The sequence below is a fragment of the Serratia sp. HMSC15F11 genome (assembly GCF_001808215.1).
Classification (GTDB): Bacteria; Pseudomonadota; Gammaproteobacteria; order Enterobacterales; family Enterobacteriaceae; genus Serratia; species Serratia nevei.
Map to the genome: position 1 here is coordinate 21,561 of NZ_KV792493.1, position 57,671 is coordinate 79,231.

A 57,671-nucleotide genomic window follows, 5' to 3' on the forward strand; every position below is an offset into this window, starting at 1 on the left:
TGCAGTTTTTCGCAGATCATCCGCAGCTTGGCCTGCTGCGCTTGCTCGAGCGTCTGCGCCTCTTTCCAGTAGCCGCAGGAGTATTGCATGTAAGGATCGAGCATCGCCCGGAACAGGTCGTTGCCGATGTCGTAGTGCTCTTTGCCCACCTGCCAGGCGCGCTTGCGCGATTGGCGGTTGAACAGCCGGGCATAGGCAACGCGCGCGATGTCGCTCAGGCTTTTCGGCAGCCGCTCATCGACGCCGGCCTGCAGAATGCGGGTGAACAGCATGTCCAGCCGTTCGCACTCCCACCAGCCGTCCATATAGCTTTCGCCGAAACCGAGCGAGCCTTCCTGCAAAATGCGTTTGAACAGCGCCGGGTTGTGCACCCGGATATCCCAGGCGCGCGGGCCGTTGATGGCGACGCCGGCTTCCGCCAACATCTCCTCCACAATGCGATACCAGCGATCCTTCTTCTGGGCGAGTTCATCAACACTGAGCGAATCCATAACAATCCTTGGCCGAAATGTCATTTCAAAAAGCATAGTCGCAAATAAAAATGACAAATTTTTGACGGTAAATACCGGGGTGTTTTTACTCTAGCCAAGGCGAGCAACATCATGAAATGAATAAAAATTATTGAAATCATGCCATTTAGGCATACTTATCCGCGCCGGCGCGGGCGCGGATAAACCGACGGCGGCTAAGGCAAAATAGAGGTGCCGGCCTGGCCCGCCAGCACCGCGTCGATATCCTGCAGGCCACCGATATGGGCCGTCCGCCCGGTGCGGTCGACGAAGCGGCTGACCGCCATGATCTTCGGCCCCATGGCGCCGTCCGCCACCGCCATCGGCGCCAGTTCCTGCGTGGTGGCGCGCCGAATGGCGCGCTGGCGCGGCGTGCCCCACTCCTGGTAAACCGCGTCGGCATCGGTGAGGATCACCAGATGATCGGCCCCCACCTGCTCCGCCAACAGCGCCGCCGCCAGATCTTTGTCGATCACCGCTTCGCTGCCCGTCAGCCCATGCTCGCCGGTGATCATCGGGATACCGCCGCCGCCGTTGCAGATCACGATGTGCCGCTGCGACAGCAGCAGCGTGATCGCCTCGATGTCGAGGATCTTTTGCGGTGCCGGCGAAGGCACCACCCGGCGGATGTAGTTGCCGTCCGCCTTCAGCGTCCAGCCGTATTTGGCCTCCAGCGCCTGCCGCTGTTCCGGCGCATACACCGGCCCGATAAACTTGCTCGGCGCCTGATAATCCGCATCCTGCGCATCCACCAGCACCCGCGTCAGCAGCGTGGACACCGGCTGCTGCGGATGGCTGGCGCTCAGCTGCTGCGCCAGCATATAGCCGATCATACCCTGGCTTTCGGCCACCAGAATATCCAGCGGATAGGGCGGCACATCGCGGTACGCCAGGTTCTGCAACGCCAGCAGTCCCACCTGCGGCCCGTTGCCGTGTACGATGGCAATGCGGTATTTCTGCGCCAGCTTGCCGATGGCGTCGGCGATAAGGGCGATGCTCTTATACTGATTTTCCGCAGAGAGCACGGCTCCGCGCTGCAACAGGGCGTTGCCGCCCAACGCAATGACCAAGGTTTTCATGGTTTGCACCCGTAGTTGAAATCATACCGTCCCGACCGGATCCGCGATCCGGCCCTCGTGTTCACACCGTGCGCCGCACAGTGCGTTAATCGTCATCACCCCCAGCCACACGCCCAGCAGCGTGTCCGCTCCCGAGAAGTGCCCCAGGCTCAGCACCGCCGCCACCGCCGCCGATACCTCTTCAGGCGCCCGCAGCCCCTGCGCCAACGCATGCAGCGGCGTGGCGAACACGCCCTGCTCGGCGTAACGCAGGTAGTGCGCGCTCACCAGCGTGGTCAGCGCGTCCAGCGGTGGCGTCTGGGCGAAAAACGGCGCCAGCCCGGTAACCGGGATGCGGCTGTCGAGGTGGGCGCTCAGCAGCAGGCCGAGCAAGGTGTCGTCGTTGCTCGGCGTCAGCCCCGGCCCCTTGCCCAGCGCCTGGTGCCAGTCGACCGTGTCGCCCCGCAGCCAACGGGAAAAATCCCGCACCAGCGCGGCCGGCTCCGGCGTTAACGGCTGCCTCACCAATCGGCCCAGCTCGCCGTGCAACCCGCACTGCGCCGTGCAGCGCTGCAATACCGCCGTCAGCGGCCGATCGGCAATGGCCGCACGCGGCGCCAGCGCCAGATCCCGCGCCGCGGCGGCGGGCCGCACCAGGAGCGCATCCAACGTGATGCCTGCGGCGGAGAAAGCGCAGCGTCGTACGGACGGCACCGCACGCCGCACGCGATCGAAATCCCGCGCGCCGAGCTGCCACCCCATCGGGCTCAGGCCGCTGCCGGCGCGGTGCAGCGTCAGCAGCCGTGCGCTTTCCGTCAGGAAATTGATCGCGTTGTTGAAGCTGCCGACGCAGCGCAGCGCGCCGTAATCCTGCGTCGCATGGCGGCTGCCGGCCAACGCGATAATGTCCATATGCGCCTCCGTTCGCTTACGCCGTGATGCCGAGCTTATCGGCCAGCGCTTCAATCGCTTTCTCGAAGCAGCCGAGCGGCGCGCGCACCGTGCCGGCGCCAATTTGCCCGACCCCGGCTTCGCGGTGGGCGATGCCGGTGTTGATCAGCGGCGTGATGCCGGTTTCCACCACCCGCCGGGCATCCAGCCCCAGGCAGGCGCCCTGGAAGTCCCAGGTCGGGATCTGCAGCATCATGTTGCGCTCGAGGTAGATTTCCGCCATTTCCTCGGAGATGTCGGTGGCGGCGCTCATGCCGCCGGAAGCCCCGACGAAGCGCGTCACGCCCGGTGCCGCCACCATCGCCGCGCCGCCAATGCCGAAGGTTTCGGTGATCGCGCTGTCGCCGATGTCCGGGTTGGCGTCCGCCTGGCTGAAGCCGGAGAAGAACAGCCCTTCCGGCGTGTTCACCGGCGCGGTGAACCAACGATCGCCCATCCCGCTGATCTTGATGCCGAAATTCTTGCCGTTGCGGGTCATTACCGTGACGATGGTGCCCTGCTCAATCTCCGCCCCGGCGTCCATCGCCGCCTTGCAGTAGGCCATCGCCAGATTGAGGAAGAACTGATCGGTGATGCTGAGGAACTGCATCACCTGCGCCAGCTCCGCTTTATCGCGCGGCAACAGGCTGATCTCCGGCGCCAACCTGCGCATCAGCAGCGCCGAGGCCGCGATATTGCGCTGGTGGAATTCGTCCCCCATGCTGATCGCCTGCGCCATCAGCGCGGTCAGATCGATCCCCTCCTCCAGCGTCGCCAGCGCCGCTTTCAGCACCGGGGCCAGCGAGTCGCGCATCCAGCGCAGGCGCAGCTGCACGTCCTCGCCGTAGGCGCCGAAGCGCATCACTTTGCCGATGCCTTCGTTCATGTTGCAGTAGGCGTAATTGCCGTGAACGGTGTTCCTGACCACCACCATCGGCATGTGGGCCGAGGTGATGCCGCCCATCGGCCCCACCGCGCTCACGCTGTGGCACGGGATGAACTCGATCTCCCCCTGCGCCAGCAGCGCCAGCGCCTGCTGCTCATCCTGCGCCCAGCCTTCGAACAGGCAGGCACCGATGCAGGCGCCGCGCACCGGGCCGCTCATCTCTTGCCAGGTGACCGGCGGGCCGGCGTGCAGCAGCTTGCGCCCTTCGGCCAGCTGCGGGATCAAGCGGTGCGCCAGATCCACATCCTGCCAGTGCGGGCGCGCCTCGCGGATACGGGCGATAACGGCGGCGTTTGCTTGCTCAATCGTTGCGTACATAGCGGTTCCTTACTTTAATTTTTTCAAGATGTTGGCTAATCGTTGATCGCCACCGGCCACCGGCGCCCACTGGTAATGCACCACCGGAATGTCGCTGGTTTGCAGGTCATCGGCGAAGCTGCGCAGCCCGGCGTTGATCACCGCGACGCCGTCCAGCAAGACCGGCCGTTCGCGTTCAGGTGCGGGTAAGATGGGGGTAATCAGCTGATGCGCCAGCGCGACCGCTGCCGGCAGCGACGGCATCACCGCAATGCCGGCTTCCTGCAGGGTGGCGATTTGCCGCGAGCGCTGCTGCGGATCCTGTTCGGTGCCGGTGACGGTGGCGATCGCCGCCAGCGGGTGGGCCGCGCCGCGCGCCGCGCGCACGTTGACCACCTCGGCCGCCAGCGACGCCGCCGGATCGTCCTGAGCGCCGAAGCCGATCACCACGTCCAGCAGCAACACGCCGGTCTGCGGCTGCTGCGCCAGGCGGGCGATTTCTTGATTGCGGGCGGTCGGGTCAATCATCGGGTGCGGGCGCCCCTGGGTATAAAAGTCATCGCCCATGTCGATGATGCGATGGCCGTCGGCCACCAGCATGGCGCCGCGCGGGTGTTCGCTATCCACCGGCAGGGACAGTTTTTCCGCCAGCAGCATCGCGCATTCGGCCGCCAGCGTGCCGCCGGCGTACAGCCCGGCGATTTTGCCGCCGGGCACCGCAGGCTGCTGCGCCGCCTGTTGCTGCACGCAGCCCAGCATCGCCGCCAGCCGCGCCGCTTCATCCAGCGTGGCGGCGAACGTGATGTTGCCCTCCTGGCGCACGGCGGACTGCGCGCCGAGGAACAGCGCCACCACCGGCTTGCCGAGCGCTTTCATCTCGTTGATCACCCGTTGGCGCACCTCGGGCGCCGGCGGTTTGGACACGAACGCCAGCACAAGACTCTGCGGATCCGCCGCCAGCATGCGCAGCGCGCTGATGGCGCTGATGCCGCCGATCTCCGCCGTCAAATCCCGTCCGCCGAGGCCAATGGCGTGCGAGATGCCCTGGCCTGCCAGGGTAATTTGCGAAATAAGCTCCTGAATGCCGGTGCCGGAGGCGCCCACTACGCCGATAGAGCCAGCGGGCGCCACGTTGGCGAACGCCAGCGGCGCGCCGGCGATGCAGGCGGTGCCGCAGTCCGGCCCCATCACGATCAGCCCGCGCTCGCGCGCCTTGGTTTTCAGTGCCACTTCTTGCGCCACGCTGACGTTGTCGGAGAACATCATCACGTTGCAGCCGTCTTCCAGCGCGCTATCCGCCAGCTCCGCCGCGTATTCGCCGGCGATCGAGATCAGCGCCAGATTGGCGGCGGGCAGCTTCTGCCTGGCGGTGCTCCAGCTGCGCGCCCGCAGCAGTTTTTTACCGCCCTGGCTCCCCTGCGCAATCGCCTTGAGCGCCGCCTCCAGCGCCGCGCCGATCTCCTCGGCGATCGTCTCGTCGGCGGACTCCGCTTTGATCGCCACGCAAATATCGTTCGGCGTCGCTTCGCTAAACTGCGGGTGCCAGAAACCGGTCACCTCCAATAAGGATTTATTGGCCGGTGTCCCCATCATGACGGATATTTCCTCGACCTTGGGAGATTCACTGAGTTTGCGGGAGATCAACATCAGGCTGACGGAATCCTGAAAGCTCCCCTTTTTAATAAAAGCATGGATCATGGTGATATCCTTAAGACAGCATTTAATAATATCGGCAATATTTCCCGCACCGGCGGCGCGGCGATGCATTGAATCCAGCGAAAAGGTTAATGATCAAGCTACAAATTAAAACCACGCCCAGAGGTGAGTACGGTCACACTTTATCTATTGTTAAAAAAAATAACTTAATCGCCTGAATATTAGTTAATCCAGACGAAAAAAAGCATTTGTAAAAAACTTCTAACAATGGCGATTTAATTCAACGAATTTTTAATCCAATCGGATAAAACGCATCTGGATCACATTATTCCCCCCCGGTATTTATACATTACAACGCAGAGGCGAATTAAATAAACCGTAGTGATAAAAGGACTGTATATGAAGGTCTCTAAACAACAATTACATCAGCTTATCCAGCAAAAAATTCACGCCGCCGGCCTGAGCCAGGAACACGCCGGCATCGTCGCCGACGTGCTGGTTCATGCCGATGCGCGCGGCATTCATTCTCACGGCGCGGTCAGGGTCGAATACTATTCCGAACGCATCAGCAAAGGCGGCACCAACAATCACCCGCATTTCACCTTTGAAAAAACCGGCCCCTGCAGCGCCATTTTCGACGGCGACAATGGTGCCGGACACGTGGCGGCCAAGCTGAGCATGGATCGCGCCATCGAGATGGCGAAAGAGAACGGCGTGGCGGTGGTGGGCGTGCGCCGCATCGGCCACAGCGGGGCGCTGTCGTACTTCGTGCAGCAGGCGGCGCGCGCCGGCATGGTCGGCATTTCGCTGTGCCAGTCCGATCCAATGGTGGTGCCGTACGGCGGCGCCGAGGTCTACTACGGCACCAACCCCATCGCCTTCTCCGCACCGGGCGAAGGCGATGAGCTGATCACCTTCGATATGGCCACCACCGTACAGGCCTGGGGCAAAGTGCTGGACGCCCGCTCGCGCAACGCCGCCATCCCCGATACCTGGGCGGTGGACGCCGAGGGCAAGCACACCACCGATCCGTTCGCCGTCAGCGGGCTGCTGCCGATCGCCGGGCCGAAAGGCTACGGCCTGATGATGATGGTCGACGTGCTGTCGGGCATTTTGCTCGGCCTGCCGTTCGGCAAACACGTCAGCTCGATGTATCACGATCTCAGCGCCGGCCGGGAATTGGGCCAATTGCATATCGTTCTGAACCCGGGTTATTTCACCAACGAATCCGCATTCCGTAAAAATATCAGCCAGGTCATGAAAGAATTGAATGCCGTTAAGCCGGCGCCGGGCGTCAGCAAAGTGCTTTACCCGGGGCAGAATAGCCATGCGCGTGAAATGGAAAGCGAGAAAAACGGCATCGAAATCGTCGACGATATTTATCAATACTTAATTTCAAATGCTATTTACCAGCGTTCTTACGACCATAAAGATCCCTTCGCCAGTTAACACACTCTTATTATCGTGGGCTTTTTACGCCGCGGCTCGCGGTTGATATGTCAGAGCCGGGGAGAAAAAAGAAAACCTTCATCAGCGCGCTCAGCGCAATAGGTCGGCCGGCGGCGAATAGCATCAGCCCTGGCCGCATCGCCGCTGAGACACAACATGCGGGCAGGTAAACATGAAAGACTTCCAACAAGAAATCCGTGATATTTCCGGCTGGTTATCGAAAATCGGCGCCGATCCCAGCGGCGGCATGACGCGTCTGCTTTATACCCCGGAATGGATCGAAGCGCAGCACGCGTTGAAAAACGCCTTCGAGGCCGCCGGGCTGAACACCCATTTTGATGCGGTCGGCAACCTGTTCGGCCGACTGGAGGGCAGCAAATACCCCGACCAGGTGATTCTCTCCGGTTCGCACATCGACACGGTGGTCAACGGCGGCAACCTCGACGGCCAGTTCGGTATCGAAGCCGCCTTCATGGCGATCAAACACCTCAAAGACACCTACGGCCCGCCGCTGCGCAGCCTGGAAGTCATCGCGCTGGCGGAAGAAGAAGGCAGCCGCTTCCCTTATGTGTTCTGGGGCAGCAAGAACATCGTCGGCCTGGCCCGGCGGGAAGACGTGCAGCACATTACGGACGCCAAGGGCGTCGGCTTCGTCAACGCCATGCGCGACGCCGGTTTCGATTTCCCCCCGCCGCATCAGCCGCTGCGCAGCGACATCGCGGCCTTCGTCGAGATCCATATCGAACAGGGCAAGGTGCTGGAAACCGAAGGCAAAACCATCGGCGTGGTGACCAGCATCGTCGGCCAACGGCGTTATGACGTGCGGCTGCAGGGGGAAGCCAACCACGCCGGCACCACCCCGATGAGCTATCGCCGGGATACCGTGCACGCCTTCAGCCGCATCTGCTGCGAATCGATCGTCAAGGCGCGCGCCGAGGGCGATCCGCTGGTGCTGACCTTCGGCAAGGTGGAGCCGAAGCCGAACACCGTCAACGTGGTGCCGGGCTTCACCCACTTCACCCTCGACTGCCGCCACACCGATCAGGCCGCGCTGCTGCGCTTTACGCAGGAGATCGAGCAGGATATCCAGCGCATCTGCGCCGAGATGGGCATCGAGGCCGAGATCGATCTGTGGATGGACGAAGCGCCGATCCCGATGAACGAACAGCTGGTGGCCTGCGTCAGCCGCCTGTGCGAAACGCAGCGGCTAAATTACCGCATGATGCACAGCGGCGCCGGACACGACTCACAAATCTTCGCCCCGCGCGTGCCGACGGTGATGATGTTCGTGCCGAGCATCGCCGGCATCAGCCATAACCCGGCGGAAAAAACCGCCGTCGCCGATCTGAACGAAGGGGTGAAAATCCTGGCGCAGACGCTGTATCAGCTGGCCTACACCGAACAGGGGGCCGAGGCATGAGCAACGACATCGACCCGCGCTACTGGAAAAAGATCGTCGTCGTGCTCTGTCTGGGCTGGGCGGTGATCTGGATCTATCGCACCGTCCTGACGCCGATCTTCCCCGAGATCCAACAAACCATCGGCGCGCACTCCAATGCGGAAATGGGGCTGATCGCCAGCTTCTACTTCTTCGCCTACACCGGGATGCAGATCCCGGCGGGCATCCTGGTGGACAAATTCGGCAAGAAGGTGGTGCTGATCCCGGGCTTCTGCCTGTTCATCATCGCCACGCTGCTGATCGGCAATGCCACCAGCCTGACCATGGTCTATGCCGGCAGCCTGCTGGCGGGCATGGGCTGCGGCTCTTATTACGGCTCGGCCTACTCCCTGTCGTCGGAGAATATCCCGCTGGAACGCCGTGGCCTGGCGACCGCGGTGATCAACAGCGGCTCGGCGCTCGGCATGGCCATCGGCCTGATCGCCTCCAGCCTGCTGGTGAAAAGCTTCAACATGAACTGGCAGATCATGCTGTTCATCATCACCGGCCTGCTGGTGGTGATGACGCTGGTGTTCGCCGTGGTCATCAAAGGCTCGCAGCCTCAAGCACCGGCGGCCGTCAGCCAGACCGTTGCGCCGACGGCTGCCGAGCCCGAAGAGGACGGCCAGGCCAGCGGCCTGTTCAGCCTGCGCATGATCTCCGCCTACGCGATGTACTTCGCCACCTGCTACGGCTACTACATGATAGTCACCTGGCTGCCCTCGTTCCTGCAGCAAGAGCGCGGCTTTGAAGGGGTGGCCATCGGCTTCTCCTCCGCCCTGGTGGCGTTCGCCTCAGTGCCGGGCGCGCTGTTATTCAGCCGCATGTCCGACCGTTTCCGCAACAAGAAGGTGCAGCTGATCATTTTCCTCGAGCTGTGCGCGGCGGTGATGCTGGTTTGCACCGTCATTTCGCCGGACTCCACCATGCTGCTGATCAGCCTGATCCTGTACGGGTTGCTGGGTAAGCTGGCGGTCGATCCGATCATGATCTCCTTCGTCGCCGACAACGCGCCGAAGAAAGGCTATGGCACCAGCTTCGGCGTGTTCAACTTCTTCGGTATGTCCTCGTCGGTGATCGCCCCCTTCCTCACCGGCGTGATCTCCGACAGCACCGGCTCCAAGGTGATGGGCTTTTACATCTCCGCCGCCATCCTGCTGGTGGGCACCGCCATTTTCTTCACCGTCAACGTCTTGATGAAACGCACTACGGCAGCCCGAACGGCCACCGAGGCCTGACGGCGCTTTTTTACCGGGCGCCGCTGCGGCGCCCTTTCAACGATCAGGAGAATCAACGTGGGTTACTTCAACAATCAAACCGGTTATCCAACCGACATTCTGTCAACGCGCGCCATCATCAAACGCGGCAACTATGCGCTGATCCCGCCGAACGGCCTGGTGCGCAACGTCATTCCCGGTTTTGAAAACTGCGACGTCACCATCTTGTCGACGCCGAAACTGGGTGCCACCTTCGTCGATTATCTGGTGACGCTGCACGACTGCGGCCGCAACACCAAAGGCTTTGGCGGCGAAGAGCTAGAAACCTTCGTGTACGTCATCGACGGCGCCATCACCGCCTCCGCCGACGCCACCGACTACCCGGTGACCGCCGGCGGCTACCTTTACTGCCCGGCGGGCGTCACCCTGCGGCTGGAAAACGCCAACTGCGGCCAATCCAGCCGCCTGTTCCTCTACAAGCGCCGCTATCAGCGCATCAAGGGTTACGAGGCGCACGTGGTCAGCAACAACGTCGCCAACCTGGAGAAGATCCACTACGAGGGCATGAGCGAGGTGATCCTGCAGGATCTGCTGCCGAAAGATCTGGGCTTCGACATGAATATGCACATCCTCTCCTTCGCCCCCGGCGCCAGCCACGGCTACATCGAGACTCACGTGCAGGAGCATGGCGCCTACATTCTCAGCGGTGCCGGCGTGTACAACCTGGACAATGAATGGATGCCGGTGAAACAAGGCGACTACATCTTCATGGGCGCCTATGTGCAACAGGCGGGCTATGCGGTGGGCCAGGAAACCTTCAGCTACATCTACTCCAAGGACTGCAACCGCGACGTCGAGCCTTAAGCGCTTCGCCGCCAAAACCAAGGCCACCTGCTCGCGCAGCGTGGCCTTCTTTTTTATTTATCCCAATCGCCTACCGATACGCATCGCGCGGGCGACGTTGGCGGCGCTGCGCTGCAGGTTGAGTTCCCCTTGCGACAGCGCGACCGCCAGCGTGCTCAGGCGCGGCAGAATGCTGAACATCGCGTCGATCCCCTGCGCGTGCAGCGCTTCCGCGCCGTCCTCCACCACGCCGGCCAGCGCGATGACCGGCAGGCCGCGCGCCCGCGCCAGACGAGCGACGCCGGACAGCGCCTTGCCGCCCAGCGTTTGGCTGTCGATGCGCCCTTCGCCGGTGATCAGCAGATCGGCCTCCGCCAGCGCCTGCTCCAGGCCCAGCGCCGCCATCACGATCTCGATGCCCGGCTTCAGCGTTGCACCGAGAAACACCTGGCAGGCGATCCCCATGCCGCCCGCCGCTCCGCCGCCGGCGACCTGTCGCACGTCGCGGCCGGTACTCTGGCGGATCACCTCGGCATACTGCGTCAGGCCCTGCTCCAACTGCGCCACCATCGCTGCCGTCGCGCCCTTCTGCGGCCCGAACACCGCCGCCGCGCCGCGCGGCCCCACCAGCGGATTGTCTACGTCGCAGGCGACCTCAATCCGGCACTGCCGCAGGCGCGCATCCAGCGTACTGAGATCGATTCCGCTCAGCGTCGCCAGCTCGCCGCCGCCCCACGGCAGCGCCTTGCCGTCCGGGCGGTAGAAGCGCCCGCCCAGCGCCTGCACCATGCCGACGCCGCCATCCACCGTGGCGCTGCCGCCGATGCCGAGGATCAGGTGGCGAATGCCCTGATCCAGCGCATGCAGGATCAGTTCGCCGGTGCCGTAGCTGGTCGCCAGCAGCGGGTTACGGCGCTCCGCCGGCGTCAGCATCAACCCGCTGGCCGCCGCCATTTCGATCACCGCCGTCTTGCCGTCGCCGCTGACGCCGTAAAACGCCGCCACCCGTTCCCCCAGCGGCCCCGTGGCGGTCACGCTCACCTTGCGCCCGCCGGTGGCAGCCACCAGCGCGTCCACCGTGCCTTCGCCGCCGTCGGCTATCGGCAGGCAGACGCACTCGGCATCGGGATAAACCTCGTGAAAGCCGCGCGCGATCGCCCGCGCCGCCCGCTCCGCGCTGACGCTTTCTTTAAATGAATCCGGTGCAATAACAATTTTCATGCTGCCTCCTTTATTCGAGACGAAATAAAAATGGCCATGCCTTCCCCCGCTGAAATAATCAGATGAGAAATGCATGGCGAAATAAAATAAAACTGTTGCCGACTATTTAATGAAGATGAAGGAAGCTGTTATTTATTGACCCATTTCGCCGGCACGCTGTAGGTTAATATCGCCCCCAGTATCATCATTGTCGACAAGACGCACATCGCCGCCAAATTGCTGTGGGTCAGCTGTTTGAAATAGCCGATGATATAAGGCGAAATAAAACCGCCGATATTGGCAATGGAATTGATGAGCGCAATGCCCGCCGCGGCGCAGGTGCCGGTAAAGATGGCGTTCGGCAGGCTCCAGAACAGCGGCGACGGCACCAGGCTCGACGCCACCGCCACGCACAGCGCCGCCATCACCACGTGCTTGTTGTCCGGGAACAGGCCGATAAAGATCAGCGACACCGCGGCGATGCAGAACGGCACGATGATGTGCCAGCGCCGCTCGCGATGCTTGTCCGAACTGCGCGCGGCCACCAGCATCGCCACCACCGCCAGCATGTACGGCAGCATGGTCAGCAACCCGATATCCATCACCGAGGTCACGCCGGTGTCGCGAATGATGGTCGGAACCCAAAACGCCAGCCCGCCCTGGCCCATCACGGTGCAGAAGCAAATCAGCCACATTTTGGTGAACGCGGACGATCTCAGCATGCTTTTCATCGTCCATTCCTGCCCGCCGGCGGCGCCCTGGCGCGGCGCGCTCTGCGCCATATCCTCTTTGATCAGCGCCTTCTCCTGCGGGCTGAGCCACTTGGCGCTCTGATAGGTATTATCCAGGAAACAGAAGATGACAACGGCGATCAGCAGCGCGCGCGGGCCGCTGATAAAGAACAGCCACTGCCAGCCGGAGAGGTTCATCAGGCCGTTCATGTGCTCGATGATCCAGCCGCACAGCGGGCCGCCGATGATGTTGCTGACCGGGATGCCGCACACGAACAGCGCGGTCATCTTGGCGCGCTGGCTGGACGGAAACCACAGCGTCAGATAGAGGATCACACCGGGGTAGAAGCCGGCCTCCGCCAGCCCCAGCAGGAAACGCGCCAGGTAGAATTGCCAGGGATTGGTGATAAAGATGCTCAGCATCGAAATCGCCCCCCACACCACCATCAGCAGCGCGATGATCTTTCTGGCGCCGTAGCGGCTCAGCAGAATGTTACTGGGTACCCCGGCGATGATATAGCCGATGAAAAACACCCCGGCGCCCAGCCCGTAAACGGCTTCGGCCATCGAGACATTGCCGTTCAGAATATCGGGCATCATTTGAAATTTCGAAAATGAGATCCCAACCCGATCGAGATAACCGACGATATAGCTCACTAATAAAATGGGCATAATGCGCCAGGCGATTTTTCGATATAAACGGTTTTTGTCAGGGGCGGTAAGAATATCTTTATCAATAACAGCATTATCGGTTGCCATATTCAGTGTCTCCTCGGTTGGCATCCTGCTTTTTACTTTTTATTGTGCTGAATCATTTTTTATTGGATTGGCGGGGACCCTCTTTATTTATCATAAAGAGGGCGTTATTAATGTCGAACATCTCTGATTCTAACGATAAGCCGGCAAATCAAATGCCGGGGGTGCTCTTAGCCGGCCACCCGGTGGTTGCCCATGATTTCCAGCGCCCGCACCAGCGCGGAGTGATCCAGCTCGCCGTCGCCATTGGCGGCGCAGACGTTGAACAGCTCCTGGCAGGTGGCGGTATTCGGCAGGCTGAGCGCCAGCGCCTTCGCGCCCTGCAGCGCCAGGTTGAGATCCTTCTGGTGCAGCGAGATACGGAATCCCGGCGCGAACGCCCGCTTGATCATCCGCTCACCGTGCACCTCCAGAATGCGCGACGAGGCGAAACCGCCCATCAGGGCTTCGCGCACCCGGGCCGGATCGGCGCCGGCGCGCGAGGCGAAGACCAGCGCCTCGGAGACCGCTTCGATGGTCAACGCCACGATGATCTGGTTGGCGACCTTGCAGGTTTGCCCGTCGCCGTTGCCGCCGATCAGCGTGATGTTCTTGCCCATCAGCGCCAGCAGCGGCTGCACCCGTTCGAAGGTCGCTTCCTCACCGCCCACCATGATGGTCAGCGTGCCCTGTTTGGCGCCCACTTCGCCGCCGGAAACCGGCGCGTCCAGGTACTGGGCGCCCAGCTGGTTGATGCGCTGCGCGAACCGCTTGGTCTCCAGCGGTGAAATGGAGCTCATGTCCACCACCACTTTGCCGTTCAGCTTGCCGGCGGCGCAGCCGCGTTCACCGAACAGCACCTCCTCCACCTGCGGCGTATCCGGCACCATGATAAAGATCACCTCCGCCTCATCCGCCACCTGCTGCGGATCGCGGCAGGCGATGGCCCCTTGCTGTAACAGCGCCGCCGGCACCTCATGCCGGGTGTGGGCGTAAAGCGTGTGCCCACCCGCCAGCAGCTTTTCCGCCATCGGCGCGCCCATGATGCCCAGACCGATAAATCCCACTTTCATTTTCATCTCCTCAAGACAGGTATTTTTTAATCCATGACAGGCCGCTTTCCGTGGTGGTGAGCGGTTTGTATTCACAGCCGATCCAGCCGCGATAACCCATGCGATCCAGCTGCGCGAAGATAAACTCGCAGTTGATTTCACCGGTGCCCGGCTCGTGCCGCCCCGGATTGTCGGCGACCTGAATGTGGTCGATCTTCGCCAGCAGGCGCTCGAGGGTCTGCGTCAGCTCTCCCTCCATGCGCTGCATGTGGTAAAGGTCGTACTGCAGATACAGGTTGGGGCTGCCGATCGCGTCGATCAGTTCGATCGCCTGCCGGGAGGTTTGCAGGTAGAACTGCGGCATGTCGTAGCGGTTGATCGGTTCGATCAGCAGACGGATATTCTGCCGCGCCAGAGTGTCGGCGGCGTAGCTCAGGTTCTCCTTCACCCGTTCGTCGGTGGCGTGGCGGCCGACGGCGGGATCCGGATTGCCGATCAGGCAGTTGATGCGATCGCAGCCCAGCGCTTGCGCATACTCGATCGCGCACCCGACGCCGTCGCGGAACTCCGCTTCGCGCCCCGGCAAGCAGGCGATGCCCCGTTCGCCCGCCGCCCAGTCGCCGGCCGGCAGGTTGAACAACACCTGGCTCAGGCGATGCGCCTCCAGTTCGCTACGCAGCGCGGCGATCGGGTAGTCATAGGGAAACATGTATTCCACCGCGCTGAAGCCCTGCTCCTTCGCCCGGCGGAAGCGCTGCATGAAATCGACTTCGGTGAACAGCATGGACAGGTTGGCTGAAAATTTCGGCATGGTAAGACCCTCAACGGTAATCAAAGAAGTTGACCGAGGTCGGCGCGTCTTCCGGCGTTGCCGCCACCGGTTCGAACTCGTTGACGTTATCCAGCTCGGTGCCCATGGAAATATTGGTGACGCGCTCCAGGATGATTTCCACCACCACCGGCACCCGGTGCTGCTGCATCAGCTCCTGGGCCTGACGGAACGCCGGCGCGATCTCTTCCGGTTTGAACACCCGCAGCGCCTTGCAGCCCAGCCCTTCCGCCACCTTGACGTGATCGACGCCGTACTCGCCAATCTCCGCATTGTTGATGTTTTCAAACGACAGCTGCACGCAGTAATCCATATCGAACCCGCGCTGCGCCTGGCGGATCAGCCCCAGATAGGCGTTGTTCACCAGCACGTGGATATAGGGCAGCTTGAACTGTGCGCCGACCGCCAGCTCTTCGATCATGAATTGGAAATCATAGTCGCCCGACAGCGCGACCACCTTGCGCTGGGGATCGGCGGCGCATACGCCCAGCGCCGCAGGCAGCGTCCAACCCAGCGGGCCGGCCTGCCCGGCGTTGATCCAGTGACGCGGCTCGAAAACGTGCAGCATTTGCGCGGCGGCGATCTGCGACAGCCCGATGGTGGTGACGTAGCAGGCGTCACGGCCGAAGGCGCGGTTCATCTCTTCATACACCCGCTGCGGCTTGACCGGCACGTTGTCGAAGTGGGTCTTGCGCAGCAGCGTTTGCTTGCGCTGCAGGCAGGCGGCGCACCAGGCGTCGCGATTCGGCAACTCGCCGCGCTCGAAGCGGCGCTTTGCCGTATCCACCAGCATTTGCAGCGCGATGCGCGCGTCGGAGACGATGCCCAGATCCGGGCAGATCACCCGGCCAATCTGCGTCGGCTCAATATCGATGTGCACCACCTTGCGCCCGGCGGTGTACTTGTCCACCGAGCCGGTGTGGCGGTTGGCCCAGCGGTTGCCGATGCCGAACACCAGATCCGAATCCAGCAGGTTGGCGTTGCCGTAGCGGTGCGAGGTTTGCAGGCCCGCCATGCCCGCCATCAGCGGGTGATCGTCCGGAATGGCGCCCCAGCCCATCAAGGTTGGGATCACCGGCACGTTGCAGATCTCCGCCAGCTGCTGCAGCAGATCCGCCGCGTCGGCGTTGTGAATGCCGCCGCCGGCGATGATCAGCGGTTTTTTCGCCGCGCACAGCAGATCCAGCGCTTTGTCGATCTGCGCCTGGGTGGCCGCCGGCTTATAGGCGGGCAGTGAAGAGTAGGTGTCCGGATCGAACTCGATCTCCGCCATCTGCACGTCGAAAGGCAGGTCGATCAGCACCGGGCCCGGCCGGCCGGAGCGCATCAGGTGGAACGCCTGCTGCAGCACACGCGGCACCAGCGCCGGTTCCTGCACGGTGACCGCCATCTTGGTCACCGGCTTGGCGATCGATTCGATGTCTACCGCCTGAAAATCTTCTTTGTGCAAACGCGCACGCGGCGCCTGGCCGGTGATGCACAGGATCGGGATCGAGTCGGCGGAGGCGGAGTAAAGGCCGGTGATCATGTCGGTGCCCGCCGGGCCGGAAGTGCCGATGCACACGCCGATGTTGCCGGCGGCGGCGCGGGTGTAACCTTCCGCCATGTGCGAGGCCCCTTCCACGTGCCGCGCCAGATAGTGTTTGATGCCGCCGTGCCGCCGCATCGCATCGTAGAACGGGTTGATCGCCGCGCCGGGCACGCCGAACGCGGTGGTGATCCCTTCTTTTTCCAGCACGTGCATTGCCGCGTCTACCGCTCGCATAATTGCCATGTGATGCTCTCCTTAATTTATTGGAAAATTTTTCCAAATCAAAATTGCGGTCAAAAAAACCCGTTTGCTCATCAAACGGGGAGTCTTGCTCCGCGCCGGTTCAGCCCGGCGCGCGACGTTTACGCCTTGCTGCGCGATTCGCCCAGCGCGGCGCTGATATCTCTGGCCACTTCACCCACCAGTTCGCCCAGCTCCTTGAACCGCTCCTTGCCGACCCGCGAACTCGGCCCGGAGATGGAAATGGCGGCGATCACGTTGTTGTTGCGATCGAAAATCGCCGAAGCCAGGCAGTTCAGGCCAAGCGCGTGCTCTTCATCGTCGATGGTGTAGCCCTGCGCCAGCGACTGATGCAGATCCTTGCGCAGCAGGTTCACGCTGGTCAGCGTCTTGGGCGTGTAGGATTGCAGCCCCGAACGCACGATCAGATCCAGCATCTCCTCTTCCGCCAGCGGGTACAGCAGCGCTTTGCCGGCACCCGAGGCGTGCAGCGGCAAACGGCTGCCCAGCGGCGCGCACATGCGCACCATCGCCTGGCACTCGCATTGACGAATCAGCACCGCGTCGAAATTGTTGCGGATCGCCAGGTTGGCGGTCTCGCCGGACAGCAGCATCAGCCGGCGCATGAACGGCCCGGCCACCGATACCACGTCGCGGTCGTTCATGTAAGCGGAACCGACGGTGAACGACTGAATGCCGATATGCCACCAGCCCAGCTGTGGATCCTGAAAGACGAATTCCGATTTTTCCAACACTTTCAACAATCTGAAGGTGGTGGACAGCGGCAACTCCAGCTTTTCGGACAGCACGGAAACCGACGAGCTTCCCCCGGCGTTGGCCAGGTACTGGAGGATCTCCAGCCCGCGATCCAACGCCTGCGCCCCTTTGGTGGCGCCGGCTTCGGTGGCGGGTCGTCCTTTCCTGCGTAATTCGGTCATTCAAGCTTCCTTTATCAGTAACGGCATGGGTGACGCTATGATAAACGCCCTGCGCGGCGTGCGGCCAGCGCTATGCCAAAACTATGCGATACGGCTCCGGCAAGCGGCTGACCACGCAGTTGTCGGCACCTGCGCGATCGATGGTGAAAAAGTCGGTGACCTTCGCATAGGCAAACAGCGGATGGTGCCAGACATTGCGGTGATAGTTAATCCCCTGCTTGCCGTTGGTGATAAAGGCGCGCAGCGTGCCGATGGGGATGGTTTCGCCCGGTTCGGCGACGATCACCACGAAGCGTTCGCCGTTCATCGGCACAAAGGCCTGCGACGAGAGCGGATGCTTTTCCAACAGGGAAAAGGTCATCGGCAGATCGCAGGGTTCCGCCCGGTTGATGCTGGCCAGCACCCGGTTGCCGTCGGACACCTCTATCTTGGCGAGGTCGTGATAACGCTCGGTTTTTCCGTCATTGATATGAAAGAAACGCGAGCCTTCTATCTGCAATACATCGCCGTAAGGCGCAAAGGCCGCCGGCGTTAATTCTTCGATGACTAAATCCATGTGATTCTCCCAAGCGCATGACCCAGACGGCGATTGAACGGCGATATTTCACCCAACTCCTTCACTCTAGACAGCGCGTGGTGAATTTGACAGCATTTTTTTGGAAAATTTTTCCACAACAAGATCACCCGCACACTTTACGATCGAAGAGCAATATTAGTTGCTTTAAATCAATGAATTAAAAAACATCCCAATTCATCATCGGGCAAAATGGGGCGGCGCGCGTTCATCGCTATCGGGTGATTCTGTGACCGGGATCGTGGGGTTGGGTTTTGCCGCTGCCTATCGCGCCGCAACATCAGTAGATTCTTCTCACCGATAACCGAAAAGGCGGTGTCAGCCAAGGACCCCTCATGCTGGATCACGAAACCATTCGTTCGTTTATCAAAGTTGCCGAGTGCCAAAGTTTCTCCCGCGCGGCGGAGCTGCTGCACAAAACCACCGCCACCATCAGCTACCGCATCAAAACGCTGGAAGAGAGCATCGGCACGCAGCTGTTTATCCGCACCACCCGCACCGTCAACCTGACGCCGGCCGGAGAGTATTTGCTGGAGCGCTGCCGCCAGTGGCACACCTGGCTGGACGCCATGCCGGGCGAACTGCGGCAAATCAACGACGGTGTAGAGCACCAGGTGAATATCGTGATCAACAACCTGCTGTATGACGCCGCCGCCGTAGCCGGGCTGTTGACCCACCTGCACGACAAATACCCGTTCACCCAATTCCACATTTCCCGCCAGGTGTACATGGGCGTGTGGGATGCGCTGCTGAATGAGGATTGCCATCTGGCGATCGGGGCGGCAGGCAATGAATCGCTGGAAAACAGCATCAAGGTGCTGCCCCTGGGCAAAATAGAATGGGTGTTCGCCATCGCGCCGACGCATCCGCTGGCCGCCGCCGCCGATCCGCTGAACGAAACGCAGCTGCGCCCTTACGCGGCGATCAACGTCGAAGATACCGCGCGCCATTTGGCCAAGCGCACCGCCTGGCTGCTGTCGGGCCAGCAAGAGATCAAAGTGCCGGACCTGCGCACCAAGCTGGAGTGCCACCTGCGCGGTCTCGGGATCGGTTTCCTTCCGCGCCAGCTGTGCCAAGCTTACCTTGATAGCGGCGAGCTGGTGGCTAAGCAGCTCAAATATCCGCGCCAGCCCTCTCCCCTGTCGCTGGCCTGGTCCGATGCTCGCGGCGGTGAGGCGGTGCGTACCCTGATCGGCCTGTTCCAGACGCGGGATCCGCTGATCGCGGGTTTGGTCAGCGCCCTGGATTAAGTCGCGGTAACGGTAGGCATTTTTCCGGCGCTGACGTAATATCTGTTTACATATGTCTGACAGGAGGTTTGCATGCTTACTTTTATTCCCATCGTGATCGTCGTCGCACTGATTGTGGTGTTCGCCGGCGTCAAAATTGTGCCGCAGGGGTTCCAATGGACGGTAGAACGCTTCGGCCGCTATACCAAAACGCTGATGCCGGGCCTGAACCTGGTGGTGCCGTTCATGGACCGCATCGGCCGTAAAATCAACATGATGGAGCAAGTGCTGGACATTCCCTCGCAGGAGGTGATTTCCCGCGATAACGCCAACGTCGCCATCGACGCGGTGTGCTTTATCCAGGTGGTCGATCCGGCGCGCGCCGCCTACGAGGTCAGCAACCTCGAACAGGCGATCGTCAACCTGACCATGACCAACTTCCGTACCGTGCTCGGCTCGATGGAGCTGGACGAAATGCTGTCGCAACGCGACAGCATCAACAGCCGCCTGCTGCACATCGTCGATGAAGCGACCAATCCGTGGGGGGTGAAAATCACCCGTATCGAGATCCGCGACGTGCGGCCACCGGCGGAACTGATCGCCTCGATGAACGCCCAGATGAAGGCCGAGCGCACCAAGCGCGCCGACATCCTCGAGGCAGAAGGGGTGCGTCAGGCGGCCATTCTGCGCGCCGAAGGGGAGAAACAATCGCAGATCCTGAAGGCCGAGGGCGAACGTCAGTCGGCGTTCCTGCAGGCGGAAGCGCGTGAACGCGCCGCCGAGGCCGAGGCGCGCGCCACCCAGCTGGTGTCCGACGCCATCGCCAGCGGCAACATTCAGGCGGTGAACTACTTCGTGGCGCAGAAATACACCGACGCGCTGCAGAAGATCGGTTCCTCCAACAACAGCAAAGTGGTGATGATGCCGCTGGACGCCAGCAGCCTGCTCGGCTCGATCGGCGGCATTACCGAACTGCTGAAAGAAAGCAAAGGCAAATAATCATGCTCGAACTGATCGCGGCGAATCCGCTGTGGTTTTGGCTCTCCCTCGGGGGCGTGTTGCTGGCGGCGGAAATGCTCGGCGCCGGCGGCTACCTGCTGTGGAGCGGCGTGGCGGCGCTGTTGGTCGGCGCTCTGATCTGGCTGCTGCCGCCGCTCTCCTGGGCGTGGCAGGGCATGATCTTCGCCGTCCTGACCGTCGTCGTCGCCTACCTGTGGTGGTACTGGCTGCGCCGGCGCCCGGCGGCCGCATCCGGCGGATCGCCGGTGCTCAACCAGCGCAACCGCCAGCTGATCGGCACCCGCGCTACGCTGACGGAGCCGATGCACAACGGCATGGGGCGCATCAATATCGGCGACAGCAGCTGGCGCGCGCAGGCGGCTGAAGATCTGCCCGCCGGCACCGAAGTAGAAGTGGTGGCGGTGGAAGGCGTCACGCTGGTGATCCGCGCCCTGCCTTCATCATTGCGCTAACGAGTAAGCCGGGTTGACTCACCCCGGCTCACTCATCCTTTCAGCAGAGCCGTGTTTTACGTTTTATAATCGACCCACACTCCGCTACGCGTCGTGTAAATCTTGTTCGACAGCGGGTTGATAGTGAATAATCCGTAACCAGCGGCAGAGGTGGGAGGTAACCAATTATCTACCGTCACATTCACCCTGGGTGACGGGAAAATTATCCATCGCCCCGTAACGCCGTCAACAAAGGTAATCCGGTTAAAATTGCCCCCTTGCACATCCAACAAAACCCCCTTCCCGGTGACCATCAGCGTCGCTAAAGAGACATCAATCAAAACCAAGCGTAATGCATCGACCGTTGTGACATCACCAACGACTCTCGTATTTTGCAGGCTTCCGCCGCCGGTAAAGCTCTTTTGCAGATCGCAATTGGTGAGTCGTGGCATCGACGTAGAAATTACATCGCCACCGATGTAACTATTCAAAATCTTAGCGGCAGAAGAGAGCTGTAGGTTACCCGCAATATTGCCTCTGGATACTGATGAGTTATCGTCACGAATATCTACCCACCCTGTCGTTCTGACAGAATCTAAATTGACGCGGGCATTAGCCATAACCACAATGTCTTTGGCAAAGACTGTTCCTATAGCCCCCCCATTCGGAGCGGGATCACCAGGTATAATTGACACATTCGCGGTTGACGAAACATTCCCGACAGCAGTTGCCGTTGCACCGAAAGTATGAACATGCTCAACCGTGCTATTTTTAGAGGCATAGATATTAATCACGCCGGCACCGCCACCGACGGAAGAAAAGTAGCTATTCATATAGCCATATCCGTTTCTTTTTTCGGCAGAGTTGGGGGTTTCAACAGTTGCCTTGGTGACTAACGTGCCTTCTTCATGAACTTTGGCCAGCCAATTTTTTGAGCCTGATACTCGCCAAGCTTTCTCTCTACAGTCATGAGCCATTAAAGAGTGGATCGTATTGGCATTAGACTCATCAAACGTCGATCCGGTTGCAGCAGGGTAACTGGTAAAGTCGATACCGAACATCGTCTCATTGCCACAGAACAGTGCCCTGACGTCATTAAATACGTTATCAAAGGTAGAAGCAAAATAGACGCCTGCGCCATTCATGTGCATTGAAGAGAGAAATTGAACTCTGGAACCTGAAAGCGTGTGCAGTTGACCATTAATCGCTTTACCCGTGTAACCATCCATATTGTAAATCGTGATGGTATCCAGATCCTGATTACCCTGAGTCGTTCCATACACTAAACCTTTTCCGTCATACTGACCATTCTGATTAAGCACGACCCAAGGCAATTTTAACCCGATATCAGTCTTTGGAATAAATGATGAAGATTTAATGAATAAATGCAGGGCTCCAGATAAACAAGTCAGCCCGCTAATATTGATAGAAGAGGAAATAAATAAGCCCACTTGCGCATACGAACCCGCTTTAGGAAACTCGCTCACCAGAGTGCATTTCTTTTCAATCGCTTTGTTTATAGCCGCCTGCAAGCTGCCGGTGACATCAATATAATTTGATGTCGTTCTATCCGTAGCTTCTATCCCGTAATCATAAAGATTAACCGTGCAGGCAATTCTTTCCCAATAAAATCCGGTCGTTTGCGCAACGTGGCCGCCATCATCGGCTTTTACACCAGCAACAGAGACGAAATCACCGCCACCGTATATCCCACCGTCCTTCCACGAATTAAGCGTAACCCTGACTCCCGCTTGCGCGGGCACATAGGCTCTTAAAGCCTCAAAACTCGAGATAACAGCAAACGCGGTAGCACGATCAGAACCGATATTCATAGAACCTCCTCTTTGAAGTCTGCGCGTCGCAATCGACACCAAGACTCTAAAACTCGGTCCTTCATAGCGCCAAAACAGCGGGTTGTGCCACACGCAGATGGACAACCCGGAGTCCGGGTTATTTGGCCGCAGTCACCTGATGACAACACCCCGCCAGGTTATTAATGATGGGGCACTCCGCCCCCTCGTCACCCGGGCATTGGTCGGCCAGCGCCAGCAGGCGCTGGCGCATTTCGCCCAGTTCGCTGATGTGCCTTTCGATCTCCGCCACCTTCTGCAGCGTGCGCGCCTTCACGTCGGCGCTGTGGCGGGCCGGATCGTTGAACAACGCCACCAGCTCGCGGCACTCGTCCAGGTTGAAGCCCACCTGCCGCGCCTGGCGCAGCAGCGTCAGCTCTTCAACGTGCCTGGCGGAGTAGTGGCGGTAACCATTATCGCTGCGGATCGGGGCGGTAATCAGCGCTTTCTCTTCGTAAAAACGAATCGTCTTGCTGGTTAGCCCGGTTTTTTTCGCGACGTCGCTAATATTCATTTTCCCTCCTTGACCTTACCCTTGCTGGAAGGTTTAAGCTCCATTCTTAGTGAAAACAGGTCAGGCGGTCAACCTTTAAACACCGCCTTCTAAGCAAGGAGTCCAATCATGTCACACACCACTATGCTGGCATTGCAGGGGCTGTCCTGCATGAACTGCGCGCAGCGGGTGAAAAAAGCCCTGGAAAGCCGCAGCGATGTCGAACAGGCGGACGTTAACGTGCATTACGCCAAAGTGACCGGCGACGCGCCGGACAGCGCGCTGATCGACAGCGTGATCGCCGCCGGTTATCAGGCCGAAGTCGCGCCGCACGCCGATACCGAACTGCAGCTGAGCGGCCTGAGCTGCATGCACTGCGTCGGCACCACCCGCAAGGCGCTGGAAGCGGTGCCGGGCGTGTTCGCCGCCGACGTCGCTATCGACGGCGCGAAAGTGTACGGCGATGCCGATCCGCAGGCGCTGATCGCCGCGGTAGAAGATGCCGGTTATCACGCCGGCGTGGCGGGCGCCGTCGCCCCAAAAACTGAGCCGTTGACTGACGCAACACCTTCGTTGCCGGACGATCAGCCAGCGGCGCAATCTCCCCTTCCGGCAACCGACGGCGCGGACGACAGCGTACAGCTGCTGCTCAGCGGCATGACCTGCGCCAGCTGCGTCAATAAAGTGCAGCTGGCGCTGCAAAGCGTTCCCGGCGTAGAGCATGCGCGCGTCAACCTGGCGGAACGCAGCGCGCTGGTGACCGGCGCCGCCGATGCGCAGGCGCTGGTGGCGGCGGTGGAAAAAGCCGGCTACGGCGCCGAAATGATTCAGGATGAAACCGAACGCCGCGAGCGCCAACAGCAGACCGCACGCGCCAACATGAAGCGCTTTAGCTGGCAGGCAGCGCTGGGTCTGGCGTTGGGTATCCCACTGATGGCCTGGGGACTGTTCGGCGGCAGCATGACGCTGACGCCGGAAACCCAGCGCCCCTGGCTGCTGGTCGGCGTCATCACCCTGGCGGTGATGGTGTTCGCCGGTGGGCACTTCTACCGCAATGCCTGGCGTGCGCTGATGAACGGCAGCGCCACCATGGACACCCTGGTGGCGCTCGGTACTGGCGCTGCCTGGCTTTACTCGATCGCCGTCAACATTTGGCCCGATTTCTTCCCGATGGAGGCGCGCCACCTCTATTACGAGGCCAGCGCGATGATCATCGGTTTGATCAACCTCGGCCATGCGCTGGAGCAACGCGCCCGTCAGCGTTCTTCGCAGGCGCTGGAGCGGTTGCTGGATCTGACGCCGCCTACCGCGCGGTTGGTAACCGACGACGGCGAGCGCGATATCCCGCTGGCGGAGGTGCAGCTCGGCATGACGTTGCGGCTGACCACCGGCGATCGCGTGCCGGTCGACGGTGAAATCGTGCAGGGTGAAGTCTGGCTCGATGAAGCGATGCTGACCGGCGAAGCGGTGCCGCAGCAGAAAGGTGCTGGTGACACGGTGCATGCCGGGACGGTGGTTGACGACGGCAGCGTGCTGTTCCGCGCCGCCGCCATCGGCAGCCAAACCACGCTGGCGCGCATCATTAAACTGGTGCGCCAGGCGCAGAGCAGTAAACCGGCGATCGGCCAACTGGCCGACCGCGTCTCGGCGGTGTTCGTGCCGGCGGTGGTGGGGATAGCCCTGTTCAGCGCGGCGATGTGGTACTTCTTCGGCCCGCAGCCGCAGCTGGTCTATACGCTGGTGATCGCCACCACGGTGCTGATCATCGCCTGTCCGTGCGCATTGGGATTGGCGACGCCGATGTCGATCATCTCCGGCGTGGGCCGCGCGGCGGAGTTCGGCGTGCTGGTACGCGACGCCGACGCCCTGCAGCAGGCCAGCCAGCTGGACACCCTGGTGTTCGACAAAACCGGCACCCTGACCGAAGGGAAACCGCAGGTGGTAGAGATCCTGACCTTCAATCAGGTCAGCGAGCAGCAGGCGATCGGCTGGGCCGCCGCGCTGGAGCAAGGTTCCAACCACCCGCTGGCGCGCGCCATCATGGAACGCGCCGCCGGACAAACGCTGCCGCAGGTCGCGCAGTTCCGCACCCTGCGCGGCGCCGGCGTCAGCGGGGAGATCGACGGCGTGCCGGTGCTGCTGGGCAACGCCGCGCTGCTGGAGCAGCATCAGGTTGCGACCGCCGAACTGGAGGCGCCGATGCGCGCCCTGGCCGAACGCGGCGTAACGCCGGTGCTGCTGGCCGTTAACGGTAAACCGGCCGCGCTGTTCGCCATTCGCGATCCGCTGCGCGAGGACAGCGTCGCGGCGCTGCAGCGCCTGCACCAGCAGGGCTATCAGCTGGTGATGCTGACCGGCGACAACCCGGTGACCGCCAACGCCATCGCCAAAGAGGCCGGTATCGATCGGGTGATTGCCGGGGTGCTGCCGGACGGCAAAGCGGCGGCGATCAAGCAGCTGCAGGCGCAGGGCCAGCGCGTGGCGATGGTCGGCGACGGCATCAACGACGCCCCGGCGCTGGCGCAGGCCGACGTGGGCATCGCGATGGGCGGCGGCAGCGACATCGCCATCGAGACCGCCGCCATCACCCTGATGCGCCACAGCCTGCACGGCGTGGCGGATGCGGTAGCGCTGTCGAAGGCCACGCTGCGTAACATGAAGCAGAACCTGTTCGGCGCCTTTATCTACAATACGCTGGGTATCCCGATCGCCGCCGGCGTGCTCTACCCGCTGACCGGCACGCTGCTCAGCCCGGTGGTGGCGGGCGCGGCGATGGCGCTGTCGTCGATTACCGTAGTCAGCAACGCCAACCGGCTGCTGCGTTTTAAACCCAGGAAGTGATCGCCGGGGCGCCGACATGGCGCCCCGCTGTTTTCCGGGCTTTCCTGCGCGGCGGATAGCGTTTAGCATGAATGACGATTTTCCCTCGCCTTTCATGCTGAAACGCGCACCCGTTATTCAGGAGCCACGCCGTATGGGTCAACTGTTACGCCGCCTCGCCGCCTTTCTCGGCCTGATCTCGCCCAAACGTTACGCTTATCCGGCGTTGGACATCACTCTGCCGGGCGATCGTCGGCTGCATCTGGTGGGCAGCATCCATATGGGCACCGTCGATATGTCGCCGTTGCCATCCCGGCTGGCCGCCCGGCTGCAACAGGCCGACGCGCTGATCGTCGAAGCCGATATCACCGATTCCGCCTCGCCTTTCGACCACGCCGAGCTGCAGCCGGCGCTGGAACAGCGCCTGTCCGCCGAAGAATATCAACGGCTGCTGGCGCTGTGCCATGAGCTGGGCGCCGATCCAGAGGCCTTCGTCACCCTGCCCGGCTGGCAGGTCGCGCTGATGATGCAGGCGCGCCAGGCTCAGCGTCTGGGGCTGCGGGCAGAGTACGGCGTGGACTATCAGCTGCTGCAGGCCGCCCGGGCGCAGGACAAACCGGTGATCGAGCTGGAAGGGGCGCAGCAGCAGCTGGCGATGCTGGAACAGCTGCCGGAAGGCGGTATTGCGCTGCTGCGCGATACGCTGGAGCACTGGCACACCAACGCGCGGCTGCTGCAAACCATGGTGAGCTGGTGGCTGGACGCCAAACCGCGCGGCACGCTGGACACCCTGCCCGCCACCTTCAGCGCCGGGCTGTACGACGTGCTGATGCATCAGCGCAATCGCGACTGGCGGCGTCAGCTGGAGGCGCTGCCGGCCGGGGACTATGTGGTGGCAGTTGGCGCATTGCACCTGTACGGCGAGGATAACCTGCCGGCGATGCTGCAGCCACAGGGCTAAAAAAGAGGCCAATATCGCTATTGGCCAGTCAAAGAGGAATTTCTTGTATTCTAGTTATACGCATAGCAACCGTGTTAACGGTTACAGTAAACAGGGTAGCAACCCGGTGAATATCTTGGCAACCCGCTTTATGTAACAGCCGCTCAGGTTGCCGGGCAGGTCGGATTTTTGTATTTTTAAAGCTGGTTATCACCCTTCCCCCGCAGGGGACATTCTGGACAACACATCATGACGCCCGCAGTCGTTCTGCTCGAAAAACAAAAGGTCACCTTTACCCTTCATCCGTATCACCACGACAGCGAAGAAACTAATTTCGGCGACGAAGCGGTGAGAAAGCTGGGGTTGGATGCCGATCGGGTTTACAAAACCTTGCTGGTGGCGCTGAACGGCGACGCCAAACACCTGGCGGTGGCGGTCACGCCGGTCGCCACCCAGCTGGATCTGAAAAAGGTCGCCCGCGCCCTCGGTGCCAAAAAGGCCGAGATGGCCGATCCGCAGCTGGCGCAGCGCGTCACCGGGTATCTGGTGGGCGGCATCAGCCCGCTGGGGCAGAAAAAACGGCTGCCGACGGTGATCGACAGCCCGGCGCAAGCGTTCGCCACCATCTACGTTTCCGGCGGCAAACGCGGGCTGGACATCGAGCTGGCCGCCGCCGATCTGTGCCGCCTGCTGGCCGGCAGCTTCGCCGACATCGCCAAACGCGACTGACGCCGCGCGCTCAGCGGCACACCACCGTGGCGTCACAGGCCGCCAGCGTCTCGACCAGGCGGTCCTCCAGCGCCTTCACCTCCGCGCCGGGCACCAGATAGTTGTTGCTGATGATGGCGAACGCCAACGGCCGCCCAGTCGCCGAGTCGACATAGCCGCTGAGCGACGAGACCCCGGTCATGGAGCCGCTCTTGGCGTGGGCGCGGCCCGCCGCCGCCGTCTTCACCATGCGGCTCTGCAGCGTACCGCCCACCAGCAACCCCGGCTGGCCCGCGATGGGCAAGGCGTTATACCAGGCGGCAAACCACGGCTGTTTCCTGGCCGCCAGCAGCAGCGTCGTCAGCTGCTGCGCCGTGATTTGGTTCATGCGCGACAGCCCGGAACCGTCTACCTGACGGTAAGCGCCGGCCGCGATGCCCTGGCTTTGCACAAACTGGCCGATCGCCTGCAGGCCGGCGGCCCAATCCCCCTTGCCCTGCGTCTTGCGGCCCATCGCTTTGGTCAGTACCTCGCCGTAACCGTTGTTGGACACCTTCAGGAAGGTGACGGCCAGGCGGGAGAGCGGCGGCGAGTTTTTTTCGGCCAGCAACCGGGCATCAGCAGGGGTCACTCCCTCTTCCGCGTTACCGCGCAGCGTGATGCCGTGCGCGTGCAGCGCATGTTGCAATAAGGCGCCGATCACGCGGGCCGGTTGATCGACGGTGATCAATCGCGAGCGGGTCTCCTCCTGCGCGGCGATGGTGCCGCTGACCACGATTCGGTTGCTGCCCGGCTGGCGATCGAACGTCAGTGCAGTGTCGCCGCCGGTGGTGGTGCGGTTGACCAGCGTCACCGCGTCATTGGCGGGATAGAAACTCACCTGCCCCGGCGCACCGGCGCGGGCACCCGGCTGCACGTCTACCCGCACCACGTTGATATCGCCGCCGGGGGTAAAGGCGTAGTTCAGCGCCGAGATCGGCGCGGCGAAGGCGAAGGGTTCGTCGTCCCAGCTCCAGCCGGCGCCGAAGGGCGTTTGATCGAACGCGTTGGCGTCCAGGATCAGCCGCCCATGAATCTGGCGAATGCCGCGCTGCGCCAGCGTGGCGGCGAAGGTGTCGAGATCGTCCGGATGCAACGTCGGATCGCCGCTGCCCTGCAGATAGAGATCCCCCTGCAAGGTGTCGCCGCGCTGCTCGCCGGTGGTCAACAGCCGGGTTTCAAACCGGTAATCCGCCCCCAGCACGCCGAACGCCGCCAGAGAAGTGAACATCTTCATGTTGGAAGCCGGCGCCAGGCGCTGCTGCGCGTGCGCCTGATACAGCACGGTGCCGCTGTCGGCATCGCGCACCATCACGCCACTCGACGCGCCAACCAGCGCCTTGTCTTGGCCGATGGTCGCCAGCGCCTGGCTGAGCGTTTGCTCATGGCGTTGGCCGGATGACGAACACCCCGCCAGTGCCAGGATGGCGGGCAGCAGCCAGCCTGCGGTTTTCAACATGTCATCTCCCTGCTTGCGTTATCAAAACCAAATTGTTGCTCAGGCTAACATTGGAAGGCGGCGGCGGCGACTTTTGCGTGCGTTTGAAGGAGGATTTCGGCGGGAAAACAGGCGGCCCACCCACAGGGGAGCAGGCCGCCGCGGTGGCGATTAGCGATAAACGATCTCGCCCTTCGGTTCGTAAGCCGCCGCATCCAGCGGCGAGTGTTTCTCGATGTACTGCTTGAGCACCTCGGCATCGATAAAGCCGGTGTTGACGTAGCTCGGCAGCCCATCCAGCTTCGGATAGCCGTCGCCGCCCAGCGCATTGAAGTTCAGCGTCGCCATGCGGTAGGTTTTATCCGCCTGCAGCGGCTGGCCGTTGATCTTCACCTCGCTGACGCCCTTGCCGTCCGCCACCAGGCTGACGTTGGCGAACTGGGCGTAGGCGCCGGAATCCGGCTTCATGTTGGCCACTACCGCCAGGTACTGCTCAACCTCGCTGCCTTTCATATCGACATGCACCAGGGTGTTGCCGAACGGCTGTACCTTGAGCACGTTTTTGTAGGTGATATCGCCGCTTTCAATGGAATCACGCACCCCACCGCCGCTCATCACCGCGAAGTCGGCATCGGCGCGCTCCCTCTGCGCGGCCAACATCACCCGCGCCAGGTTGGTCTGCACGAAGCGCACCTTGCTGCGATCGCCCTCCAGCTTGCCGTTAACGCTGCCGATCTTCACGCTCAGCTGCTCCTTGCCCTTCTCCTGGAACGGCGTCAGCAGCTTCATCATGGCCGGGTCTTCCGCGATCTGCCGGGTGTAATACACGCGCTCGCTGGTGCCGTCCGCCTTCTCCACCTTCTTCTTCAGGTTCACCGGGATCAGCTGATAATGCACCAGCTTCAGCTCACCGTTGCGGAATTCGAAGTCGGCGCGGCCCACGTATTTGCCCCACTCATGCGCCTGCACGATCCAGGTGCCGTTCTGGCGATCCGGCGAGCACGGCGTGCCCGGCACATAGTCCACCTGCTTACGGTTGTCGCCGGCCATGCACACCGGATCCTGCGAGTGGCCGCCGACGATCATGTCGAGATACCCGGCCGGCAGGCTGCGCGCCATCTCCACGTCGCCCGGCGCGTTGGAGCCGTGTTCGCCGTTGTCATAGTGCCCCATGTGGGTAGCGGCGATGATCACGTCCGGCTTCTCGTCCTTGCGCAATTGCTCCACCACCCGCTTCGCCTCCGGCGCCGGCACGCGGAATTCAATGTCGGTAAAGTACTCCGGGTTGCCCATTTTCGCGGTGTCGTCGGTCGTCAGGCCGATCACCGCGATCTTGATGCCCTGCTTGTCGAACAAGGCGTAAGGCTTGAACAGGCGCTGGCCGGTGCTTTTCTGATAGATGTTGGCGGACAACAGCGGAAAGGTCGCCCATTTTTCCTGCTGGCGCAGCACGCTCAGCGGATTGTCGAATTCGTGGTTACCGATCGCCATCGCGTCGTAACCCACCAGGTTCATGCCGCGGAAGTCCGGCTCGGCGTCTTGCAGATCCGATTCCGGCACGCCGGTGTTGATATCGCCGCCCGACAGCAGCAGCAGGCTGCCGCCCTGCGCCGCCACTTCCTGACGAATGCCGTCCACCAGCGTTTTCTGCGCGCCCAGGCCGTATTCGCCGTGATCGTTCTGCCAGAAGTGACCGTGATGATCGTTGGTGTGCAGAATGGTGATGGCGTAGGTCTTATCCTTTTCCCAGGCACTGGCGGCCCCCGACAGCAACGTCAGGGAAACGGCCAACGCGCATGCGGTGGTTTTCAGCGAAAAACGCATGGCGAATCTCCGTGTATTAAATGGCTTTTATGATGAGGGCGAAATTGTAGCGCGAATTAATGACAGCTGATTTCAAATTTTTGCGATGTGAGTCTGATTATTTCAGATATGGTAAAAATTGAGCGCCCTGCCTAAGATGTCATCTCTGTGCTCAACAACTTATCAGGCTAATAATAATATGACCGACAGTAGCCAAAGCGCGATGCCGCCCGCCAAGGGCAGCGCGGTGAAGGGAACCGCCTTCTCCATCCTTGGCGCCATCAGCGTGTCTCACCTGCTCAACGATATGATCCAGTCGCTGATCCTGGCGATTTACCCGATCCTGCAAGCCGATTTTCACCTCAGCTTCGTGCAGATCGGCATGATTACCCTGACCTATCAGCTGACGGCCTCGCTGCTGCAGCCGCTGATTGGCTATTACACCGATAAACACCCGCAGCCTTACTCGTTGCCGATCGGCATGGGCTTTACCCTGTCCGGCCTGCTGCTGCTGTCGGTGGCGAGCACCTTCCCGCTGGTGCTGCTGGCGGCGGCGCTGGTGGGCACCGGCTCATCGGTGTTCCACCCGGAATCCTCGCGCGTGGCGCGCATGGCCTCCGGCGGCCGGCACGGCCTGGCGCAGTCGCTGTTCCAGGTCGGCGGCAACTTCGGCAGCTCGCTCGGCCCGCTGCTGGCGGCGCTGATCATCGCGCCTTACGGCAAGGGCAACGTCGCCTGGTTCTCGCTGGCGGCGCTGCTGGCGATCGTGGTGTTGCTGCAGGTCAGCAAGTGGTATCAACATCAGCACCGGGCAACTAAAGGGCAGCCGAAAAGCCCGTCGCTGCTGAAACCGCTGCCAAAACGTACCGTTGCCTACTCGTTGGGCATCCTGCTGGTGCTGATTTTCTCCAAATACTTCTATCTGGCCAGTATCAGCAGCTATTACACCTTTTATCTGATACATAAGTTCGGCATTTCGGTGCAGAATGCACAGATTCACCTGTTCGCATTCCTGTTCGCAGTGGCGGCCGGAACCATTATCGGCGGGCCTCTCGGCGACAAGATAGGGCGTAAATATGTTATTTGGGGCTCCATTCTCGGCGCCGCGCCGTTTACCCTTATTTTACCCTACTCATCCCTGTATTGGACCGGCATTTTGACAGTGATCATCGGGGTTATTCTCGCCTCGGCGTTCTCCGCCATCCTGGTCTACGCGCAGGAGCTGATCCCCGGTAAAGTCGGCATGGTTTCCGGCTTATTCTTCGGTTTTGCTTTCGGTATGGGTGGGTTAGGTGCGGCAGTTCTTGGTTATGTCGCCGATTTGACCAGTATCGAGCTGGTCTACCAAATCTGTGCTTTCCTGCCGCTGATCGGCATTATCACGGCGCTACTGCCCAATATGGAGCATAAAGCGCAATAACCCCGCTGAATGCCCGGATGAAATTATTTATTAATCCGGGTTATCCCACGGATAAACCAATGTTATTTGGCTTATCTGACACAAAATCTCCTCATTGCCGCGCCTTAAGTGAAATCCTCTGCTTTTTTACAAAAAATGCCAAATTAGCCAAGCAAGCCGCGAACAAATGCAATAAACTAAATGTATCTTTTCGTAACTTTGTTGCGTTTCTCCCGTGCCGCGATGCATAGCCAGAAGGAGTATGGATGCATAATTCAACACCGCTCATCACCACCATCGTCGGAGGGTTAGTACTCGCCTTCCTCCTCGGCATGCTGGCGAACCGCCTGCGCATCTCCCCTCTGGTGGGGTATCTGGCCGCAGGGGTGCTCGCCGGCCCGTTCACCCCCGGTTTCGTCGCCGATACCTCACTGGCGCCGGAACTGGCGGAAATCGGCGTTATCCTGTTGATGTTCGGTGTTGGCCTGCACTTCTCTTTGAAAGACCTCCTCGCAGTAAAATCTATCGCCATTCCCGGCGCCGTGGCGCAGATAGCCGTCGCTACCCTGCTCGGTATGGGGCTGTCCAAGCTGCTCGGCTGGGATCTGATCTCCGGTCTGGTGTTCGGCCTCTGCCTCTCCACCGCCAGCACCGTGGTGCTGCTGCGCGCCCTGGAGGAACGGCAGCTGATCGACAGCCAGCGCGGGCAAATCGCCATCGGCTGGCTGATCGTCGAAGATTTGGCGATGGTGCTGACGCTGGTATTGCTGCCCGCCTTCGGCAATATGCTGGGCAACGACAACGCCAGCAGCAGCCAGCTGCTGATGGAGCTGGCGCTGACCATCGGTAAAGTCATCGCCTTCATCGCGTTGATGATCGTGGTCGGCCGCCGCCTGGTGCCGTGGATCCTGTCGAAAACCGCCAGCACCGGCTCGCGCGAGCTGTTCACCCTGGCGGTGTTGGCGCTGGCGCTCGGCATCGCCTACGGCGCGGTGAAGCTGTTCGACGTCTCCTTCGCGCTGGGCGCCTTCTTCGCCGGCATGGTGCTGAACGAGTCCGAGCTGAGCCACCGCGCGGCGCACGACACCCTGCCGCTGCGCGACGCGTTTGCGGTGCTGTTCTTCGTCTCGGTCGGCATGCTGTTCGATCCGATGATCGTGATTAACGAACCGCTGGCGGTGCTGGCGACGCTGGCGATCATCGTGTTCGGCAAATCTGCCGCCGCGTTCCTGCTGGTGAAAATGTTCGGTCACTCCAAGCGCACCGCGCTGACCATCTCCGCCAGCCTGGCGCAGATCGGCGAGTTCGCCTTTATTCTGGCGGGCCTCGGCATCGCGCTGGGCATGATGTCGGAACACGGGCGCAATCTGGTGCTGGCCGGCGCCATTCTGTCCATCATGCTCAACCCGCTGCTGTTCACCCTGCTGGAGCGCTATCTGGCCAAAACCGAAACCATCGAAGAGCAAATTCTCGAAGAGGCGGTGGAAGAAGAGAAGCAGATCCCGGTGGACATGTGCAACCACGCGCTGGTGGTCGGCTACGGCCGCGTCGGCAGCCTGCTGGGCGGCAAACTGGCCGAGGCGGGCATTCCGCTGGTGGTGATCGAGAACTCCCGCCCGCGGGTGGAAGCGCTGCGCGAACAGGGCATCAAGACGGTGCTGGGCAACGCCGCCAATCCGGAAGTGATGGATCTGGCGCGGCTCGACTGCGCGCGCTGGCTGCTGCTGACCATCCCCAACGGCTATGAGGCCGGCGAGATCGTCGCCTCGGCGCGCGCCAAGCGGCCGAACATCGAGATCATCGCCCGCGCCCACTACGACGACGAAGTGGCCTACATCACCGATCGCGGCGCCAACCAGGTGGTGATGGGCGAACGGGAGATCGCCAACAGCATGCTGAACATCCTGCAGCTGGATACCCTGAGCGAAGAAGAAAAAATGGGCGGCTGCCCGATCTGAAGCGCCACGGCGCACAAAAAAAGGTCCGGTATTGCCGGACCTTTTCTTTTTCAGCGGGTTAACGCTCCCAGTAGGATTCTTCCAGGCTGTCTTCCCGCTCCGGCAGGCCACGGGTGAGGCGCGGCGAATGCTGGTTCAACACCTGGTAGCTGACGCGGTTGGCGTATTTGCACACCTGCGCCAGGGAGGAATAAGTCAGGTAGCTGCGCACGTGCTTGCTGGAATTCGGCACGTTATGGCGGTGATAGCCGTTGGCGGCAATATCGTGCAGCAACGCCGACAGCGCGCCGTCGCCGGCGCCGTTGGTGTTCATGATCCTCTCCGGCCCGCCCATATACGGCGCGATGTGCGAATAAACGCGCAGCGGATTTTCACAGTGTTCACGGCGCATGGCGCGGCTGAATTCGTAGCGGTTGAACTCGGCGATATGCCCCGGCAACAGCGGGTGCTGGGTCTGCCGCTTGTTGGCCTCTTCGGTGTAGCCCGCCATATACAGGCCGTTCGGCCCGGCGGTGCACAGCACCAGATCCACCCACTCCAGCGCCATGTCCGAGGCGGTCAACGGATCGCTTAGCCCGGTCAGCTCCAGCGCTTCGTCTTCGTTCATCGCCAGAATCGTCACGTTTTCCTTCAGGAAGTCGCGCCACCACTGCGGGTTGTCGGCGATCACGTACTTGGTGCCCAGCGTCAATACCACCGGCACGTCGTGTTTTTTGGCGTATTCGATCGCCTGCAGAGTGGCAGCCTTCATCGGCTCCCCTTCCTTGCAGCGCACCAGATAAGAGCTCAGCACCAGCGCCGACGCGCCGGCGATCACCTCTTCAGGAATGCTTTCCGGGCGCAGCTGGTTCATCTGGCCCGGGTTGATGGCGAAGGTGCGCTCGCCGCTTTCGCCAATCAGCGTGAAACAGCGGCCGATGGCGCCATCAACGCCCTGCAGATAGTTAAGATCGGTACGGCTGGAGGTATTGCACAGGTAACGGTAGGCATAGCTGCCGATTTTCACGTTGCTGCACATCACGCCGAGCAGCACCGAGCGATCGTCCGCCAGCACCGAATAGTTGTGCATGGTATTGCCGATGGTGCCGCCGGCGAACTGATGGGTAACCAGGTTGTTTTCATTCAGTTCCTGATACAGCGCCTCGGCGACGTCGTCTTCGATCACCAGAGAGTGGCCCAGGCTCAGGCCGTAGCGCTGGACAAAAGCGTCGTCCACTTTCGCCTCGATATCCACCAGCGTCTGATCGATGCCGACGATATACGAGGTGCTGATTTCACTTTCGGGCTGGGCCTGCTGCAGAAGCGGATCGCGGGCGCTCACCGGGAAATAGTGTTTGGACTTGCGTTTACCAGGAAATTTCATGTGATTGGTGGTGGTGACGGTTTAACAAGCGGTGAATGTTAACACATCCCCGCCCGATCACGATGCATCTAATATACAGATTATGGATGATTACAGGCGCTGCGCCACCAGTTGCTGCATCATATCGATATGCGCCGGCTCGTCGTTCAACGCCGAGATATATTCAAACTTCTCGCCGCCGGCTTTGAGGAAGATCTCGCGGTTCTGTTCTTTGATCTCTTCCAGCGTTTCCAGACAGTCCGCCGAGAAACCGGGGCAAATCAGCTGAATGTGCTTCACGCCCTGCGCCGGCAGCCCCTTCAGGGTCTCATCGGTGTACGGTGTCAGCCACGGCTCGCGGCCGAAGCGTGATTGGTACGTCATCATCACTCGCTCCGGCGCCAGCGGCAGCGTGGCGCTCAGCGCACGCAGGGTGTCCTCGCAGCGCTGCGGGTAGTCATCGCCCAGGCGCGCATAGCGTTTGGGAATGCCGTGGAACGACAGCACCAGCCGGTCAGGCTGGCCGTGCTCAGCGAACGAGCGCTCCACGCTTTGCTGCAGCGCGGCGATGTAGGCCGGGTGTTCGGCGTAATCGCGGATGAAGGCCACAGAAGGCAAACGGCGATAGCCTTTCAGCACTCGCGCCACGCCATCCCATACCGCCGCGCTGGTGGAACAGGAATATTGCGGATAGAGCGGCAGCACCACCAGGTTGGTCACGCCCTGCGCCAGCAGCTTGTCGATGGCTTCCGCCAGACTCGGCGAGCCGTAGCTCATGCCCAGCTCCACCGGCGTATTCGGCATGCGCGCCGCCAGCGCCCGCTGTTGGCGGCGGCTGTACACCAGCAGCGGCGAGCCCTCTTCCATCCACACCGATTGATACAGCTTCGCCACGCGCGGCGAACGGATCGGCAAGATCGCGCCGTTGAGGATCGGCCACCAGATCAGCGGCGCCGTATCGACCACGCGATCGTCACTGAGGAATTCCTTCAGATAGCGTTTGACCGCCGACGAGGTCGGCGCATCTGGTGTGCCCAGGTTCACCAGCAATACGCCGTGTTTCTCTTGCTTCATCTCAGTTCCCCTCATTTCCTTTCCGGCCGGCATTCCGTTCTGGGTCGGGATGTCAGCAGCCATTAATGCCGGCTATTGTAACGGAAAAGTCCTGCATCGAAACCGATAACAGCAACAGGCTATGCCTGTGGGCCTTCCCTTTGCGCCAGTTGCCACACCGCCGCCACGTTGCGCGCCGTCACCTGCAAATTGCAATCGGCGTCCGCCAGTGCTTCTTCCAGCGTCACGATGCGATCGAGCACCGAAAACGCTGCATCGATACCGTGTTGATGCACCACCTGGTAATCCGGCGTCAGGCTGCCGGCGATGGCGATCACCGGCACCCCGTGGCGCTTGGCCACCCGCGCCACGCCGATCGGCGTTTTGCCGTGGATCGACTGGCTGTCCAGCCGCCCTTCGCCGGTGATCACCAAATCGGCATCGCGCACCGCCTCATCCAGACGCAGAGTTTCGGTGACGATCTCGATGCCCGGCCGCAAGCGCGCGCTGAGCATGCCGAGCAGCGCCGCCCCCATGCCGCCCGCCGCCCCCGCGCCCGGCTGGGTGAGCACGGCGCGGCCGGTTTCCCGTTCCAGCAATTCACCATAGTGATGCAGTGCCGCATCGAGCTGCGCCACCATCTCCGGCGTCGCCCCCTTCTGCGGCCCAAACACCGCCGAGGCGCCCTTTTCGCCGCACAGCGGGTTATCGACGTCGCAGGCGGCGGTTACGCTCACCCGTTGCCAACGCGCATCCAGCCCGGTGAGATCGAGGTGCGCCATCTGCGCCAGGGCCGCCCCGCCCACCGGCAGCGGCCGGCGATCCTTATCCAGCAACTTCACGCCCAGCGCCTGCATCATCCCGGCGCCGCCGTCGTTAGTGGCGCTGCCGCCAATGCCGAGAATGATCGCCTTCACGCCGCGCTCCAGCGCCGCCAGCATCAGTTCGCCGGTGCCGTAACTGGTGGTGATGCGCGGATCGCGCCGGCCGGGCGGCGCCAGGTGCAGCCCGGAAGCGGCGGCCATTTCAATCACTGCGGTTTCGCCGTCGCCCAGCAGGCCATAGAACCCCTGTACCGGCTCCCCCAGCGGCCCGGTGACCGTCACCTGGACGATTTCGCCGCCGGTGGCCGCCACCATTGACTCCACCGTGCCTTCGCCGCCGTCCGCCATCGGCAGCTTCACGTAGTGCGCCTGCGGATAAATTTGGCGGAATCCCCGCTCGATGGCGTCGGCAACGCCGAGCGCGCTCAGGCTCTCTTTGAAAGAATCCGGGGCAATAACCACTTTTTTCAGCGTTTTCATCACTGTTCCTTATCCCGCCAGGTTAAACACGCCAAACATCAGCGCCGAGATTGCCGCGATGGTGAATCCCACCAGCGTTTCATACGGCAACAGCTTCAGCCGCTCGTGCACCGCCATATTGACGCTGCCACCGGTAGCGTGGAAGAAGCTGCCGTGCGGCAGGTGATCCAGCACCGTGGCGCCCGCATGGATCATCGCCGCACCGGCCAGCCCGCTCACGCCCAGCTCGAGCAGCGTAGAGCTGAACACCCCGGAAGCCACGGCGGTGCCGGCGGTGGTCGACGCGGTCGCCATCGACATCAGCGCGCCGGACAGCGGCGCCAGAAGCCAGGCCGGCAGCCCGGTGTGCGTTAAGCCGTTAATCAAAACATCCTTCAGCGCCGAGTTGGCGATAATGCCCGCCAGCGTGCCGGTGCCGAGCAGCATGATCGCTACCGGCGCCATGCGCGACAGGCCGGAGACCATAAAATGATTGCACTGGCGAATACGCCCCATCAGCAGCGCGCCCGCCAACCCGCCGGCCGGCAGCGCGATCAGCGGATCGACGGCGATACCGGCGATCGGCCGCAGCGACAGCAGCAGGATCGCCACCAGCGGCGCGCTGATCGCCGCAGCGAAGCCCGGCCGCGCCCCTTCGGCATGCTGAGTCAGCTCTTCGGCCATCACTTTGCTGCCTTTATCGCTCAGGCGGCGCGCCAGCAGATAGGCCACCACCAGGCCGCACAGCCCCGGCACGATGCCGGCCATCATCACCGAAGTGAGCGGCACGTGGAAGTTGTCCGCCGCCGCAATGGTGTTCGGGTTGGGCGACATCACGTTGCCGGCCTTGCCACCGCCGATCATCGCCAGCAGGATCGCCGCGCGCGAAATGCCGGCCTTCTGGGCGATCGACAGCGCGATCGGTGCGACGGTGATCACCGCCACGTCGATAAATACCCCCACCGCCGTCAGGATCAGTGTAGCCACCGCCAGCGCCAGCAGCGCGCGGGTTTCGCCCACCTTGCGCACGATGGTTTCAGCGATGGTGTGCGCCGCGCCGGATTCGATCAGCACCCCGGCCAGCACCCCCGCCGCCAGAATGCGCATCACGGCGTTGGTGATGCCCTGCGCCCCGCCGATCATCAGCGTTACGGTCTGCACCAGGTCGGCGCCGCCGCACAGCCCGCCCGCCAGCGCGCCGGCGATCATGCCGTAAGCCGGTGGCACCTTGCGTAGAATCAGGACGATGGCGACGGCTAACGCCACCAGTGCCCCCAGAGTGGATACGGTTGTCATTGTTGTTTTCTCCGTGGTTGATGTGCAGGCCAACATATCCCGCACGCCCGGCGTTGGCCTGAGGGGAAACAACAAAAAATCGCCGGGTGAACGGCGTGAAATTTGTGGGTTGGCACAACTCAGTCGTGCATCAGCATGCCGATATACAACCGCAGAGCGTCGGTTAATTGATTGATTTTCATGCCGGTTATCGCTTCGATGCGCTGCAGGCGATAGCGCAGGGTATTGACGTGGATATGCAGCTGCGCGGCGGTCTGCGTCTGATCACAATTCTGCGAAAAATAGTGGCGCAGCGTGCCGCGCAGTACGCCTTTTTCGTCCTGTTCGCCCAGCGTCCGCCAGGGGCGCCCCAGCTCCTGCGCGCGCCAGTCCTCCCCCAGATCGCACAACAGCGACGGCAGCGGGTAGTCGTGGTAGAACAGCGTGGCGTGACGCAGTTTCAGGCGCTGCGCCATCGCCTGGGTGGCGCGCGCCGTCAGGCTGGAACGGTAGGCGCTTTGCGGATCGTCATAAAAACCGCCGACGATCAAGCGCACCCGAAAGCGGTGTTTGAGTTGGTTTTGCAAACGCTGCGCCTGCTGGCGTTCCAGCTTCAGGCTCCATTCGCCCTGCGCCATGCAGGCCGGGCGCAGCAGGGTCATTTCATTGAAGCCGGTAATGGCGATCAACGCATCGCGCTGGGTGGCCTCCAGCTCCGCCAGCAGCTCGCGCAGCAGGTGCGGCTGCGCCTCTTGCAGCTCGACGATCCACACGATGCGCGCCTGGCGCAGATCCAATCCCAGATACGCTGCCATCGCTTCCAGCGACGCGTTGTTCGGCTGCGGCTGCAGCAGCTGGTTCGCCAGCTCTTCCCGGTAGCGCTTTTCCCACTGGTGCTGATCCAGCAGCGCCGCCTGCTCCACCATCATCTCCGCCGCCATCTTCACCAGCTCGGCGTAGGCGCGCACCTCGGCTGGTTCGCCGGAGATGCCGATCACCCCCACCCGCTGGTTGCGAAAGCTGAACGGCAGATTGATGCCGGGCCGCACGCCCTTCAGGTGCTCGGCGGTGGCGCGGTCGATTTCCCCCACCCGATTCTCCGCCAGCGCCAGCACCGCGCCTTCATGGCGCTGGAACAGGCGTTGGGGGTTGCCGGAGGCGATAATCACGCCGTTGCTGTCCATCACGTTGACGGAATGGCTGATGATGCCCATCGCCCGCTGGACGATCTGGCGCGCGGTGGCTTCCGCCAGAAGATTGGTTTGTCTGAGCATGCCCGGCTCCCTGCTGAGGGTGAAAACGCAGGCTTGTTATACGCCATTTGGCGCGGGCGATTAACGGGCACGGCCGCAACAAGCCGCCGCGATCACAATTTGGCGGGAAAACGGCAAAAAAAACGCCGGGCCACAGGCCCGGCGTCATGCACAATCCGCTTGCGATCAACCGAGGATGGTCGCCAGCTCTGCGCTCACTTCGGCGACCTTGCGGGTGCCGTCGATTTTGCGGTATTGGGTGTTGCCCGCTGCCGCTTCTTTGCTGTAGTAAGAGATCAGCGGCGCGGTCATCTGATGGTATTCCACCAGGCGCTTGCGCACGGTCTCTTCCTGATCGTCCTTGCGCGTGGTCAGCTCTTCGCCGGTCACGTCGTCTTTGCCTTCCACCTGCGGCGGATTGAACTTCACGTGGTATACGCGGCCGGACGGCGCGTGCACGCGGCGGCCAACGATGCGGTCAACGATCAGCTCGTCCGGCACGTCGAACTCCAGCACGAAGTCCACGTTGATGCCGGCTTCTTTCATCGCGTCAGCCTGCGGAATGGTGCGTGGGAAACCGTCCAGCAGGAAGCCCTTGCGGCAATCTTCCTGAGCGATGCGCTCTTTGACCAGCGCGATCACCAGCTCATCGGTCACCAGCTTGCCGGCGTCCATGATCTCTTTCGCCTGCTTGCCCAGTTCACTGCCGGCCTTCACGGCTGCGCGCAACATATCACCGGTGGAGATTTGCGGAATGCCGTATTTCTCCATGATGAATTGAGCCTGAGTACCTTTACCAGCGCCCGGAGCGCCCAGCAGAATGATACGCATTGCGTAAATCCCCTTGCTATGTAGTTTTTATAAAATTGCGAAAACGCTCAACGATACCATTTCAGGGGGGGCAGGCTCAAGGCGCGCGAAGGAAATCGATTGCGGAATGTGCAAAAAAGCGGGCAAGCAAAAGGCGAGAAAAAGCGGGGAAAAATCGGCAATGCGCCCCTAACGGTGCCGTTAAGGGCGCATATCTTCAGCTTTAGGCGGACAGTAACTTATTCATGCGACGGATGAACAGGTTCGGATCCTCCAGCGTGCCGCGTTCAGCCAGCAGCGCCTGATCCAATAACAGGTCGATCCATTCGGCGAAATGTTCGTTATCGCCCACGTCGGATGCTCGTTTGACCAACGCATGCTCAGGATTAAGCTCGAAAATGTACTTCACTTCCGGTGCCTGCTGGCCGGCGGCGGCGAACAGCTTGGCCATCTGGGTGCTCATTTCGTCGGCGTCGGTTACCACGATCGCCGGCGTATCGGTCAGGCGGTGCGTCAGGCGCACATCCTTCACGCGCTCGCCCAGCAGGGTTTTCACGCGTTCGATGAAGGGTTCCAGCTGCTTCTCGGCGGCCTTCTGCTCTTCGGTTTCATCCGCCAATTTATCCAGCGTTTCATCCGCTTTGCTGACCGACTGGAACGGCTTGCCGTCGAACTCGGTCAGGTAGCTCATCATCCACTCGTCGATGCGATCGGACAGCAGCAACACTTCGATGCCTTTCTTGCGGAACAGCTCCAGGTGCGGGCTGCTCTTGGCGGCGGCGTAGCTGTCGGCGGTGATGTAGTAAATCTTCTCCTGCCCTTCCGCCATGCGGCCGACATACTCTTCCAGCGACACGGTCTGCGCCGAGCTGTCGCCGTGGGTGGAGGCAAAGCGCAGCAGCTTGGCGATCGCTTCCTGGTTGCCGTTGTCTTCCGCCGGGCCCTCTTTCAGCACCAGACCGAACTGCTGCCAGAATTTCTGGTAGCCTTCGGCGTCGTCTTTGGCCAGCTTATCCAGCATCTGCAGCACGCGCTTGGTCAGCGCGCCGCGCAGGTTTTGCGTCACGCGGCTGTCTTGCAGAATCTCGCGCGACACGTTCAGCGGCAGATCGTTGGAATCGATCAGACCACGCACGAAGCGCAGGTAGTTCGGCATGAACTGCTCGGCGTCGTCCATGATGAACACGCGCTGCACGTACAGCTTCAGGCCGTGCTTGTGATCGCGGTTCCACATGTCCCACGGCGCCTGCGCCGGGATATACAGCAGGCTGGTGTACTCCTGCTTGCCTTCCACCCGGTTGTGGCTCCAGCTCAGCGGATCGGTGAAATCGTGGGCGATGTGCTTGTAGAACTCTTTGTACTCTTCATCGGTCACGTCAGCCTTGCTGCGGGTCCACAGGGCCTGTGCCTTGTTGATCTTTTCCCAGGTGACAGTATCGTCTTCTTCGTTTTTGCTTTCGATCTCTACCGGCAAAGCGATGTGATCGGAATATTTGCCGATCACCGAGCGCAGGCGCCAGGCGTCGAGGTACTCCTCTTCGCCTTCGCGCAGATGCAGGGTGATCTCGGTGCCGCGGGTCTCTTTGGTGATATCGGCAATGGTGTAGTCGCCTTCGCCGGCGGACTCCCAGAACACGCCTTCGTCATCGGCGGCGCCGGCGGCGCGGGTGCGCACGGTCACTTTGTCCGCCACGATGAACGCCGAGTAGAAACCGACGCCGAACTGGCCGATCAGCTGGCTGTCTTTCGCCTGGTCGGAACCAATGGATTCCAGGAACGCTTTGGTGCCGGACTTGGCGATAGTGCCGAGGTTTTCGATCACTTCTTCGCGGCGCATGCCGATGCCGTTGTCGGCGATGGTCAGGGTGCGCTGCTCTTTATCGAAGGACAAGCGTACGCGCAGCTCGCCGTCACCGGCGTACAGCTCTGGCGCGGACAGGGCGCGGAAGCGCAGCTTGTCGGCGGCATCAGAGGCGTTGGAAATCAGCTCGCGCAGGAAAATTTCTTTGTTGGAGTACAGCGAATGGATCATCAAATGAAGCAGCTGTTTTACTTCAGACTGGAACCCGCGGGTTTCTTGACCTTTCATACTCATTGATTACCTCAAAAGACAATGGCTACCAAAATCGAACAATGAGGATCAGATGAGGGTCAGGGTCTTGTTTTTCAAGCGGACGGCGGGAGATTTTTGGCAAAAAAAAGACGGGGCCGAATGGCCCCGTCCGGGAAAACATCAGAACTTGATGGCGTGACGCCCGGCCAGCGAATGCGACAGCGTGGTGCCGTCGACCATTTCCAGCTCGCCGCCCACCGGCACGCCATGGGCGATACGGCTGGCGAGCACGCCATACTGGCCGCACATCTCGGCGATGTAGTTGGCGGTCGCTTCCCCTTCCACCGTCGGGTTGGTAGCGAGGATCACTTCGGTGATGCTTTCCTTTTCCAGCCGTTGCTCCAGGCGATCCAGACCGATATCGCCCGGCCCGATGCCGTCCAGCGGCGACAGATGGCCCATCAGCACAAAGTAGCGCCCGGCGAACTGGCCGGTCTGCTCGATGGCGTGGATATCCGCCGGGCTTTCCACCACGCAAATCTGGCCGTTTTGCTGACGGCGCGGATTGGCGCAGATGGTGCAAACGTCCTGCTCGGTGAAGGTGCGGCAATCGGCGCAGTGGCCGATCTCCGACATCGCGCGCGTCAACGCCTGCGCCAGGCGCATGCCGCCGCTGCGATCGCGCTGCAGCAGCTGAAACGCCATGCGCTGCGCCGATTTCGGGCCGACGCCCGGCAGGCATCGCAGCGCCTCCATCAGGGATTCAAGGAGCGGGCTGGTTTGCATCAGAACGGCATCTTGAAGCCAGGCGGCAACTGCATGCCGCTGGAGACGGAAGCCATTTTCTCTTTCTGAGTTTCTTCGATGCGGCGCGCGGCGTCGTTAAACGCGGCGGCGATCAGATCTTCCAGCATGTCTTTGTCGTCTTCCATCAGGCTAGGATCGATCTCCACGCGGCGGCAGTTGTGCGCGCCGTTGATGGTGACTTTCACCAGGCCCGCGCCAGATTCGCCGGTCACTTCCAATTTGGCGACTTCTTCCTGCATCTGCTGCATTTTTTCTTGCATTTGCTGGGCTTGCTTCATCAGGTTGCCCAGACCGCCTTTACCAAACATAGTCGTCTCTCGTCGCTAGGGCCGCGCACCTCGCGCGGCGTTTAAAGGGGGCGGATACTCTCTTCATCCAGATCCGCGTCGAAGAACCGGCACAGCGTCTGAATATGGGTATCCGCAACGATGGACTGGCGCGCCTGCGCCAGCTTTTCTTCATAGATGGCTTGTCGCCACTCCAGCGGGGTGCGCTCCGCCGGATTATCGTCCTCTATCACGGTCAGCTCGATCGGGCTGCCGTACAGCTCACCGAGCGCTTCGGCCAACGTCTTCTGCGCCGAAGGCGAATTCAGATGACGCTGCGAAGACCGCAGATGGAGGCAAATCTTGCCCGCTTCCGGCTGCTGCTTGAAGGCGTTCAACGCCAGCTGCTGCACCAGTTTCGGGATCTTCAGCCTGTCGATTTCCGCCGCCCAGGCGTCGCGCTCCAGCGACTCCACCACCAGCTTGGCGGCCAGCTCCGGCGTTTTCTCGTGCTCCAACGCCGTGCGCAGCGCTTTCGGCGTCGCCAGCGGTTCCGGCGCCGCTTCCGGCTCGGTCTGCGCGCGCCAGCGATAGGCTTCCGGCTTAGCCGGTTTTTCCGGCACCTTCTTCTCTGCCAGACGCTGCTGGCTACGCTCGGTCACGGAAGCCAAACGCCCCAGCGCCGAGTTTGCCGGCCGCGCTATTCCTGGCGCCGCCGGCTCATTCTTTTTTGGTGTGGATGCTCCCTGCTGCCGCTGCAGCTGGGACCGCGCTTTCAACAGCTGGGCGGTGGCATCCGGTAATGGGGTCGATGATTGTCGCGGTGGCGCAGCCGGCTGCCCTAGCGGCGGCGGCGCGTCCTGAAACTGCGGCGGCTGTTGCGGTGCAGCGGCCTGCGGCTGCGCCATCGGCGCCGGCGCGGTCTGCACCAACGCCACCGGCTCCGGGATCACCGCTTTCGGATGAAACGCCAGCGCACGCAGCAGGGTCATCTCAACCCCCATGCGGCGATCCGGCGCATAGGCCAGCTCTTTGCGGCCCACCAGCAGCGTCTGGTAGTAAAGTTGCACGTCGGCCGGCGGCAAAGTGCGCGCCAGCTCGCGCAGCCGTTGTTCCACGGCCGCGTAGTGGTTGTCGAGCATCGAAGGCAGCAGCTGCACCATCGCAATGCGGTGCAGCAGCGCCAGCGTCTCCACCAGCAGGTTTTCCCAGTCCACGCCGCGCGAAGCGGCCTGCGCGACCTGCGCCATCACCTTTTCGCCGTCGGCGCTGACCAGCGCTTCGAGGATCGCCAGCGGCTGCTCGTCATCGAGCGTGCCGAGCATCTGGCTGACGGTGGCGGCGGTCACCTGCCCCTGCCCCATGGCGATCGCCTGATCGGTCAGGCTCAGCGCATCGCGCATGCTGCCGTCGGCGGCGCGCGCCAGCAGCTGCAGCGCACGGGCGTCGCTGGTGATCTGCTCCGCCGTCAGCACCGTTTCCAACTGCTGGCGGATCTGATCGACGTCCAGCGCCTTGAGGTGGAACTGCAGGCAGCGCGAGAGAATGGTCACCGGCAGCTTTTGCGGATCGGTGGTGGCCAACAGGAATTTGACGTGCGGCGGCGGCTCTTCCAGCGTCTTCAGCAACGCGTTGAAGCTGTGGCGCGAGAGCATGTGCACTTCGTCGATCAGGTAGACCTTGAAGCGGCCGCGCGCCGGCGCGTACTGGACGTTATCCAGCAGATCGCGGGTATCTTCCACCTTGGTTCGGGAAGCGGCGTCGATCTCGATCAGATCGACGAAGCGCCCCTGCTCGATCTCGCGGCAGTTGTCGCATTGGCCGCACGGCGTGGCGGTGATGCCGGTTTCACAGTTCAGGCCTTTGGCCAGCAGGCGCGCGATGGTGGTTTTCCCCACGCCGCGGGTACCCGAGAACAGATAGGCGTGATGGATCCGCCCCAGCGAGAGGCCGTTGGCCAGCGCGGTCAGGACATGTTCCTGGCCGACCACGTCTGCGAACGTTTGAGGGCGCCACTTACGGGCGAGAACCTGATAGCTCATTAATACCGGAGAAGTCGAGGAATCTGGAGGGTCATGCTAACACAGCCCCGCGGCGATCCGCGAGGCCGTTGTGCCCAAGGGGCGATGCCGCATCAATGGCCGGCGAAGTCCACCAGGCAGTAGCAGTCGATGCCCAGCTTGTTTAGACGCGCTTCCCCGCCCAGATCCGGCAGGTTGATGATGAACGCGGCGTCTTTAACTTCACCGCCCAGGCGGCGGATCAGTTTGGTGGTCGCTTCGATGGTACCGCCGGTCGCCAGCAGATCGTCCACCACCAGCACTTTGTCACCCGCGGTGATGGCGTCGGTGTGGATCTCCAGCTTGTCGGTGCCGTACTCCAGCTCATAGCTTTCGCTAAGCGTGGCGCGCGGCAGTTTGCCCGGTTTACGCACCGGCACGAAACCGACGCCCAATGCCAGCGCGACGGGCGCGCCGAACAGGAAACCACGCGCTTCGGTACCCACCACCTTGGTCACGCCCGCTTCGCGATAGCGCTCAACCAGCAGCTCGATGCTGGCGGCGTAGGCCAACGGGTTTTCCAGCAGGCTGGTCACGTCGCGGAACAGGATGCCCGGCTTCGGATAATCCGGGATGGTTTTGATACTGTCTTTAATAAACTGAAGCTGCTGCGCAGTAGCGGTCATAATTGTTGCCTGATAAAACTGCCTGAAAACCGGCGCGCCGCTCACCCACCGCCCCCGGGTGAAACACACCGGAGAAGAAATGGCAGGCGATCCGCGCACGAAAACGCCCAAATCTATGCAAACTGGCGGACAAATGCAACTCTCCCCTGCATCTTTCAACCCGCAGCGTTGTTGACTGCACGCATTCCCCCCGGTCACTTACCTAAGTAAGCTCCCGGGGATGCCTGCGTTTGTCGCGTGGCTGCGGCTTGAAAGCTATTGGGGAGTTTAAGGTACAATCAGCGCTGTTTTTGTTGCGACAGGTCAATAACAGGCAGGCGCAGCATAAAGGTCAGCAAAATGGCCAGCATCAGCAGCAACAGCCCGCGCACCCACCAGATTTTCACCAGCCACAGCGAACAGGCGAAGGTGAGCACGATCACCAGCACCGCCTTCCACTTCGCCCCCGGCGGCAACGCGCGATGCTGCTGCCAGTGGCGCAGGTAGGGACCGAACCAGGAGCGGTGCAGCAGCCAGTGATGAAAGCGCGGCGAAGAGCGGGCGAAGCACCAGGCGGCCAACAGCAGGAACGGCGTGGTCGGCAGCAGCGGCAGCACCACGCCCAACGTCGCCAGCACCACCGCCAGCCAGCCTAAAATGATCAATAACCCACGCGTCATGCGGCTCTTCGCTCCTCAATCGGTTGCCGCCTACTGTAGCATCGGCGCCGCGCCGGCGGAATATGCGTGCGGCGCTTGTTTCACGGCAGGATCGCGGGCAAGCTTACGCCTGTTGAAATCAAGAGGGAGCCTATGTGAGCACTCAGCGTCTATTACAGGTGTTGGCACAGCAGATCGCGGCGCTGGCGGCCGAAGTGACCCCGCGCGGCGATGTGCCAATCCCGCAGGCGCGCTTCGACGCCGCCCTGTTCGCCAACCGCGGCACGCGGCTGCGCGACTACCTGGCCGAGGTGGAAAAGAATTTCGCCCAGCTGCAAAGCGCCGCCAACGACAGCCGCACCAGCCAGGTGGCCTTTCTGGCCGAAAAACTGGTGGCTCAGATCGCTGCCCTGCAGCGCGAGCTGGCAACCCAGGCGCTGCGGCGCAAGAACCAGCCGAAAGAAGCCCCCGAGGCCGATCTGTACCACAAGCTGGCCGAGCATCAGGACTACGAACGCCGGCTGATCGGCATGATTCAGGATCGGGAAAGCCTGCTGGGGCGCCAGACCACGCTGGCGGCGCAGCAAAAGCTGCAGCACGAGCTGGCGGCGCTGGAGGGGAGACTGATGCGCTGCCGCCAGGCGCTGGCGCGCATCGAACGCAATATCGAGCGCAAAGAAAACGGTTTTTGAAGATTTATCACAATATTTTAATGATTATTCCCGGTTGCGCGCCGGGTTCACTATACTCTGCCGGTACGCGAGTTATTCATCCCATTAATTAATATAAGCGCAGGTGCTATGTCTCTGGAAAACGCGTCACCCGAACTGCAGCTGGCGGTAGACTTGATTTACCTGCTGGAGTGCAACGAGATCGATCCGGCTACCGCGCTGGCGGCGCTGGATATCGTCAAACGGGACTATCAGGAAAAGCTGCAGCGCGCCGGCGTCACCTCTCCCTATCTGCCTGCCGGACAGTGAGCAGGGACAGCGCCGCTGTCCCTTTCGTCTTTCAACGCTTATCAGCCCGCCGTCTGGCCGCCTTCATCCGGCGACAGCGTTCTTTTCACTTCCTGCACTTCGTTGCCCTGCTGGTTATGCAGATAGACCTCCAGCTGGTTGAAAGCAATGTCGATGTCGTTTTCCCGACACAAACGATCGATTGAGCGGTTCAGCTCGTCCACGGTGTAGCTGCGATCGCGCAGTTCGCGCACGTACAGCCGCAGCTCGTGATCCAGCGTGCTGGCGCCGAAGCTGAGGAAGAACACCTGCGGTTCGGGATCGGTCATCACCCGCGGGTTGTCGTGCGCCGCCTGCAGCAGCACCTTTTTCACCTTGTCGAGATCGGAACCGTAGGCCACGCCCACCTTGATCAGCACGCGGGTGATGGTGTCGGACAGTGACCAGTTGATCAACCGCTCGGTGACGAACGCCTTGTTCGGAATGATCACCTCTTTGCGATCGAAGTCGGTAATGGTGGTGGCGCGAATGCGGATCTTGCTGACCGAACCGGAGAAGGTGCCGATGGTGATGGTATCGCCGATGCGGATCGGGCGTTCGAACAGAATGATCAGGCCGGAGACGAAGTTGGCGAAGATTTCCTGCAGGCCGAAGCCCAGCCCGACCGTCAGACCGGCGGCCAGCCATTGCAGTTTGTCCCAGGAGACGCCCAGCGATCCCAGCGCAACCACCGCGCCCACGGCGGTGATCAGGTAAGTGAGCACGGTGGTGATGGCATAGGATGCCCCCTGCCGCAGCTGCAGCCGCGACAGCACCACCACCTCCAGTAAACCGGGCAGGTTGCGGGTGAGCACGTAGGCGACGATCACCGCGGCGATCGCCACCATCATGTTGCCCAGCGTCACCGCCTGCGACACGCTGCTGCCCGCCACGGTGCTGGTGTAATGCCACAGCGTGATACTGTCCAGGTAAGCGATGACCGTCACCAGATCCGACCAAATGGCGTAGAAGGCGCTGGCGAAGATAGCAAACAGCACCAGAGTGGTCAGGCGCAGCGACTGCTGGTTGATCTGATCGAGCGCCAACGGCGGCTCCTCCACCACCGGCTCGCCGCCTTCGGCCCCCTCCTTCGCCACGTTTTGCCGCCGCGCCAGCGCGCGCCGGTAGGCCAGACGCCGCGCCGCCACGCTCAGGCCGCGCAGCGCGGTCAGGTACACGATATTCCACAGGAAGAACAGATACAGGCTGTCTATCCAACGGCTGGCCAGCCGCAGCGTGGTATAGAAGTAGCCGGCGAACATCAGCCCCAGCAGGATCAGCGGCGTGGCGGCGAGCGCGGTGACCACCACCAGCCGCACGGCGTGCGAGCCCTTTTCACGCCAGCTGTCGCGGCACAGCGGGAACACCAGCACCGTGAGCAGCGCCAACGTCAACATCACCACGATCTGGCCGATGACGTCCTCCACCAGGCGCAGCGGCGCTTTTTCGCCCAAAACCGACCAGAAGATCAGCGGCTGCAGCGCCAGCCCCAGCCGCAGCGTCTGGCGACGGTAATGCGCGCACAGGTTGGCGCCGAAGTTGAAATGCCGCTCGGCGATGCCGCCCGGTTTCAGCATGCGGTAGCTGAAGCCGAACACCAGCCATGACAGCGCCAGCTGCTGCGACAGCGCCCAGATAAAGTCGCTGATGCCGAAGTCCGCGCGATACATCCAGAAACCGACGCCGAGCAGCAGCGCGGCGCCGGGCAACACCTTCAGTAAGGTCAGCGCGATGGCCTTCGGCGTATGCAGCTGGCCGTCGCGTTTAAGTTGCCCCACGTCGTTGGCCAGCTTTTGCAGATGGCCGTCGATCAGCCGGTAGCGCCAGCGCAATAGTCCGATCGCCAGCAGCATCGGGATCAGGAACACCAGCGCATTCAAGCCGCCCTGCAATAGCTTGCCGCCGTCGAATTTGATATCGAGCCCGGCGAGCTGATCGCGCACCGCCTCAGGCATCGCCTTCAGCCACGCCAGATCGACCGGCTTGTTACTGTTGACCCAGAAAATCTGCTGGGTCAGCGTATCCTGCAACGAACCGTAGACGCTGGTCAGCTGCTGCTGGTTGATCTGCAGGTTGATCGATAACGACAGCTGGTTGCTGAGCTGCTTGTTCAACTGATCCAGCAGCTCGCGGCGCATGTCGACAATTTCGTTCAGCGCGTCGATCACTTCCGGGCCGGCCTTTTCCTTGCTTTCGGCCACCAGCTGGTTGATGTAATCCTCCCCCTTGAACAGATCGTCGCGTTGCTGATTGATATCGAACTGCTCCAGCCGCAGATCGGCGATGCGCGTGTCTATATCCGCCAGCAGCGTACCCTGGGGCAGGCTCTGCTGCTGCTGATACAGAATGCGCGACAGCACCAGGCTGCCCTTCAGCACCTGAATCTGCTCTTTCAGGTTACGTTCCGCCTGCAGACCGCGATCGAGCCAGTTTTTGACCCGAATATTCTGCTGGAACAGGGTGTTGCTCTCTTCGGTGGCGGCGATCAGCTGCTGACTCAGCTGGCGGTTGACGTCCAGCTGCTTGCTGACCAACCGATCGTGCTGGATATCGGTGGCGTCTTCCGGATTCTGCGCCTCTTTGGCGGTTTTTTCAGACAGCGTCAGGCGCTTGCTGTTGACGAGCTCCTGCAGCAGCTGCACCGACCGATCCAGCGCGTCGATATGCGCCGTGGTGTAATCGCGCTGTTTTTGCAGCAGATCTTGTAGCGTGGTGTTGGCTTCCAGGCTCTTGCGCTGCAGTTCCAGCTGCGCGTTAAGCAGCGCCTGTTCGGTGTTCAGCATCACCTGCTGGCTGTTGCGCAGCGAATCTTGCCCCGGCGTCTGGCCGCTGAGCTGGCTGCGGATCTCCTGCAGGCGCTGCGAAGCGGCGTACATGGTGCTCTGCACCCGTTCAGGCTGGGTTTGCAGCGACACCAGTTGGCTGTTGTAGGTGGAGAGGCTCTCCTGCGCGCTTTGCAGCTCGTCGAGCGTTTGATACAGCCGGCTTTCCAGCTGGCGCAGCGACAGCGGCAACAGCGCGGCGCGCGCGGCCGCGTTGTCCGTCGGCCGCTTCAGCGCATCCAGTTCGGCGGTGACCTGATTGAGCTTCGCCGGCGCCTGCTGCACCTGCTGTTTAAGCTGTGCGGCGTCCTGCCGGTTGCGCTCGATGGCGTCCAGCAGCTCCAGCGTACGGGTTAAATCCTGTTGGGAGAGCTTTTCGACCGGCGTCAGGGCTTTTTGCTTGTTCAGCGCTTCCAGCTGGCTTTGCACTTCGCTGCGCTGCGGCAAATCGCCATTCAGCGCCGCCTGTGCCGGCAAGCAGCACGCAAAAATCAGGAAAAGAAGGGTCGCAGCGGCGATGCGCCGCCGGCATGCGCCGACAAACGTGAGCGGCGCCAGAGAAGGCAGAGTCAACCAGCGATGCATGATTTGGCTTCGGATCGGTAAAGAAGCCTGCAGATTATCACGATCGCCGGCGGGCAACGAACAACAAAAGCGTTGCCGGTGATGTCCCGTTGTCGCGAAATCAGAAAGTCAGCACTTTCTCCGCCGCCAGCGTCCACTGCGCCAGCTCGACCAGCGTGCCGATCGCCACACCGTCCGCCAGCGGCAAGCGGCTGACGCCGCGCGCGTCGGCGCAGGTCTTGCACAACTTGACCGGCACCTGCTGCGCGGTGAGGATCTCCAGCATCTGCTGCAGGTGATACCCTTCGTGCGGCTGCTGCCCGGCCAGCCCGGCCACCACCGCGTCGGACATCAGAAACAGCCGCAGGTCGAGGCTGCTCTGCTGCTCTTTCATGGCGATGGCCAACCGCAGCGCATTGAACAAGGATTCATGGCCATAGGCGGCGCCATTGGCGATAAGAACGATGGATGACATGAAATCTCTCCTTATAAAGGAAGGCGGTCGGCGTCAGGCGTCGCCGCATCGGGTTTGAGGCGCAAGGTGGGGCAAAACTGCAGCATCTCCAAAAACGCGTCCACCAGCGCTTCGGCTTCGGCCCGCAGATCGAAACTTTCCGGCATAAACAGCCAGTTTTCCATCAGGCCGGTAATATAACCCCGCAGGATGATCGCCGCGCGACGGGTATGCAAATCGGCGGGCAATTGCCCGTGGTGAATGCAGTTATACAGCACCGCCTCGATACGTTCGTAGCCGGCGAGGTACAGCACCTTGCGCGAATCCAGCAGCGGCATCATTTCACCGACAAACTCGCATTTGTGGAATATAATCTCCATCAACGCCCGTCTACGGCCGTCTTCAACCGTAGACGTCAGAATGTAAATCAGAATTTCTCGGATAACCCGCAGTGGATTATCGGGAAACTTTGCCTGATACTCTGTTTCGAGCTGGTCAATTTTCGGCTCGGTAGATTCCCAAACTTCATTAAACAGGTCTACCTTATTCTTGAAGTGCCAGTAGATGGCTCCACGCGTAACCCCGGCAGCGGTGGCAATATCTGTCAGTGACGTTGCAGCAACGCCACGTTCAGAGAACTCTCTCACCGCAGCATCAAGGATTTGCTGTCGGGTTTCTTGCGCCTGCTGTTTGGTTTTTCGTGCCATGGCATTGTTATTTAGGGGGAGTGTGATTTACATACATTCGCGAATGTATGTACCATAGCACGCACATATAATTAACGCAGCAATGGGTTTTAAAGCTTGTGATCCATTGATCATTTTGAAATCGGACACTTGAGGTTTTTCTATGAACAAAAACAGAGGGTTAACGCCTCTGGCGGCCGTTCTGATGCTTTCAGGCAGCTTAGTGCTAACAGGATGTAACGATAAAGAAACCCAGCAGCAAGGCGCCCACCAGCAGGCTCCTGAAGTGGGCGTGGTGACCTTGAAGGCCGAGCCTCTCAACATCACTACCGATCTTCCTGGCCGTACCGCTGCGTATCGTATCGCCGAAGTTCGCCCTCAGGTCAGCGGCATCATCCTGAAGCGCAATTTCGTTGAAGGCAGCGATATCAAGGCCGGGACGTCCCTGTACCAAATCGATCCTGCCACCTATCAGGCCAGCTACGACAGCGCAAAAGGCGATTTGGCCAAAGCACAGGCCAGCGCTTCCATCGCGCGCGTGACGGTAAACCGCTACAAGCCATTGCTGGGTACCAGCTACATCAGTAAGCAGGACTACGACAACGCCGTCTCCACGCTGCAGCAGGCGGATGCCGCCGTGGTGGCCGCCAAGGCCGCCGTGGAAACCGCGCGCATCAACCTGGCGTACACCAAGGTGACCTCCCCGATCTCCGGCCGCATCGGCAAATCCGCCGTGACCGAAGGCGCGCTGGTCAGCAACGGCCAGGCGACCGCCCTGTCCACCGTGCAGCAGCTGGATCCGATGTATGTCGACGTCACCCAGTCGAGCACCGACTTCCTGCGCCTGAAGCAAGAACTGGCCAGCGGCGCGCTGAAGCAGGAAAACGGCAAGGCCAAGGTGAAGCTGATGCTGGAAAACGGCGCTGAATACGCGCAGGAAGGCACGCTGGAGTTCTCCGACGTCACCGTCGATGAGACCACCGGTTCCATCACCATTCGCGCCCTGTTCCCTAACCCGAATGATACGCTGTTGCCGGGCATGTTCGTGCGCGCCCGCCTGGACGAAGGCGTGCGCAGCGATGCGCTGCTGGTGCCTCAGCAAGGCGTTACCCGCAACCCGCGCGGCGAGGCGACGGCGTTGGTGGTAGGGGCAGACGACAAAGTTGAGCTGCGCACGCTGAAGGCAGACCAGGCGATTGGCGACAAATGGCTGGTTACCGATGGTCTGAAAGCCGGCGATCGCGTGATCGTCACCGGCCTGATGAAAGTGCAGCCGGGCGCGCAGGTAAAAGTGCAGGAAGTTGACACTCAGGCGCAAAAACAGCCGCAGTCTGAAGCGCAGAAGTCATAAAAAGGAGCCTGTAATACATGGCTAAGTTCTTTATAGACCGCCCAATTTTCGCTTGGGTAATCGCCATCATCGTCATGTTGGCGGGGGTGCTTGCAATAATGAAACTGCCTATCGCGCAGTATCCCACTATTGCACCACCGGCGGTGCGTATTTCCGCCACCTACCCGGGCGCAGATGCCAAAACGGTGCAGGATACCGTCACACAGATTATCGAACAGAACATGAACGGTATCGATAACCTGATGTACATGTCCTCCACCAGTGATTCCTCTGGTAGCGTCACCATTACCCTGACGTTTGATTCCGGCACCGATCCTGACATCGCGCAGGTTCAGGTCCAGAACAAACTGTCGTTGGCCACCCCGTTGCTGCCGCAAGAAGTTCAGCAACAGGGCCTGAAAGTCGAAAAATCCAGCAGCAGCTTCCTGATGGTGGCCGGCTTCGTTTCCGACGATCCGAACATGACTCAGGACGATATTGCGGACTACGTGGCGTCCAACATCAAGGACCCGATCAGCCGTTCGTCCGGCGTGGGTGAAGTGCAGCTGTTCGGTGCCCAGTATGCGATGCGTATCTGGCTGGATCCGAACAAGCTGAACAACTACCAGCTGACGACCACGGACGTGACCTCCGCCATCACCGAGCAGAACAACCAGATCGCCGCAGGCCAGCTGGGCGGCCTGCCGCCGGTGCCGGGGCAGCAGTTGAACGCCTCGATCATCGCGCAGACCCGTCTGACTTCGCCGGAAGAGTTCGGCAAGATCTTGCTGAAGGTGAATACCGACGGTTCCCAGGTGCGCCTGCGCGACGTCGCTCACATCGAGCGCGGTGCGGAAAGCTACGCCGTTACCGCTCGCTATAACGGCAAGCCTGCCGCCGGTCTGGGTATCAAACTGGCTACCGGCGCCAACGCCCTGAACACCGCCAAAGGTGTGAAAAACGAGTTGGCCAAGATGGAGCCATTCTTCCCGCAAGGGATGAAAGTGGTTTATCCGTACGACACCACCCCGTTCGTTAAAATCTCCATCAACGAAGTGGTGAAAACGCTGATCGAAGCCATCATCCTGGTATTCCTGGTGATGTATCTGTTCCTGCAGAACTTCCGCGCGACGCTGATCCCAACCATCGCGGTGCCGGTGGTGCTGCTGGGGACCTTTGCGATCCTCGCGGCGTTCGGCTTCTCGATAAACACCCTGACGATGTTCGGCATGGTGTTGGCGATCGGCCTGCTGGTGGATGACGCCATCGTGGTGGTGGAAAACGTCGAGCGCGTCATGGCCGAAGAGGGCCTGCCGCCGAAAGAAGCTACCCGGAAATCGATGGGCCAGATCCAGGGCGCGCTGGTGGGTATCGCCATGGTGCTGTCGGCGGTATTCGTGCCGATGGCGTTCTTCGGCGGTTCAACCGGCGCCATCTATCGCCAGTTCTCGATCACCATCGTGTCCGCGATGGCGCTGTCGGTGCTGGTGGCCTTGATCCTGACACCGGCGCTGTGCGCCACCATGCTCAAACCGATCCCGAAAGGCGATCACGGGGTTAAAACAGGCTTCTTCGGCTGGTTTAACCGCATGTTCGAGAAGAGCACGCATCACTATACCGACAGCGTGGGCAACATCCTGCGCAGCACCGGCCGCTATCTGATCATCTACCTGCTGATCGTGGTTGGCATGGGCCTGCTGTTCCTGCGCCTGCCTTCCTCGTTTCTGCCGGACGAAGATCAGGGCATCCTGTTGACCATGGTGCAGCTGCCTGCCGGTGCCACCGAGTCCCGCACCACCAAAGTGCTGGAAGAAGTCTCCGACTACTTCCTGAACAAGGAGAAGGACAACGTGGTTTCGGTGTTTACCGTCGCGGGCTTCGGCTTCAACGGTAACGGCCAGAACAACGGCCTGGCATTCGTCAGCCTGAAAGACTGGGGCGAGCGTCCAGGGGCAGTGAACAAGGTCGAAGCGATCGCGGGCCGTGCCATGGGCGCGTTCTCGCAGATTAAAGAAGGCCTGGTGTTCCCGTTCAACCTGCCGGCGATTATCGAACTCGGTACCGCAACCGGCTTCGACTTCGAGCTGATTGACCAGGGCGGCCTGGGGCACGAAAAACTGACCGAAGCGCGTAACCAGCTGTTGGGCATGGTTGCTCAACATCCGGACGTGCTGGTGGGCGTGCGCCCGAACGGCCTGGAAGATACGCCGCAGTTCAAACTGATCGTCGATCAGGAGAAAGCCAAGGCGCTGGGCGTCAGCATCACCACCATCAACAGCACGCTGAGCACCGCCCTGGGTGGTTCGTACGTCAACGACTTCATCGACCGCGGTCGTGTGAAGAAAGTGTACGTACAGGCCGAGGCGCCGTTCCGTATGCTGCCGGAAGACATCAACAAATGGTACGTGCGCGGTACGAGCGGCCAGATGGTGCCATTCTCCGCCTTCTCTTCGGCGAAATGGGAATACGGCTCACCGCGTCTGGAACGCTATAACGGTTTGCCGTCGATGGAAATTCTGGGCCAGGCCGCACCGGGCAAGAGTACCGGTGAAGCGATGAACCTAATGGAACAGCTGGCGTCCAAACTGCCGAGCGGCATCGGTTACGACTGGACCGGCATGTCCTATCAGGAACGTCTGTCGGGCAACCAGGCGCCGGCGCTGTACGCCATCTCGATTCTGGTGGTGTTCCTGTGTCTGGCGGCGCTGTATGAAAGCTGGTCCGTGCCGTTCTCGGTCATGCTGGTATTGCCGCTGGGGGTTATCGGTGCGTTGCTGGCCGCGACGATGCGCGGCATGAACAACGACGTGTACTTCCAGGTGGGGCTGCTGACCACCATAGGCCTGTCGGCGAAGAACGCCATCCTGATCGTGGAATTCGCCAAAGACCTGATGGAGAAAGAAGGCAAAGGCCTGATCGAAGCGACGTTGGAAGCGGTGCGTATGCGTCTGCGTCCAATCCTGATGACGTCTCTGGCCTTCATCCTCGGGGTTCTGCCGCTGGTTATCAGCAGCGGTGCAGGCTCCGGCGCACAGAACGCGGTAGGTACC

At 61.4% G+C, this 57,671-nt stretch carries 47 protein-coding genes and 1 other annotated feature (1 of these 48 only partly in view); of the genes, 16 read left to right on the forward strand and 31 right to left on the reverse strand.

The window, feature by feature from the left end; all coding sequences use genetic code 11:
• The 5 genes from HMPREF3138_RS27230 to HMPREF3138_RS18250 form a co-directional block, all read right to left on the reverse strand.
• Positions 1-491: class I SAM-dependent methyltransferase (locus HMPREF3138_RS27230; protein WP_246828739.1), on the reverse strand; the 491-nt coding region annotated here is incomplete at its 3' end.
• 194 nt (positions 492-685) lie between these two features.
• Complete coding sequence (locus tag HMPREF3138_RS18235; RefSeq protein ID WP_038875130.1) at positions 686-1,588, reverse strand: carbamate kinase; 903 nt, start codon at positions 1,586-1,588, stop codon at positions 686-688.
• Positions 1,589-1,609: 21 nt separating this feature from the next.
• Positions 1,610-2,479: an oxamate carbamoyltransferase subunit AllH family protein gene (locus HMPREF3138_RS18240; protein WP_038875077.1), complete on the reverse strand. Its 870-nt coding sequence runs from the start codon at positions 2,477-2,479 to the stop codon at positions 1,610-1,612.
• 16 nt (positions 2,480-2,495) lie between these two features.
• Entirely contained in the window at positions 2,496-3,761 is a 1,266-nt protein-coding gene (locus HMPREF3138_RS18245; RefSeq protein ID WP_038875074.1) for a YlbE family protein, read from the reverse strand.
• A gap of 9 nt (positions 3,762-3,770) precedes the next feature.
• Complete coding sequence (locus tag HMPREF3138_RS18250; protein WP_070559213.1) at positions 3,771-5,438, reverse strand: acyl-CoA synthetase FdrA; 1,668 nt, start codon at positions 5,436-5,438, stop codon at positions 3,771-3,773.
• A gap of 357 nt (positions 5,439-5,795) precedes the next feature.
• Here HMPREF3138_RS18250 and allD point away from each other — a divergent pair, with 357 nt between their 5' ends.
• The 4 genes from allD (at position 5,796) to allE (ending at position 10,364) form a co-directional block, all read left to right on the forward strand.
• Positions 5,796-6,845: an ureidoglycolate dehydrogenase gene (gene allD, locus HMPREF3138_RS18255; protein ID WP_015376901.1), complete on the forward strand. Its 1,050-nt coding sequence runs from the start codon at positions 5,796-5,798 to the stop codon at positions 6,843-6,845.
• 172 nt (positions 6,846-7,017) lie between these two features.
• Entirely contained in the window at positions 7,018-8,265 is a 1,248-nt protein-coding gene (gene allC / locus HMPREF3138_RS18260; RefSeq protein ID WP_038875068.1) for an allantoate deiminase, read from the forward strand.
• Complete coding sequence (locus tag HMPREF3138_RS18265; RefSeq protein WP_038875066.1) at positions 8,262-9,521, forward strand: MFS transporter; 1,260 nt, start codon at positions 8,262-8,264, stop codon at positions 9,519-9,521. The genes allC and HMPREF3138_RS18265 overlap by 4 nt, the downstream gene beginning before the upstream one ends.
• A 57-nt stretch (positions 9,522-9,578) precedes the next feature.
• The gene (gene allE / locus HMPREF3138_RS18270) at positions 9,579-10,364 is read left to right on the forward strand and encodes a (S)-ureidoglycine aminohydrolase (RefSeq protein ID WP_070559215.1); all 786 of its coding nucleotides are present in this window, start codon (positions 9,579-9,581) and stop codon (positions 10,362-10,364) included.
• A 57-nt stretch (positions 10,365-10,421) separates the two neighbouring features.
• Here allE and HMPREF3138_RS18275 read toward each other — a convergent pair whose 3' ends face one another.
• From HMPREF3138_RS18275 to HMPREF3138_RS18305, 7 genes are all read right to left on the reverse strand, one after another.
• Positions 10,422-11,564: a glycerate kinase gene (locus HMPREF3138_RS18275; protein ID WP_049194196.1), complete on the reverse strand. Its 1,143-nt coding sequence runs from the start codon at positions 11,562-11,564 to the stop codon at positions 10,422-10,424.
• A gap of 128 nt (positions 11,565-11,692) precedes the next feature.
• Positions 11,693-12,946 (reverse strand): MFS transporter, encoded by a 1,254-nt coding sequence (locus HMPREF3138_RS18280; protein ID WP_223294870.1) that lies wholly within the window; start codon positions 12,944-12,946, stop codon positions 11,693-11,695.
• Positions 12,947-13,200: 254 nt separating this feature from the next.
• On the reverse strand, positions 13,201-14,082 hold the full coding sequence (gene glxR / locus HMPREF3138_RS18285) for a 2-hydroxy-3-oxopropionate reductase (protein ID WP_038875058.1): 882 nt from the start codon (positions 14,080-14,082) through the stop codon (positions 13,201-13,203).
• A 10-nt stretch (positions 14,083-14,092) separates the two neighbouring features.
• On the reverse strand, positions 14,093-14,872 hold the full coding sequence (gene hyi / locus HMPREF3138_RS18290; RefSeq protein ID WP_038875055.1) for a hydroxypyruvate isomerase: 780 nt from the start codon (positions 14,870-14,872) through the stop codon (positions 14,093-14,095).
• A gap of 10 nt (positions 14,873-14,882) precedes the next feature.
• The gene (gene gcl, locus HMPREF3138_RS18295; protein ID WP_033637372.1) at positions 14,883-16,664 is read right to left on the reverse strand and encodes a glyoxylate carboligase; all 1,782 of its coding nucleotides are present in this window, start codon (positions 16,662-16,664) and stop codon (positions 14,883-14,885) included.
• A 119-nt stretch (positions 16,665-16,783) separates the two neighbouring features.
• Positions 16,784-17,599, reverse strand: a complete 816-nt coding sequence (allR, locus tag HMPREF3138_RS18300; protein WP_038875050.1) for an HTH-type transcriptional repressor AllR — start codon at positions 17,597-17,599, stop codon at positions 16,784-16,786.
• A 70-nt stretch (positions 17,600-17,669) separates the two neighbouring features.
• Positions 17,670-18,155, reverse strand: a complete 486-nt coding sequence (locus HMPREF3138_RS18305) for an ureidoglycolate lyase (protein ID WP_033647245.1) — start codon at positions 18,153-18,155, stop codon at positions 17,670-17,672.
• Positions 18,156-18,508: 353 nt separating this feature from the next.
• On the opposite strand from HMPREF3138_RS18305, the gene allS reads away from it, so the two are divergent.
• The 3 genes from allS (at position 18,509) to HMPREF3138_RS18320 (ending at position 20,874) form a co-directional block, all read left to right on the forward strand.
• Positions 18,509-19,423: an HTH-type transcriptional activator AllS gene (gene allS, locus HMPREF3138_RS18310; protein ID WP_038875046.1), complete on the forward strand. Its 915-nt coding sequence runs from the start codon at positions 18,509-18,511 to the stop codon at positions 19,421-19,423.
• A gap of 72 nt (positions 19,424-19,495) precedes the next feature.
• Entirely contained in the window at positions 19,496-20,401 is a 906-nt protein-coding gene (locus HMPREF3138_RS18315) for an SPFH domain-containing protein (RefSeq protein ID WP_004940203.1), read from the forward strand.
• A gap of 2 nt (positions 20,402-20,403) precedes the next feature.
• On the forward strand, positions 20,404-20,874 hold the full coding sequence (locus HMPREF3138_RS18320) for an NfeD family protein (RefSeq protein WP_038875043.1): 471 nt from the start codon (positions 20,404-20,406) through the stop codon (positions 20,872-20,874).
• 56 nt (positions 20,875-20,930) lie between these two features.
• Here the strand turns inward: HMPREF3138_RS18320 and HMPREF3138_RS18325 are convergent, their stop codons facing one another.
• Both HMPREF3138_RS18325 and cueR read right to left on the reverse strand, forming a co-directional pair.
• Complete coding sequence (locus HMPREF3138_RS18325) at positions 20,931-22,685, reverse strand: hypothetical protein (RefSeq protein ID WP_038875040.1); 1,755 nt, start codon at positions 22,683-22,685, stop codon at positions 20,931-20,933.
• A gap of 118 nt (positions 22,686-22,803) precedes the next feature.
• Complete coding sequence (gene cueR, locus HMPREF3138_RS18330; RefSeq protein WP_038875037.1) at positions 22,804-23,217, reverse strand: Cu(I)-responsive transcriptional regulator; 414 nt, start codon at positions 23,215-23,217, stop codon at positions 22,804-22,806.
• Positions 23,218-23,325: 108 nt separating this feature from the next.
• On the opposite strand from cueR, the gene copA reads away from it, so the two are divergent.
• From copA to ybaK, 3 genes are all read left to right on the forward strand, one after another.
• Positions 23,326-26,037, forward strand: a complete 2,712-nt coding sequence (copA, locus tag HMPREF3138_RS18335) for a copper-exporting P-type ATPase CopA (protein WP_038875034.1) — start codon at positions 23,326-23,328, stop codon at positions 26,035-26,037.
• Between the two features lie 133 nt (positions 26,038-26,170).
• Positions 26,171-26,977, forward strand: coding sequence for a TraB/GumN family protein (locus HMPREF3138_RS18340; RefSeq protein WP_038875031.1), 807 nt, complete (start codon positions 26,171-26,173; stop codon positions 26,975-26,977).
• Between the two features lie 228 nt (positions 26,978-27,205).
• Positions 27,206-27,685: a Cys-tRNA(Pro)/Cys-tRNA(Cys) deacylase YbaK gene (gene ybaK, locus HMPREF3138_RS18345; RefSeq protein ID WP_038875028.1), complete on the forward strand. Its 480-nt coding sequence runs from the start codon at positions 27,206-27,208 to the stop codon at positions 27,683-27,685.
• A gap of 10 nt (positions 27,686-27,695) precedes the next feature.
• Here the strand turns inward: ybaK and dacB are convergent, their stop codons facing one another.
• Both dacB and ushA read right to left on the reverse strand, forming a co-directional pair.
• Positions 27,696-29,162 carry a D-alanyl-D-alanine carboxypeptidase/D-alanyl-D-alanine endopeptidase gene (dacB, locus tag HMPREF3138_RS18350; RefSeq protein WP_049194198.1) on the reverse strand — a complete coding sequence of 489 codons (1,467 nt, stop codon included), beginning with the start codon at positions 29,160-29,162 and terminating at the stop codon, positions 27,696-27,698.
• A gap of 150 nt (positions 29,163-29,312) precedes the next feature.
• Positions 29,313-30,965 carry a bifunctional UDP-sugar hydrolase/5'-nucleotidase UshA gene (ushA, locus tag HMPREF3138_RS18355; RefSeq protein WP_038875022.1) on the reverse strand — a complete coding sequence of 551 codons (1,653 nt, stop codon included), beginning with the start codon at positions 30,963-30,965 and terminating at the stop codon, positions 29,313-29,315.
• A 178-nt stretch (positions 30,966-31,143) separates the two neighbouring features.
• On the opposite strand from ushA, the gene HMPREF3138_RS18360 reads away from it, so the two are divergent.
• Positions 31,144-32,364, forward strand: coding sequence for an MFS transporter (locus HMPREF3138_RS18360; RefSeq protein WP_048232868.1), 1,221 nt, complete (start codon positions 31,144-31,146; stop codon positions 32,362-32,364).
• 245 nt (positions 32,365-32,609) lie between these two features.
• Positions 32,610-34,301 (forward strand): YbaL family putative K(+) efflux transporter, encoded by a 1,692-nt coding sequence (gene ybaL, locus HMPREF3138_RS18365; RefSeq protein WP_004940247.1) that lies wholly within the window; start codon positions 32,610-32,612, stop codon positions 34,299-34,301.
• A gap of 58 nt (positions 34,302-34,359) precedes the next feature.
• Here ybaL and HMPREF3138_RS18370 read toward each other — a convergent pair whose 3' ends face one another.
• The 12 genes from HMPREF3138_RS18370 to HMPREF3138_RS18425 all read right to left on the reverse strand — a co-directional run bounded on the left by HMPREF3138_RS18370 (position 34,360) and on the right by HMPREF3138_RS18425 (position 47,788).
• On the reverse strand, positions 34,360-35,664 hold the full coding sequence (locus tag HMPREF3138_RS18370; RefSeq protein ID WP_025301797.1) for an inosine/guanosine kinase: 1,305 nt from the start codon (positions 35,662-35,664) through the stop codon (positions 34,360-34,362).
• Between the two features lie 90 nt (positions 35,665-35,754).
• The gene (gene hemH, locus HMPREF3138_RS18375; protein WP_004940253.1) at positions 35,755-36,717 is read right to left on the reverse strand and encodes a ferrochelatase; all 963 of its coding nucleotides are present in this window, start codon (positions 36,715-36,717) and stop codon (positions 35,755-35,757) included.
• 119 nt (positions 36,718-36,836) lie between these two features.
• Entirely contained in the window at positions 36,837-38,000 is a 1,164-nt protein-coding gene (locus HMPREF3138_RS18380; protein ID WP_038875015.1) for a glycerate kinase, read from the reverse strand.
• Positions 38,001-38,009: 9 nt separating this feature from the next.
• Complete coding sequence (locus tag HMPREF3138_RS18385) at positions 38,010-39,275, reverse strand: GntP family permease (protein ID WP_038875012.1); 1,266 nt, start codon at positions 39,273-39,275, stop codon at positions 38,010-38,012.
• A gap of 119 nt (positions 39,276-39,394) precedes the next feature.
• Positions 39,395-40,528, reverse strand: a complete 1,134-nt coding sequence (locus HMPREF3138_RS18390) for a sugar diacid recognition domain-containing protein (protein ID WP_070559217.1) — start codon at positions 40,526-40,528, stop codon at positions 39,395-39,397.
• A 165-nt stretch (positions 40,529-40,693) separates the two neighbouring features.
• The gene (adk, locus tag HMPREF3138_RS18395) at positions 40,694-41,338 is read right to left on the reverse strand and encodes an adenylate kinase (protein ID WP_004940261.1); all 645 of its coding nucleotides are present in this window, start codon (positions 41,336-41,338) and stop codon (positions 40,694-40,696) included.
• A 202-nt stretch (positions 41,339-41,540) separates the two neighbouring features.
• Positions 41,541-43,406 carry a molecular chaperone HtpG gene (htpG, locus tag HMPREF3138_RS18400; protein ID WP_038875006.1) on the reverse strand — a complete coding sequence of 622 codons (1,866 nt, stop codon included), beginning with the start codon at positions 43,404-43,406 and terminating at the stop codon, positions 41,541-41,543.
• A 144-nt stretch (positions 43,407-43,550) separates the two neighbouring features.
• A complete protein-coding gene (gene recR / locus HMPREF3138_RS18405; RefSeq protein WP_004940263.1) occupies positions 43,551-44,156 on the reverse strand; it encodes a recombination mediator RecR in 606 nt (201 codons plus the stop codon).
• Positions 44,156-44,485 (reverse strand): YbaB/EbfC family nucleoid-associated protein, encoded by a 330-nt coding sequence (locus HMPREF3138_RS18410; RefSeq protein ID WP_025301790.1) that lies wholly within the window; start codon positions 44,483-44,485, stop codon positions 44,156-44,158. Before HMPREF3138_RS18410 ends, recR begins: the two co-directional genes overlap by 1 nt.
• 41 nt (positions 44,486-44,526) lie before the next feature.
• Positions 44,527-46,485 carry a DNA polymerase III subunit gamma/tau gene (dnaX, locus tag HMPREF3138_RS18415; protein ID WP_038875002.1) on the reverse strand — a complete coding sequence of 653 codons (1,959 nt, stop codon included), beginning with the start codon at positions 46,483-46,485 and terminating at the stop codon, positions 44,527-44,529.
• Positions 45,130-45,194, reverse strand: a sequence feature (DnaX frameshifting element). Its footprint overlaps the gene before it by 65 nt.
• Positions 46,486-46,577: 92 nt before the next feature.
• Positions 46,578-47,129, reverse strand: coding sequence for an adenine phosphoribosyltransferase (gene apt / locus HMPREF3138_RS18420; protein ID WP_019454166.1), 552 nt, complete (start codon positions 47,127-47,129; stop codon positions 46,578-46,580).
• Between the two features lie 278 nt (positions 47,130-47,407).
• Complete coding sequence (locus HMPREF3138_RS18425) at positions 47,408-47,788, reverse strand: DUF454 family protein (RefSeq protein WP_019454167.1); 381 nt, start codon at positions 47,786-47,788, stop codon at positions 47,408-47,410.
• 134 nt (positions 47,789-47,922) lie between these two features.
• Here HMPREF3138_RS18425 and priC point away from each other — a divergent pair, with 134 nt between their 5' ends.
• Entirely contained in the window at positions 47,923-48,459 is a 537-nt protein-coding gene (priC, locus tag HMPREF3138_RS18430; RefSeq protein WP_038875000.1) for a primosomal replication protein PriC, read from the forward strand.
• Positions 48,460-48,567: 108 nt separating this feature from the next.
• Positions 48,568-48,747 carry a pleiotropic regulatory protein RsmS gene (rsmS, locus tag HMPREF3138_RS18435; RefSeq protein ID WP_016928837.1) on the forward strand — a complete coding sequence of 60 codons (180 nt, stop codon included), beginning with the start codon at positions 48,568-48,570 and terminating at the stop codon, positions 48,745-48,747.
• Positions 48,748-48,788: 41 nt separating this feature from the next.
• Here rsmS and mscK read toward each other — a convergent pair whose 3' ends face one another.
• The 3 genes from mscK to acrR form a co-directional block, all read right to left on the reverse strand.
• Entirely contained in the window at positions 48,789-52,172 is a 3,384-nt protein-coding gene (gene mscK, locus HMPREF3138_RS18440; protein ID WP_038874998.1) for a mechanosensitive channel MscK, read from the reverse strand.
• 100 nt (positions 52,173-52,272) lie between these two features.
• Positions 52,273-52,626: a DsrE/DsrF/TusD sulfur relay family protein gene (locus HMPREF3138_RS18445; protein ID WP_033647269.1), complete on the reverse strand. Its 354-nt coding sequence runs from the start codon at positions 52,624-52,626 to the stop codon at positions 52,273-52,275.
• Between the two features lie 11 nt (positions 52,627-52,637).
• On the reverse strand, positions 52,638-53,312 hold the full coding sequence (acrR, locus tag HMPREF3138_RS18450) for a multidrug efflux transporter transcriptional repressor AcrR (protein ID WP_033653243.1): 675 nt from the start codon (positions 53,310-53,312) through the stop codon (positions 52,638-52,640).
• Positions 53,313-53,454: 142 nt separating this feature from the next.
• On the opposite strand from acrR, the gene sdeX reads away from it, so the two are divergent.
• Entirely contained in the window at positions 53,455-54,642 is a 1,188-nt protein-coding gene (sdeX, locus tag HMPREF3138_RS18455) for a multidrug efflux RND transporter periplasmic adaptor subunit SdeX (protein WP_038874990.1), read from the forward strand.
• A gap of 17 nt (positions 54,643-54,659) precedes the next feature.
• Positions 54,660-57,671, forward strand: the 5' portion of a protein-coding gene (gene sdeY / locus HMPREF3138_RS18460; RefSeq protein ID WP_038874987.1) for a multidrug efflux RND transporter permease subunit SdeY. 135 nt of this gene lie beyond the right edge of the window; 3,012 of the gene's 3,147 nt are visible here — the first part of the coding sequence; the start codon lies at positions 54,660-54,662; its stop codon lies beyond the right edge, outside the window.

Coding starts and splice junctions, on each gene's coding strand:
- HMPREF3138_RS18340 (WP_038875031.1), top strand. CDS start 26,171: ATGGGTCAACTGTTACGCCGCCTCGCCGCCTTTCTCGGCCTGATCTCG.
- allC (WP_038875068.1), top strand. CDS start 7,018: ATGAAAGACTTCCAACAAGAAATCCGTGATATTTCCGGCTGGTTATCG.
- HMPREF3138_RS18235 (WP_038875130.1), bottom strand. CDS start 1,588: ATGAAAACCTTGGTCATTGCGTTGGGCGGCAACGCCCTGTTGCAGCGC.
- HMPREF3138_RS18380 (WP_038875015.1), bottom strand. CDS start 38,000: ATGAAAACGCTGAAAAAAGTGGTTATTGCCCCGGATTCTTTCAAAGAG.
- recR (WP_004940263.1), bottom strand. CDS start 44,156: ATGCAAACCAGCCCGCTCCTTGAATCCCTGATGGAGGCGCTGCGATGC.
- HMPREF3138_RS18315 (WP_004940203.1), top strand. CDS start 19,496: ATGCTTACTTTTATTCCCATCGTGATCGTCGTCGCACTGATTGTGGTG.
- HMPREF3138_RS18280 (WP_223294870.1), bottom strand. CDS start 12,946: ATGCCCATTTTATTAGTGAGCTATATCGTCGGTTATCTCGATCGGGTT.
- allR (WP_038875050.1), bottom strand. CDS start 17,599: ATGACCGAATTACGCAGGAAAGGACGACCCGCCACCGAAGCCGGCGCC.
- HMPREF3138_RS18410 (WP_025301790.1), bottom strand. CDS start 44,485: ATGTTTGGTAAAGGCGGTCTGGGCAACCTGATGAAGCAAGCCCAGCAA.
- HMPREF3138_RS18265 (WP_038875066.1), top strand. CDS start 8,262: ATGAGCAACGACATCGACCCGCGCTACTGGAAAAAGATCGTCGTCGTG.
- ybaL (WP_004940247.1), top strand. CDS start 32,610: ATGCATAATTCAACACCGCTCATCACCACCATCGTCGGAGGGTTAGTA.
- HMPREF3138_RS18275 (WP_049194196.1), bottom strand. CDS start 11,564: ATGAAAATTGTTATTGCACCGGATTCATTTAAAGAAAGCGTCAGCGCG.
- HMPREF3138_RS18325 (WP_038875040.1), bottom strand. CDS start 22,685: ATGAATATCGGTTCTGATCGTGCTACCGCGTTTGCTGTTATCTCGAGT.
- HMPREF3138_RS18390 (WP_070559217.1), bottom strand. CDS start 40,528: ATGCTCAGACAAACCAATCTTCTGGCGGAAGCCACCGCGCGCCAGATC.
- copA (WP_038875034.1), top strand. CDS start 23,326: ATGTCACACACCACTATGCTGGCATTGCAGGGGCTGTCCTGCATGAAC.
- dacB (WP_049194198.1), bottom strand. CDS start 29,162: ATGTTGAAAACCGCAGGCTGGCTGCTGCCCGCCATCCTGGCACTGGCG.
- adk (WP_004940261.1), bottom strand. CDS start 41,338: ATGCGTATCATTCTGCTGGGCGCTCCGGGCGCTGGTAAAGGTACTCAG.
- sdeX (WP_038874990.1), top strand. CDS start 53,455: ATGAACAAAAACAGAGGGTTAACGCCTCTGGCGGCCGTTCTGATGCTT.
- apt (WP_019454166.1), bottom strand. CDS start 47,129: ATGACCGCTACTGCGCAGCAGCTTCAGTTTATTAAAGACAGTATCAAA.
- glxR (WP_038875058.1), bottom strand. CDS start 14,082: ATGAAAGTGGGATTTATCGGTCTGGGCATCATGGGCGCGCCGATGGCG.
- gcl (WP_033637372.1), bottom strand. CDS start 16,664: ATGGCAATTATGCGAGCGGTAGACGCGGCAATGCACGTGCTGGAAAAA.
- acrR (WP_033653243.1), bottom strand. CDS start 53,312: ATGGCACGAAAAACCAAACAGCAGGCGCAAGAAACCCGACAGCAAATC.
- ybaK (WP_038875028.1), top strand. CDS start 27,206: ATGACGCCCGCAGTCGTTCTGCTCGAAAAACAAAAGGTCACCTTTACC.
- HMPREF3138_RS18425 (WP_019454167.1), bottom strand. CDS start 47,788: ATGACGCGTGGGTTATTGATCATTTTAGGCTGGCTGGCGGTGGTGCTG.
- HMPREF3138_RS18445 (WP_033647269.1), bottom strand. CDS start 52,626: ATGTCATCCATCGTTCTTATCGCCAATGGCGCCGCCTATGGCCATGAA.
- HMPREF3138_RS18360 (WP_048232868.1), top strand. CDS start 31,144: ATGACCGACAGTAGCCAAAGCGCGATGCCGCCCGCCAAGGGCAGCGCG.
- mscK (WP_038874998.1), bottom strand. CDS start 52,172: ATGCATCGCTGGTTGACTCTGCCTTCTCTGGCGCCGCTCACGTTTGTC.
- HMPREF3138_RS18385 (WP_038875012.1), bottom strand. CDS start 39,275: ATGACAACCGTATCCACTCTGGGGGCACTGGTGGCGTTAGCCGTCGCC.
- HMPREF3138_RS18320 (WP_038875043.1), top strand. CDS start 20,404: ATGCTCGAACTGATCGCGGCGAATCCGCTGTGGTTTTGGCTCTCCCTC.
- ushA (WP_038875022.1), bottom strand. CDS start 30,965: ATGCGTTTTTCGCTGAAAACCACCGCATGCGCGTTGGCCGTTTCCCTG.
- hemH (WP_004940253.1), bottom strand. CDS start 36,717: ATGAAGCAAGAGAAACACGGCGTATTGCTGGTGAACCTGGGCACACCA.
- rsmS (WP_016928837.1), top strand. CDS start 48,568: ATGTCTCTGGAAAACGCGTCACCCGAACTGCAGCTGGCGGTAGACTTG.
- allD (WP_015376901.1), top strand. CDS start 5,796: ATGAAGGTCTCTAAACAACAATTACATCAGCTTATCCAGCAAAAAATT.
- HMPREF3138_RS18245 (WP_038875074.1), bottom strand. CDS start 3,761: ATGTACGCAACGATTGAGCAAGCAAACGCCGCCGTTATCGCCCGTATC.
- HMPREF3138_RS18240 (WP_038875077.1), bottom strand. CDS start 2,479: ATGGACATTATCGCGTTGGCCGGCAGCCGCCATGCGACGCAGGATTAC.
- allS (WP_038875046.1), top strand. CDS start 18,509: ATGCTGGATCACGAAACCATTCGTTCGTTTATCAAAGTTGCCGAGTGC.
- HMPREF3138_RS18305 (WP_033647245.1), bottom strand. CDS start 18,155: ATGGATTTAGTCATCGAAGAATTAACGCCGGCGGCCTTTGCGCCTTAC.
- htpG (WP_038875006.1), bottom strand. CDS start 43,406: ATGAAAGGTCAAGAAACCCGCGGGTTCCAGTCTGAAGTAAAACAGCTG.
- cueR (WP_038875037.1), bottom strand. CDS start 23,217: ATGAATATTAGCGACGTCGCGAAAAAAACCGGGCTAACCAGCAAGACG.
- HMPREF3138_RS18370 (WP_025301797.1), bottom strand. CDS start 35,664: ATGAAATTTCCTGGTAAACGCAAGTCCAAACACTATTTCCCGGTGAGC.
- hyi (WP_038875055.1), bottom strand. CDS start 14,872: ATGCCGAAATTTTCAGCCAACCTGTCCATGCTGTTCACCGAAGTCGAT.
- HMPREF3138_RS18250 (WP_070559213.1), bottom strand. CDS start 5,438: ATGATCCATGCTTTTATTAAAAAGGGGAGCTTTCAGGATTCCGTCAGC.
- dnaX (WP_038875002.1), bottom strand. CDS start 46,485: ATGAGCTATCAGGTTCTCGCCCGTAAGTGGCGCCCTCAAACGTTCGCA.